This window comes from Microbispora sp. CA-135349 (assembly GCF_050947365.1).
GTDB lineage: Bacteria > Actinomycetota > Actinomycetes > Streptosporangiales > Streptosporangiaceae > Microbispora.
This window is the reverse complement of sequence record NZ_CP192001.1, coordinates 1-57671: the sequence shown is the minus strand read 5'-3', so window position 1 is coordinate 57671 and position 57671 is coordinate 1. Positions and strand designations below refer to the sequence as shown.

Sequence of the window (57671 nt, the reverse complement as noted above, 5' to 3'; positions counted from 1 at the left end):
AGCTGCTGGACAGGGGTGTGCTGGTCAATCACAGCCTCAACGCGCACAAGGTCATCCGTCTCACCCCGCCCGCCATCCTCACCGACACCGACGTCACCTGGCTGCTGACCGCCTTCGCCGACGCCTCCGCCGCCGTGAAAGGACTGTTCTGATGCGACAGGTCACCCTGGAAGCCCTCGTCCCTGCCGCCGACGCCGACGCAGTCTTCGCGACGCTGGCCGACTTCGCGCGCTACCCCGAGTTCACCGAAGCCGTACGCGAGGTCCACGTACGCCAGGCCGGCGGCGGCGTCCTCGACTCGGACTGGGCGGTGAACTTCCGCAACGGAATCCTGCGCTGGTCCGAGCGCGACGTCGTCGACCCGGTCGAGCGCACCATCACCTTCACCCAGACCGACGGCGACTTCGAGCGCTTTGACGGCCACTGGAAGGTCGAGCCGCGCGATCGCGACGTCGCGATCGCGTTCCACGCCGAGTTCGACCTGGGCATGCCGAGCCTGGCCCCGATCATCGACCCGATCGCCGAGCGCACGCTGGTGGAGAACCTCCAGCGCATCCTGACGGGCCTCACCGGCCAGGCGACCACCTTCCACGTCCCGGCCGGGGTGGGAGGGTGACGATGCGGGCCAGGCTCATACCCACCCCGCCGGCGCCATGAGACCGAACAGGTGGTGGATGCTCGGCGCGGTGTCGATGGCGACGTTCATGCTCCTGCTGGACGTCACCGTGGTCAACGTGGCGCTCCCCGACATCCAGCGGACGTTGCACGCCACCTTCTTCGACCTCGCCTGGGTGATCGACGCCTACGCGCTCACTCTGGCCGCGTTCCTGCTGACCGCCGGATCGCTGGCCGACCGGCTCGGCCGGCGCCGGATCTTCGTCGCCGGGCTGGCGCTGTTCACCGCCGCGTCCCTGCTGTGCGGCCTGGCCGGCGCCCCGCTCGTGCTGAACGTGGCCCGCGCGTTCCAGGGAGTCGGCGGCGCGGTGATGTACGCCGTCGCGCCCGCCCTGATCGCCAACGCCTTCCACGGCCGGGAGCGCGGCATCGCCTTCGGCGTCTCCGGCGGCGTCACCGGGCTCGCCGTCGCCGTCGGCCCGTTGATCGGCGGGGCTCTGACGGAGGTCAGCTGGCGTTGGGTGTTCCTGCTGAATGTGCCCATCGGCCTGGCCGTCGCCCTGGTCATGCTGACGCGCGCCGAGGAGTCGCGCGCCGCGGGCGGCCGGATCGACTGGCGCGGTATCGACTGGCCCGGGGCAGCGCTGCTGTCCTCGTCGCTGGCCATGCTGGTGTTCGCGCTCATGCGCGGCGCCGAGGCGGGCTGGGGAAGCGTCCTCATCGTGACGCTGCTGGCCGGCGCGGCGGTCCTGCTGGTCGCCTTCGTGCTGGTGGAGCGGGCACGCCCCGAGCCCATGCTCGATCTGGGGTTGTTCCGCAACCGGTCGTTCGCCGGTCTGTCCCTGGCGACGGTGGCCGTGAACGCCGCCGTCTACGCGGCCCTGCTGTTCATGGTGCTCTACCTGCAGAACACCCTGCACCACACCTCGTTCGAGACCGGCCTGCGCTTCCTGCCCTTCACCCTGGTGCTGTTCGTCGCCGCCGCGGTGACGGGGACGTTCGCCGCCCGGATCCCGGCCGCGCTGCTCATCGGCGGCGGCAGCCTTGCCGTCGGCGCGGGATTCCTGGTGACCGGCGTGGAGACGGGCTCCCCGTGGACCGCGCTGCTGCCCGGCATGCTGCTCGCCGGTCTCGGCATGGGCCTGTTCAACCCGGCACGCGCCGCCACCGCGGTCGACCTGGTCCCGCTGTCGAGGGCCGGGATGTCCTCGGGCGTGAGCGAGACCTTCCAGCAGGGCGGCGTGGCCCTGGGCATCGCCGCCCTGGCGAAGGCCGGAACGGCGGGACCCGTCGCGGGGGTCAACGCCGTGATGAACGTCGCCGGATGGATCGCGGTCGTGGGCGCCGTGTTCGGGCTCGCGCTCATCAGGCGCCGCGACTTCCACCAGGCCGCGACCGAGACGGACCAGCAGCCCGACGCCTACCTGGAGAGACGACCATGACCTCGGCCACCGAGCCTCCGACGATCCCCCGCTTCCTGACCGACTACACGCCCACCCGGTATCGCAGGCGCTTCACCCCCTTCTCCCGTGTCCCGGCCACCGGGCACATGGGCGAGGTCTGGCACGTGGCCGCCCGGCGCAACCCCGCCCAGCTGGTCATCGTGGACCGGCCCTGTGACATCGACCCCGACGGGCCGGTCGAGCGCACGTACGCCGAATGGGCCACGCTGGTGGACGAGGCGGCGGCCTGGCTGCACGCCGCGGGCGTGCGGGCGTGGGACCGGGTCGCCATCATGAAGGCCAACCACCTCGACGTCGCCCTGCTCGGCTGCGCCGCCGCGCGCATCGGCGCCGTGCCGGCGATGCTGTCGGGCACGTTCGGCCCCGAGGCCGCCCGCGCGCTGCTGACCCGCCTGGAGCGGCCCTTCCTCGTCACCGACCGCGCCCACGTCGACAGCTGCGGGATCGGCCCGGACGTCGTCGCCGGCCTGACCGCGATGACGATCTGCGTCGACTCCTACGACGAGCGGCCCGATCTCGTCCGGCTCGCCTCCCTGAAAGGCGCTCCGGCCGTGGCCCCGGCACTGCGTCCGCCGCACGAGCCCATGGTGATCACCCACACTTCCGGCACGACCGGCATCCCCAAGCTGGTCATGCACTCGGCGGACTCGGCGTACTCGCTGGCTCTGGTCGAGGCGGAACGCTGGCCCAAGTTCGGGCTGCGCGCCGACGACGTCATGGTCTTCTGCGACCCGTTCTGCCACCAGCGCATGACCACCGGCCTGCCCGCCATGGCCACCGTCACCCCGCGCATGCTCATGCTGTCGGATCCCAGGTCCCCGGCGGTCAAGGACCTGCTGCTGCGGCACCGGCCGACCGTCGTCGAAACCCTGCCCAACATCTATCTGTTCTGGGAGAAGCTGGCCCGCGACCCGGCCAGGCCGTTCGCCGGCGTGCGGCTGTTCATCAACTCCTTCGACGCGATCCACACCCGCACGATCCGCACCTTCCTCGCCGCCACCGACCGGCGGGCTCCGGTCTGGGTGCAGTCGTGGAGCCAGAGCGAGAACGGCGCCCTGGTCATCCGCCCCTACCTGCGCGGCTCGGTCAAGCGGCGCGGTCTGCGGCCGCCGCCGACCCAGGTGCTCGGCTGGCCGCTCCCGTCCGTCGCCAGGGTCCGCGCCGTCGACCCCGCGACCGGCCGTCCCGTACGGCACGGCGAGGTCGGCCTGATCGAGATCTCCCAGCCCGGCCGCTGCCTGGCCTATGTCGGAGAACAGGACCGGCACGACCTCAAGCGCAACGGCGTGTGGTGGAACACCGGCGACCTTGGCGTGATCAACCGGTGGGGCGCGGTCCGCCTGGTCGACAGAGAGATCGACCGCATTCCGGGCGGCAGTGCGATCGAGCTGGAAGACGTCCTGCTCGACCGGCTGCCGCAGACCACCGAGGTCGTGGTCCTGCCCGTCGCGGGCGGCCTTCCCGTCCCCGTCCTCAGCACCGACGAGGACGTCCCGCTCGAGCCCCGGGCCTGGGCCGCGGCCACGGTGGACCTGCCGCCGCTGGCCGAGCCGATCCAGATCCGCTGGGAGGACTTCCCACGGACCGGCACCTGGAAGATTCGCCGGGTCCAGCTTCGCGAGCAGCTGCTCGACGGCGCGCAGGCCGTCGGCATCGGGCGCTGGACGTGACGACATGAGCCGATATCTGGCCTACACCGCGCCGGGCAGCGGGCACCTGTACCCCCTGATCCCCACCCTGCAGGAGCTGCGCCGCCGCGGCCACGAGGTCGTCGTCCGGGCCGAGCGGGACCACCTTCCCCTCCTGCACGGGCTCGGCTTCGACGCCGAGGCGATCGCCCCCGAGATCGAGGCGCGGCCCGACGACACCTGGCAGGCCCGCACCCCGGTCGGCGCCATGCGCCGGTCTGTGGCCATGTTCGTCGACCGCGCCCGGCACGAGGTCGACGACATCAAGCGGGCCATGAAGGACGCGCCGCCCGACGCGATTCTGATCGACAACAACTGCTGGGGCGCCGCCGCCGCGGTGCAGGCGTCCGGCGTCCCCTGGGCACAGGCCGCCACCTTCCTGCTGCCGCTGACCACCCCGGACGCACCGCCGTTCGGCCTCGGCCTGAAGCCCTCCCGCAGCCTGCCGGCCCGGCTGCGGGACGCCGTCCTCGCCAAGTCGGCCCTGCCGATCTTCGATATGGCGCTGCCCCCGATCAACGCCCTGCGCCGCGAGCTCGGCCTGCGCCCGGTCAGGCACGTCCCCGACCTGTACATGCTGGCGCCCCTGGTGCTCAGCTACACCGCCGAGCCGCTGGAATACCCGCGTACGCACCTGCCCGCCTCGGTGCGCATGGTCGGCCCCGCCGACTGGGATCCGGCGGCGGGGGAGCCCGAGCCCGACTGGCTGGCGCGCATGGAGCGGCCCGTCGTGCTCGTCACGATCTCGACGGTGTTCCAGGACGACGGCAAGCTCATCCAGACCGCGCTCGACGCTTTGGAAGACGAGCCGTACGACGTGGTGGTCACCACCGCGTCCCTGGACCCCGGCCGGTTCCGCCGGCCGGCCAACGTCCATCTCGAACGGTTCGTCCCGCACAGCCTGGTGTTGAAGCGGGCGTCGGCCGTGGTGTGCCACGGCGGCATGGGGATCACGCAGAAATCCCTGCTCCACGGCGTACCGGTGTGCGTCGTTCCGTTCGGCAGAGACCAGCTCGAAGTCGCCCGCCGCGTCATCGAAGCCGGCGCCGGAACCAGGCTGCCGGTCTCCCGGCTCACCCCCGACGGCCTCCGCCGGGCCGTACGCGCGGCCATCGCGAGAAAGCGACAGGCCGAGCGGGTCGGCGCCCGGCTCCGCGCCGCCGGAGGCGAGACGGCCGCCGCCGGCGCCCTCGAGCGGCTCCTGGCCCCCGAGGTGAAAACGGCGTGATCACGGGCTCTCCGCCGGCCCGGGCACGCTGACGCGTCCGCATGCGGCCCCTCCCGCGCCGGAGGGGCCGCACGGGTGTTTCAGATACCCGTCAGACGACGTCGCAGGGGGTGCCGTTGAGGGTGAAGGAGGTCGGCTTGGAGGTGTTGCCGTTGTGGGAGGCCTGGAATCCGATGTCGACGGTGGCCCCTGGGGCGAGCGTGCCGTTGTAGCTGACGTTGCGCGCGCTCACCTGACCGCTGGACGGCGAGTAGGTGGCGTTCCAGCCCGAGGTGATGGACTGACCGGAGGGCAGAGTGAAGGCCAGCGTCCAGCCGTTGACCGTCGAGGTCCCGGTGTTGGTGATGCTGATGCTGGCGGTGAAGCCGTCCCCCCAGGAGTTCATCGTGTAGGCGACCCGGAACTGCCCCGTCCCGGTGCCGCCACTGGGCGACGTGGCGGGCGAGGGGCTGGGTGACACCGGGGGCGACACGACGGGCGACGGGCTGGGCGACTGACCGCCGCTGAGGCTGGTCACGAAGGTCGTCATGCTGCGGGCGGGAAGCGTGACGGTGAGGGACCCGTTCGACATGGTGGTCGCCGCCTGGGGCGCGACGTTCCTGCTCCCGTCGGTCACCCAGGACGAGACACCGGCCGAGCCGGCGTTCGCCACGGTGAACTGCTGGCTCACCGCGGAGGTGTTCTTGTTGATGGCGACGATGACGACGGTGTTGCCACTCCGGTACGCCGAGACGTAGACGTTCGTCGCCGGGTTCGCCGTCGCGTCGATCCGCACATAACCCGGGCGGACGAACCTGGCGAACTGCGCCATGATGGCGCCGCGCTTGCTGATCTGGCCGTCCTCCCGCATGGGGCCGTAGCTGCGCCGGATGTACCACCAGACGTACGCCTGGAACTCGGCCTCCACCATGGCGCGGTGCATGTGCTCGCCCACGTCGAGCGCCTGGGGCCAGGTGTCCGCCGAGTCGGTGCTGTTGGGGTAGTAGACCTCGGTCATCCAGAGTTCTTTGCCCGCGCCCTTCTGCTTGAAGAGGGGGTAGGGGAAGTTCGAGTACGGCGTGCCGTAGAGGTGGGCGCCGATGATGTCCACGTTGGCGAGCGCCGTGGAGTCGTTGAGGATCGGGTCCGACATGCTCTTGACGTACTGGAAGGACTCGGGCGCCATGACCCTGGTGTTGATCGAGCCGGCGTTCTCCCGCAGGAACTTGACCATCTCGGTGGAAGTCCACCACGTCCAGTCGTGCGCGTAGTCGGGCTCGTTCTGCACGGATATGGCGTACAGGTTCACCCCGTTGTTCTTCATGTATGTGCTGAAGGAGTTGAGATGCTGGGCGTACGCGGCGTACTGGTCGTACCTGAGCCGTTTCGCGTTGGTCTGACCTGAGCGGTTGAAGGTCTCGATCATGCTGGCGGGAGGGTTCCACGGCGACGCGAAAACGGTCACCCCGAGCTCGGCCGCCCGCTTCGCCGTCGCCAGGTCACGACCGAAGTCCGACTGGCTCTCGCCGACGGGGATCCGCAGGATGGAGAACCCCAGCTTGCCCTCGCCGGTGCCGAACGCCGTCTCCCGCTGGGCGGCTGTCAGGTCTCCGGCCCAGGCCGCGTGGGTCATGCCGCCGAAGCCCTTGATCGTCTGACGCTGCGCGGACGGATTGACGGTCGCGGTGGCCGCCGCGGCCTCCGTGGCCCCCAGGACCGACGCCGCGGCCGTGAGGACCGGCAGGGTCCCCATCGTCGTCAGGACGGATCTGCGGCTCAGCAACTTCCGCTCGCCGCCCACGGGCTCCTTCTGATCGTGCATCAGGTCTCCTCCTGCTCGGTGGTGCCATTCCCGCGCCTTCTCGGTCCCGTCGGCCCGGACGGCGCCGGTGGCGTCGCCATCGGGCAGACCTTGATCTTGTTATCGGCACTATTGTTGTTAGCGCTAACAATTGCTCGTATGGACCGGCACGTGAATGCGATGGGATGCGGACCGCTCAAGTGGTCACGCGGAGAGATAACACTCCAGCGGAGTTTTGTTCCGCCCCTGGCAGGGGTCAAGCAAGGGCGGACCGGTGAGCGGCTGAACTGCGCGAACGTCTTACTGAACCGTGAAATTTTCAGACCGGAATCTACCGGCCGATTTGCGCTACCGGATCCGGAATGGCAGGAGCGGTCATGCCGGCGAACCGACCGGCGAGCACGCACCGCCGCCGCGTCGGACGTCCGCGCCAGTGGTAGCCATCACCGCGATCGAAGTCCGCGTCGGACACTCCCCCGGGGCGCCAGGTCCGGGCCCGCACGGCGGAGCGCGGCGAACGCGGCCCTCCCCTGTGGGCCCGCGCTTGTCCCCCGCAGGAGCTACCGGTGAATGTCCACTGTGCGGTGACGATCTCGGACCGCCCGATCCGTAGCGTTACGACGCAGCCACGGCGCTCCGCGACTTCCCACCGCACCGCCGTGCGCATCACCCCGGCGTCGACTCCCTCACTGGAGGACCTCATGCTCCGCAGGATCAGGACAACCGTTGCGGCCGCGCTGTGCTGCACCGCGCTCGGAGCGGGGATCGCCGGCTGCGACGGCGACGCGTTGGACAACTGGGACCCCATGGCCCCCGCCACCACGAAAACAGCCGACGCCGCCCCGATCTCCGGCACCGAGAAGATCCATGTCGCGGGCCGGTCGGTGAACGTGTCCTGCTCGGGCGACCCGAAGAAGGGCAAGCCGGTCATCATGCTGATGCACGGGGCAGGCGACGGGCTGGACAAGCTGGCCGCCATCCAGAAGACACTGAGCGAGCAGAACCGGGTCTGTTCCTACGACCGGCTCGGCTCGGGCGCGAGCGACCAGCCGGACGGCCCGCAGAGCTTCTCCAGCACCGGGAAGATCCTGACGGGGGTGCTCGACCGCGTCGCCGGTGACAACCCGGTCGTCCTGGCCGGGCACTCACTGGGCGGGCTGATCGCCGCGAGGTACGCCCCCGACCACCAGGACAGGGTCAAGGGGCTGGTCCTGATGGACGCCACCCCGCCCACCATGCTGGACGACATCAAGAAGGCGATCCCCGAGTCCGCCACCGGCCCGGCGGCCGAGCTGCGCGCACAGAACCTCGCGGTGTTCCAGGGCGAGAACCCGGAGAAGCTCGTCATGACCGACGGCAAGGTCCGTTCCGCCGGAGACATCCCGGTGGAGGTGATCCAGCACGGGAAGCAGTACCTCGCGGCCCTTCCCGAATACGGGCCGCGCCTGGAGCAAGCGTGGGCCGCGGGCCAGCGCGAGTGGCTCGCGCTGTCGAGCGACAGCAAGCTGAGCACGGCCAAGAACAGCGAGCACTACATCTACGTCGACCAGCCCGATGTCGCCGTCAAGGCCATCGAACGCGTCACCGCGCAGGCCGCACGTCAAGCGCACGGTGAGTGACGGGCCAGGCCCAGGACCGGTCTCCTGGCCGGTGACATCGCCAAGCCGCAGATCGACGAGGAGTGGGTGACAGTCGAGGGAGGCCCCGCCCGACGCCGAGCGATCATCGTCGCCGCCTGCGGCTCTTCTCACCTGTGGGTGACTTACGCACTCTGAAGTGCGTTCTTCCCGCGAGAAAGCTACGCACCCATGATGGTGCAAGGCGCTGTCAGGCACCACCTCTGTTTCACCACGAAAGGCACGTCAATGAGCACGTTCTCCGCCTCGCTTCCCGGCGGCACCTGGTCCCTGGGCGACCTGACCGTCACCCGGTTCGGCTACGGCGCCATGCAGCTCGCCGGCCCCGGGGTCATGGGCCCGCCCGCCGATCGCGACGGCGCGCTCGCCGTCCTGCGCGAAGCCGTCGGCCTCGGCATCACCCACATCGACACCGCCGACGCCTACGGGCCGCACATCACCAACCAGCTGATCCGCGAAGCGCTGCACCCCTACTCCGACTCGCTGCACATCGTGACCAAGGTCGGCGCGACCCGGGACGAGCAGGGCGGCTGGCCCCCGGCACGTAAGCCCGACGACCTGCGCCGAGCCGTCAGCCTCAACCTGGAGAACCTCGGCCTCGAGACGCTGGACGTGGTCAACCTCCGGCTCGGCGACGCCCAGGGCCCCAAGCCCGGGTCGCTCGCCGAGGCGTTCGAGACGCTCGTCGACCTCCAGCGGCAGGGCCTGATCCGGCACCTCGGCGTGAGCAACGCGACGGCGGAGCAGGTCGCCGAGGCACGCACGATCGCGCCGATCGTGTGCGTGCAGAACATGTACAACCTCGCCCACCGCCAGGACGACGAGCTCATCGACGAGCTCGCCGAGCAGGGCATCGCCTACGTGCCCTTCTTCCCGCTCGGCGGCTTCAGCCCGCTGCAGTCCTCGGCGCTGTCGGCCGTGGCCGCCCGGCTGGACGCGACGCCGATGTCTGTCGCCCTGGCCTGGTTGCTGCAGCGGTCGCCGAACATCCTGCTGATCCCCGGCACCTCGTCGGTGGCGCACCTGCGCGAGAACGTCGCAGGCGCGGGACTCTCACTCTCCGACGAGGATCTCGCCGAACTGGACAAGATCGGCCGCTGACGGCGGCATTCGAGGACTCTCCCACTGGCGTGGTGCTCCGTCAGGCGACGCGGCTGTCGTAGGTCTCGCGGTTGACGAGCACCTCGTCCATGTGCACCTCGGCCCATGCCTTGAGGCCGCGCATCATCTCGTACAAGGACAGACCGAGATCGGTCAGCTCGTAGGAGACAGTGACGGGCACGGTCGGCACCACGGTGCGGGCCACCAGGCCGTCGCGCTCCAGGGAGCGCAGCGTCTGGGTGAGCATCTTCTGACTGATGCCGGCCAGCAGGCGGGCCAGCTCCGAGTAGCGCATCGCGCGAGGTTCGCCGACGCGGCGCTCGCCGGCGCAGTCGGCGCCCGGCTGATGCGCGCTGTCGCTGCCGAGCGCGGCCAGGATCAGCGTGACCCATTTGTCGGAGATCCGGTCGAGCAGCTTGCGACTGGGGCAGGCCGCCACGAAGGCGTCGTACTCCACCTTGGCCTGTGCCCTCTGCTGGGCCGCCGTCATCGTCGCCATCCGCCGCTCCTCTCGTCCGCGCCCGCCGTACGCACTCTGAAGTGCCTTCTTCCCGATAGAAAGCTACATGCAAACAGTGGTGCAAGGCGCTGCCAGGTAGCATCCCCTGCCCGCACACGCAAGGCAAGTGGCGGGCACCAGAGCCGCCGCCCGTCGGCTTCGGCCACAAGATCCACACCCTTGCGCTAGTTGTATGCCACCCTTCGCCCCGTACCGTCCCCATCAGCGATCGAATCTGCGTGAGAGGGGACCGGCATGTCCGACGATGCGGTGCGGCGCGTGTTCCGATCAGTCGATTCGTTCGATCCTGACGAGTTCGGGCGGCTGCTGGCCGAGGATGCCACGCTGGTGTTCGGCAATGCCGAGCCGCTGGTGGGGCGTGAGGCCATCGTCGCCGGGCTCCGGGAGTTCTACTCCACCATCGGCGGCCTGCGCCACCGGATCGTCCGGAACTGGCGGGTGGATGCCGACATCATCGCCGAGACCGAGGTGACCTACCGGAGGCTCGATGGCAAGGATGCGAGCGCCGTAGCCGTGTCGATCTGGCGCACCCGCGACGACGGCCTGATCTCGGACTATCGCATATTCGTCGATCTCGCCCCCGTCTACGCGGTCTAGCACTCCAGGCCTGGATCGAGCCGGGACGGACAACCCGCAGGACCGACCCGCAGCCGGCTGATCTACGCGTTCACTCAGGCCGTTCCTGGGCCGGTAGGGCGGTCACGGAGAGGGTGCGCAGGTCGTCGAAGGCGTGGAGGAGATGTGCGTCCAAGCTCTGCGAGGGCTCGTCGATCCAGGCTTGGATCGCTTGGTGGAAGGCGGCCCAGCCGATCTGAGCAGCCAGGCCGGACAGCCGGTCGGTGACACCGCGCTGCCGCAGCGCCTCCGCTACGGCTTCGGTGATCGCCGCTGCCTTGGCCAGGTCGCGTTCACGGAGCGCCGGTGTCGCCGCGATGACTTGTAGCCGTGGTTCGGCGAACGGGCGGTTGTCCTCAAGGATCCGTTCGACCTTGCGGAAGGCACGGAGCAGTATTTCGAGCGGCTGGAGACCCTCGGGCGCTTCGGCCACCGCCTGCATCAGCGCGGCGCGCAGGTCGGATTCGCCGTCGAAGAGCACCTCGCGCTTGTCAGGAAAGTGCCGGAAGAACGTGCGTTCGTTGACGCCGGCCCGGGCGGCGATCTCGAGCTGATCGCGGCCGGCCACACCGTCACCGGTCTTGCGCGCTCGGACACCGCCGCCGCCCGGCTGGAGTCACTGGGGGCCACACCCCACCGCGGCTCCCTGGACGACCTCGAGAGTCTGCGCAGCGGCGCCGAAGCCGCCGATGGCGTCCTGCACATGGCCTACGGCGGCGACTTCTCCGACCTCGACGACATGATGAGGCGCGACCGGACCGCGATCAAGGCGCTCGGCCGGCCGTTGGAATACTCGGGCAGGCCGCTCGTCGTGACCTCGGGCACCCTGGTCATGCCCGCCGGCCGGGTGGCCACCGAGAAGGACGAGCCCGACACGGCCGGGATCGCCGCCTTCCGCATCGCGGGTGAGCGAGCGTGTCTGAGCTTCGCCGCCCGGGGAGTACGCGCGAGCGTGGTCCGCCTCGCTCCTACCGTCCACGGCCCGGAAGACCACGGTTTCATCCCCATGCTCATCGCCACCGCGCGAAAGACCGGCGTCTCGGCCTACATCGCAGACGGCACCAACCGGTGGCCCGCGGTGCACCGGCTCGACGCGGCGGTTCTCTTCCGTCTTGCGGTGGAGAAGGCTCCCGCGGGCAGCGTGCTGCACGGAGTGGCCGAAAGCGGCGTCACCTTGAAGAGCATCGCGGAGACGATCGCCCAGGGCCTGGATCTGCCCACGGTCTCGCTGACCCCCGACGAGGCCGCCACGCACTTCGTAAGCCCGTTCATGGCCACCGCCTACGGCTTCGACGGGCCTGTCTCCAGCTCTCACACGCGGGAACTGCTCGGCTGGTCGCCCACCCACCCGACACTGCTCGACGACCTGGAGCACGGCGACTACTTGGCCTCCTGACTCCCCTCACACCTGACGACAGCTCGTGACGGTGGCCAGATCCGTCGGGAACATCGCGTGCTGCGGCACGAGCCAGAGTCGGGCGGCGTGGCCCAGCCCAGGAATACGCCCTCACGGAATGTTGCCAGTGAGGCGTAAAGTTCGTGAGCGACGGCCTGTGTCGGAACAGTGCTCGGAAGGGCTTCCGGGTACCCACAGGCCGTCGCGGTCATGAACGGCCCCGCTCGGGGCCGGGTTGTCAGGCCGCGGCGCGGGCGGCCTCGAACCGGGCGATGACGTCGTTCCAGTTGATCAGGCTCCACAACTTCTCGACGTAGTCCGGCCGGACGTTGCGGTACTGCAGGTAGTAGGCGTGCTCCCAGGCGTCGAACACCAGCAGGGGCGTGGTGTTCATCCCGACGTTCCCGTGGTGGTCGTACACCTGCTCGACCACCAGTCGCCGGCCGAGCGGTTCCCACGCCAGCACGCCCCAGCCCGAGCCCTGAACCGTGGTTGTCGCCGTGGTGAGCTGCTTCTGGAAGGCCTCGAAGGAGCCGAAGTGTTCGTCGATCGCGTCGCCCAGCGCGCCGTCAGGCCGGTCTCCGCCGTCCGGTGACAGGTTCTGCCAGAAGATCGAGTGCAGGACGTGGCCGGACAGGTTGAAGGCGTACGTCTTCTCCAGCCCTACGAGGCCGCCGAACTCTCCCTTGTCTCTGGCTTCGGCGAGCCGGTCGAGGGTGTCGTTGGCGCCCTTCACGTAGGCCGCGTGGTGCTTGGCGTGGTGCAGCTCCAGGATCTCGCCCGTAATCGCCGGCTCCAGCGCCGCGTAGTCGTAGGGCATGTCAGGCAGCGTGTACCGAGTCATCAGTCCCCTTATTGCAAGTTATTCGCAACTACAAGTCTGCTGCAAGAGAGTTGAGCTGCACAAGGGAAGGCACAAGCACGATCAGACGGCCGCCGATCCCCACTTCCCGATAGGAGCCCAGCCCTCCCAGGTGCGGGAGCCACCTCGGAGCCACCCATAGGCACGATCATGAACTGTTCCGTACTGGCGAGACGGCCACGCCATCCTGTACCTCGGCCGACGCGCGCGAAGTGCTCTCCGAGATGCCCGACCGGTCCGTGGACTGCCTGGTGACCAGCCCGCCCTGCTAGGACTTCGGGACTACGACCCCGGTCAGCGGGCCAGGAGCCCAGGCCGGATGACTATGTACCTCAGCGTGTCGGCCGCAGCGCACCCCTCACGTCGTTGCGTGAGGGGTGCGTGCAGGCGTGCAAGCCTGTACGGCCGAAAATCGCTTGCCTCGCCTGGCGGGCTCAGGAAACGTTGTGCCCATGATGCTCTAACGGACAGCACCCCGCTCCACTTCGAGATGCCACGGCGCCGACTCGCCCCGTGATGCCGCCCGTCCATGATCTCTTCAGCAAAGAGAGCGTCTTTGTCTCAGCAACACTCCCGGCAGGAGTTTCTGCCTCCGTCCATCCCCGCCACGGGGCCGGCCACCGTCGCCGTGTTCGCCTCCCCCACCAGTTGGATCGAGTCCGATGCCGTCGCGCAGTGCCACCAGGTGGCCGCCCTCGACGGCATGATGCACGTCGCCGCCATGCCGGACCTGCACCCCGGCAAGGGCGCCCCCATCGGCGCCGCCATGGCGTCGACCAGGCTGTACCCGTTCCTGGTGGGCTCCGACATCGGTTGCGGCATCGCCGTGTTCCCCATCAAGCTCAAGCGCGCCGTACCCGACAAGCTCGCCGCCCGGTTCCCCGATCTCGATCGCGCACTGCATCCTGAGCAGGATGCCGACGACCCGGCCTGGTCCGTTGCCAAGGGCGATATTCCCGCCGGTCACGTCGAGGGCCTCGGGACGGTCGGCCGAGGCAACCACTTCGTCGAGCTGGCGCGCATCGGGACCGTCTTCGAGCCGGGCCACGCGAGCCGTCTCGGACTCGCCGCCGACGACCTGGTCCTCATCGTCCACAGCGGTTCCCGAGGGCTGGGCGAACGGATCCTGCGAGCCCACACCGCGGTCCATGGCGCGGGCCCCGCCCCTGATCCCGGCGCCTACCTGGCGATGCATGACGACGCCGTACGCTGGGGATCACTCAACCGGCGGCTGCTGGCCGCCCGGGTCGCCCACGCGCTGGGGACCGAGCCCACCGAGCCGATCCTCGACCAGTGCCACAACCTGGTCGAGGTCCGCGACGAGATCTACCTGCACCGCAAGGGGGCGGCGCCGGGCGACGGCCGCGACGTGCTCGTCGCCGGTACGCGAGGCACCCCTTCCTACCTGGTGGCCGGCCACGCCGGACCGGACGCCAACCACTCCGTGGCGCACGGCGCGGGCCGCAAGATGTCCCGTGCGGACGCCCTGCGCCGGGGCCGGGCCAAGCACACGGTCGATGAGCTTCGCCGCACACCGATGGGGTCGCTGGTGGTGTGCGGCGACCGCCAACTCCTCTTCGAGGAGGCACCGACGGCCTACAAGCGCATCGAGCAGGTCATCGCCGACCTCGTCGACCACGACCTGGCCACGCCCGTGACCACCACCATCCCTCTGGTCACCTACAAAACTCCCGACATCGGGTCCGCACCTCGAACGGACCACCGGGACCACCGCCGCAAGCGAGGCCGGTCGTGAGCGTTCACCTGCTCCTGTCGGCCGGGCGTGGCCCGCAGGAGTGTGCCTGGGCGCTGGCCAAACTGCTGCACCGCCTGGAAGCCGACGCCACCCGGCAGGGGCTGGAGACCCACCGGACCCGCACTGTCCCCGGGGACCGGGCCGGCACGGCAGTACGGGCGACCCACCGGCCCACGGGGATCGTCGTCACGGTCGACACCGAGCGGCAGTTCAGCCTCAACCGCCGTCGCCACCGTCAACGAGTGGCTGTGACCGTGGAACGCGGATCAGGCGACTGAGCGGATCTTTCCCACGTCACCCGACGCAGCGTCGCCGCCAACCGGTCGCGTGCCTCGATCTGGACGGCAATGCGCTCATTGAGGACGGCAAGGCGATCCAGCGCGATCTGAATGCCCCTGTCCGAGGGGGGCGTGGCCACCACGTCACCATCCAGGCACGGCAGGAACGCACGGACATCTGCCAGGGTGAGACCGGCGGCCAGCAGATGGCGGATGTTACGAACCCGCACCACCACGTCCTCGGCGTAGACCCGGTAGCCGTTGGGTGCCCGCCTGGAGGTGATCAACCCCTCATCTTCGTAGTGCCGCAGCGCACGCGCGGTCGTGCCCGTGGCCCGCGCCAGCTCGCCGATTCGCACCGACCCCACCTCCGCGGCCAGTCCTATCACGCGACCACCGCACCACCGTCCACGGGGAGCACCACTCCCGTGACGAATGAGGCCTGTGGCGAGGCCAGTTGCGTGATCGCCCACGCCACCTCCTCGGGGCGGCCGATCCGTCCCAGCGGCGTGTGGGCTATCTGCCACTCCTTGACCGCGGTCATCTGCTCGGGCGACAGCCCTTGATGTCTACCGATCGGGGTCGCGATCCCGCCGGGTGCCACCGCGACCACTCGGACCCCGCGCGGCGCCAACTCCACCGCCCAGCTACGGGTGAGCAGTTCCAGGGCGACCTTCGTCGCCGCGTACACCGAGTTGCCCGGCCAAGCACGCTGCCCAATCGAGGTGCTCACGTTCACGATCACTCCGCCACGAATCTCCAGCGCGGGCAACGCGGCCTGCGCCAGCAGTATCGGCGCTACCAGGTTCGTCGTCATCTGCGTTTCGATCAGATCTTTGGTCAGCGTCCCGAGCGCCGCGCTGCGAACGATTCCCGCGTTGTTGACCAGCACGTCCAACCGACCGTGTGACTCCATGACGCCGCGCACGATCTCCTCCGCGGCATCCTCGGCGGTGACGTCAGCGGTCACCGGATGGATGCCGTCGAAGCCGGTGGCGGTCTCGGCCAGCGGTTCCGCCCTGCGGCCCACCGCCACTACCCGCGCGCCTTTGCCCGCGAACATCCGCGCCGTCGCACGGCCGATGCCTGTGCCGGCTCCGGTAACGATAACCACCTTGTCCTGCAGTGAGCTGTCCATGCGGGGAATCCTCAAACCCTGACGCCAACGGCAAGGTCAACGGCGGTCGGCACCTGGGCGGACGCTGCGGCCCGCAAACGACCAAAGGCCAGATCCCGGATGTTGGGAACTGGCCTCTGAGCTGGTACTTCGTGGCGGGGCTACCAGGACGTGAAGCTGGGACCTCTTCCTCATCAGGCGGTACCACGCCTCACGTGTGCTAGGTTAGAAGCAGTTGCAGTTGTGGTACCCATGATGAACTTGTGTGCACCTGACGGTATGTAGCCCCAGGTGCATTTTTTGTTTTCCGGTCTTCTCCGGGTGTGGGCCTATCGCGGCAACGCGGAATTCGCGACAGTGCGGATTTCGGCTACGCCTATCAAGAGGAGATCAACATGGCTTCTGGCACCGTGAAGTGGTTCAACGCGGAAAAGGGCTTCGGCTTCATCGAGCAGGACGGCGGCGGCGCCGACGTCTTCGCACACTACTCGAACATCATCTCTCAGGGCGGCTACCGCGAGCTGCGCGATGGTCAGAGGGTGGCCTTCGATGTCACCCAGGGTCAGAAGGGCCCTCAGGCCGAGAACATCGTTCCCGCCTGACAAATAGCGCCACGTATCAGGGCTCACACCTCCAAGGGTGCGGGCCCTGATTCGTTTCCGGCTACCGCATCGCTGCTGCACGAGAATCGGCGGCAGGAGATGCAACCACAGCCGGTTCCAAGACCCGGTCGGCTTCACGCTGCCGGGTCTTTTCACCGCCGCTGCTAGTGTCCGGCCGGGCGGTCGCGCGCGTTGTTGATGCGCAGCGCCTCGGCGAGCTGGTCTTCCAAGACAATGATCCGGCAGGCGGCTTCCACAGGAGTGCCCTGATCGACGAGTTCCCGGGCGCGCGCGGCCAGTCGCAGTTGGTAGCGGGAGAAGCGGCGATGGCCGCCGCTGGAGCGCATCGGCTCGATCAGTTTCGCGGCGCCCAGAGCCCGTAGGAACGCGGGGCTGACACCGAGCATCTCCGCGGCCGCGCCCATGCTGTAGGCGGGGTAGTCCTCATCGTCGAACCGATCCTCGAACCGTTCATCGGCCCTGAAGCCGGCCGTGTCCGCAGTCTTGCCGTGAGCGAGTGTGTCGTCCCCGGCAGTCGAGCGAGGTTGATCCATACGGTCCTTTCCATCACACATACAGGGGGCCCCGGCACCTGTCGCGCCGGGGCCCCGAAGAGTTCAACACCATCTACCGGCCATCTGGCCGGCTTACTGTTTTCCGCGTCCGCCGTACTGAGCGGCGGTGGTGCGGGGATCGCGGATGCGTGACCGTAGACCACCTTCCTATCTGTGGAACTGCGGTACCCGAGCGGCGAGACTCAGCCGGCAACGGGCGATCCTGATGGCGTCAACACTCCCTTCATCTCTACCTTCCGGACCACTGTCCGGCTTCCTGCGGCGTCCGTGATCAGGGCCCCTGAACACTGCGCTGGGCCCGTCACTTCCGGCCTTCTGCCTCAACTCAACTTCGTCTTGCTCCGGGCGGTTCATCGTGGTGCTGGTACTTCCGCCGCCCGGCCGAACCGTTCCTTACGATATGAGAAACACTAGCCTCATCGGCAACAGAAGTCTACTTCCGCGAACATAGATTTTCGGTGTCCGGCGCTGCAGAGCCTTCTGGCGGCGCCACCAGCGGGAACGTCGTCAACGCCGGGCCTCGTTCCGATCTCTCCGACCCCGCTCCCTGAGCTACGCGAGCCGAAGTGCTTGATCGGACCATGAGTGTGGACGGCGCCGGACACATCGGTCGTCGGCCGGGCATGCCGGGTAGCGTCTCGGCGGCCAGGATCATGATCGGGCCACCGTCGCGGCCGCCGCCGAGTCTGACGATGCCGTGGTCCTGTGGTTACGGATCGCTCGTGACGAGTGGGCCTTACTCGCCCCCAGCCGGGCGCCGACTGTGCCGGCGGACCGGGCGATGCGCTGCTCTAGCCCGCCTGCTGGCGGCGTCAGCCAGAAGATGCTCACCCTCCAGGAGCGCGGTTCTCCCCACACTCGGATCACCCGTGAGCAGGATGGCCGCTCGGTCCGTCCCGGCCGCGTCCAGGAACGTCGCGAGCTCGGCGAGCGCGCGGTCCCGGCCTCCATCGAGATGAAACGCGAGCACAACACGGCGAAACGCTGCGTCAACGGAATGAAGGAGTGGCGTGGTGTTGCATGGCTTTCGGCTTCGACAAGACCGTGCAGACCTATCTCGCCGACCTCAATTCTCGCAGGTATCTCGCGTATCAAGGGCCCCTCCCTACCCAATGATTCGAACTACACACAGGCCCTAGCATTGTTATTTTTCCCGGTCAAGATCTTGATAAGTGTTCCAGCTCATGGATCATAGGCAAGAAGGGGCTCCAACTAGTCGTCATATCAACTGTCAAGGGGAATTACCGGATTGAAGCGTCTCCTCAAAGTCGTTCTCAGCGCAGCCGTCGCATCCATCCTCTCCGCACCTCCGACTACAGCAGTATTGGCTTCCCCTGCACCCCCGGCAGCCGGAAGCCCCGAGCCGACAGAGGCGGCGGCCAAGGGGACCCTGGCAATAACGCTATCCGCCCAGGAGCAGCCGAAGCTTGAGCGGCCGACACTCGAAGGGATCAAGCGCGCCTCGCAAGGAAAAGGCATCTCCTTAGAGCAAGCCATCAGGAACTACGCGGTCAATTTGGTGAAGAAGAATCCCGACGTCGAGGGGAAGCTCCCCGACGGCCCTGTTCCGGATCCCGATATCGACATCGACGGCATTCCGTATGCAGAACTGATAGATCTTCAGGGCGTCGCCAAGGCGAAGGGAATCTCCTTCGAAGAGGCTATCGACCGGTACGCCTGGAGTCCGGCGATCAATACGGTGGCCGCTCAGCTTCGTGCGGAGTTCCCTGACCAGCTGGCCGATGTGGCCATCGTGGACGGCGGTCGCGCCGTGCGAATGGGCTTCAAGGGGGATGTGCCGGACAAAGCCATCAGCCTTGCAAAGACCTTGCCCGTTGAGGTGAATCTGTATAGCGGACGAGGGTTCTCTGAAAGGGAACTGCAGGCGGCACGCGAATCGGCGCGCGAGAGCATCGCCAAACGTGATGACGTCGCCCTTATCATCAGCAGATACAATGCCGAAACGGGGCGCGTGACTTTCACGGTGAAGCCGAAGGCGGCGCTCCTCGATGGCGCGAACCTTGACAATCTCGCCTCGGCGATGCGGCCCGCCCAGCCAAGCAACCCAGCGATCGAAATCGACATCAAAATCGATGACGGCTTACACATTACCAAATTGGACGGGTATCTGCGCGGCGGCGGCCTACTCAATAACTCATCCGTTCCATATTACTGCACAAACGGCTTCAACATCATAAACTCATCTACGAACGAAAAGGGAAGTGCTACCGCACGTCACTGCGGCGACCATGCACAATATTACCAATACCAAAATCATTCCAGTTACGACACGGCTACTACGACGGTGGGTCGCGCCTACCGAGCCGTCGACTTCGACCTCGCCCGATACACCGGCGGCAGTCTGACGTATACTCGCACGTTCTATTACGACCAGAATTCGCCTAGATACGCCCATGATGTGGGAACGTCCCCAGTAATCGGGCAACCAGTTTGCAAGTTCGGCAGAACGACCGGCGCGACCTGCGACGATATAGTCGACACGAATGTGGACATCACCAATGACATTGATGATGGGAAGCATTGGTACGGAAACATCGAGACGGACGACATAGCCGACCTCGGAGACAGCGGCGGTCCGCTGTACTACGGCAACAGGGCTTGGGGCATAACCTCCGCGACCACCGACTGCACGATCTGCGATACCCGTTCCCTGTTCGTTGCGGCGGATCGGATCAATGACGCCGGTGGAATGGGCAGCAAGTGGAACGTCTGGGTGTGCTCGACGTGCTGATCGCAAGGAGCGGTGAGCGGAGGCGCCGCTAGCCGGTGTACACGCGCCAAGAGGGGCGCGGATGGCCAATCGAGCTCGCCGCGCCCCTCTTTGCTTGTGTGTGAGTATCTCCGATTCCGCGACGCCCGTCTTCGCCGGCATGTGAACCGGGACCGCGCGGAGAACGTGTAAAGAGAGTGACGCGTAAGCACTGGGCCGTAATCATCGTCTCCGCTGCCGGGCTCGGCCTGGTGGCGCTGCTGTGGTGGACCGCGACCGACAGCGAACGTCAGCTCGAACGGCATGTACGGCTAGCTCTTGAGCGCTACGAGCATGCCTTCGCCAAAGCCGGTGCCCAGGCGACACTGACACCTCTTCCGCGAGACCCATACAGCCCCGTTCTTGGCGTGCCCGCTGTGCGGAAAGCCACCATCCACAGAGATGGATGGACAGTCACCGCCGAGTTCATCGGCGGAAGCACCACCGGTCCTTGTGGCGTCGACTACACCGGGCGAGCGGTCGAATCCGAACACGCGGTCCTGATCGTGGTGGAGGGGCATCCGCATGAGTACGGAAGGTTGTGCACGGCCGGGGGATACTCCAGGCAGGTGACTTTACGGCTCGATCGCCCTCTGGGCGGGCGGACGGTGTTGGAGGCTGTGAGGGGAATGCCAGTTCCCGTCGACCTCGAGAGATAACCGGTACCTCAGTCGGCCAGGGAGCAGCGGGTAACGGGCAACCACAAAATCACCGCGTGCCCTCCCGCGAGATCCGTGCCGCCGGCGAGCTGGACGGTGTAGAGGGCGCTCGCGCAGACGACGGCGTCGTGCTCGCGTCCGCGCCGGAGCAGGCCCAGCTCATACAGTGCGCCCGCGGCCGACGCCGTGCAGTGAGGTCGGCCGGCAAACCATCGCTACCCGCCTGAAACCGATACCTGTCCCTCCAGTGGCACGCCTGCGACTGCCGGGCCCACCGTCCGGCTCACAAAGCCCCACGCGGTAGCAGGGCGCTGGTACGGCCTCGCTATCACTGCCGGGAGTCAATGCCCTGTGGGGAGACGAGCACGCATCCTCAGCGACTTCTCCTGAGCGCCTCTTTCTGGCCGTAAGCCAGCCGTGAAGGCGCAGACTCGCTCGCGGAGCGCGGCCAGGGCCGGACAGGCCACACTGACGGTCCGCAGGTGCGACCCCTGGCCCGGACGCCCAGGGCCAGGGCGATCGTCCGCGGCAGCGTGCGGAGCGGGACACCATAGCGGATGGTCAGCCCGGGCACCTGCTCCAGCGAAAGTCCTCAACCGCGCAGTCGTCATTGCCACTAACAGTCCCGGTGTGAGCGACCACGACGTGGCGTGGTTCAAGCCCAGCCTGTACCCGTAGGAGACCGGGTGCCAGGACCTGCAGATGTGAATTGATCTCTGTCACCTGGTCGGGGCCGGTCCCACTGACGAACGACTGAAAACGATCAAAAGGCCAGGTCCCGAATCTACGGACCTGGCCTCTGAACTGGTGCTTCGTGGTGGGGCTACCAGGACTTGAACCTGGGACCTCTTCCTTATCAGGACTGTCCACGCCGCGATCAGAGGTCCGCGCCAACCTCCTGACCGGTGCTGAGCGGTCGTGCGCGTGAGGGGTTGTGTGCCTCTGTTGCAGTACGCGTTGCAGTACTGCGGCCTTGGGTCGGTGATGTGGGCGAGCGCAGGCTGGGCCGGGAGCGCTACGAGAGCGCGTTCCTGCCGAAGATCGGCCCCTGGGCGCTGTACGGACTGCTGTTCACGATCGTGATCCTGTTCGCCCTGCAGGGCAAGACGATCACCTCCGAGCCCGGCGACGTCGCCCGCATCGCGCTGCCGCTGCTGGCCTATTTCGCCCTGATGTGGTTCGGCACCTTCATTCTCGGCAAGACCCTCGGCCTGCCCTATGACCGCACCGCCACGCTGGCCTTCACGGCTGCCGGCAACAACTTCGAACTGGCGATCGCCGTGGCCATCGCGACCTTCGGCGTCACCTCGGGTCAAGCGCTGTCCGGCGTCGTCGGGCCACTCATCGAGGTCCCGGTGCTCGTGGCGCTGGTCTACGTTTCACTCGCCTGGCGAAGAGGATTCGCAGCCGCCTAGCAGGGCGATACGCGTAGAGGGCCGCCTTGGTTGATGCTGGGCGGCCCTCGTTCACCGGTCAGACGGCAGAGGCGCCAGCAAGAGTTGGCCCATCGCGGCCAGCACGCTCGGCTCGACCCGGTAGTACACCCAGGTTCCCCGCCGCTCGGAGACCAGCAGACCGGCCTCCTTGAGCTTCTTCAAATGGTGGGAGACGGTTGGCTGAGACACCCCCACGTCGGAGATGTCGCACACGCATGCCTCACCGCCGGGGGCGGACGCGACCGCGGAGAACAGGCGCACACGTACCGGGTCGCTGAGTGCCTTGAACATGGCCGCCGTCCGCTCAGCCTCCTCGGCCGTGAGCGTCCGTTCGGTCAGCGGAGGGCAGCAGGGCGCCACAACCTCCGGCTCCAGCACCGGCAGTGTCCGCGGGTTCGACATACATCTATGTTGACACACATCGAACCAAGGCGTGAGAACTGCCCACCGCCTCCCGATGCTGACGGGCAGAGGTTGGTCAGCGCCTCAATCGTGCAGCCAGGCGGCGAGCCATGAGCATGGCGTCCCGGCCCACCCCGCGCAGCGAGTTGGATGACAAGCTGCGCTGCCATTCCAACCCCACGTAAGCAAGAGTGGGGTGGGTCAGAGAAGCGCCTCCACGGTGCAGCGGGCGCCCCTGAGAGTCGAGAGCGCCAGTTCCGGCCAGATACGGCAGGTCCGGGCGGTAGCCCGTCGCGAGCAGGATGGTGTCCACCTGCTCGGTCGTGCCGTCGGGCCACGTGACCTTACTGTCGCCGATCTCGGCGAAAACGGCACGCCGGTCCGGCCTGCCACCGTTCAGGGCCGCCCGGTAGCGGCCGTCATCGAGGACCGGCTGAGTCGGAGGTGTGCGCAGCAGACGGCCCAGCGGCGCAGTGTCCAGCCCGGTGACGGTGAGCCAGAAGTGCAGATCCCGACCAAGGATGTGCTGACGGGCGAACCGTACCGGCGCCCGGGTGGCCAGCGTCACCCGCGCCACGGTCGCGAGTTCGGCGGCGATCTGCACCGCAGAGTTCCCCGCCCCGATCACGATGACTCGCTGACCGGCGAACGGCTCCGGGGCGCGGTACTCGGCCGCGTGCAGCACCGTCCCGGTGAAGTCCTCGAAGCCGGGCAGCTCCGGCCGATAGGGGTTACCGAAGGTTCCGCTCGCCGCGACCACGGCCCGCACGGCGAGGCGGCTGCCGTCGTCCAGGGTGATGTCGAACCCCTCGCCCTCCGCGCTGACCTCCACGACGCGGGTACCAGTGCGAATCTCCACGTCCAGGCGGGCGGCGTAGGCGGTGAGATAGTCGATCACTTCGTCACGGTGCGGGTAACGATCCGGATCCCACCACTGAACGGCATCCCCGGCAAGGAGCTGTAGCGGGCCGGTGAGAACAACGTGAGGCTGTCGTAGTACCGGGGCCATGACCCGGCAGGCTGCTTCGATGCCTCCAGGACCACCGGCTTCAACCCTTGCCGCCGTAGGGCGTTCGCCGTAGCCAGCCCGGACTGACCGCCGCCGATCACCGCGACCTCGATCTGATCCATGACCAAACCCTTCCTTGTTTCGATGAACGTCTATGTTGACGGGTATCGAAACAGATGCCATGCTGGCCGCGCAACTCATAGACGAATGTCGAATCAGAGGAGACGCCGTGACCACGCCCGCCGCCGAACCGCCCGTCGTCGTGATCGGAGCCGGTCCCATCGGCCTTGCCGCCGCTGCCCACTTGATCGAACGCGGACTCGACCCGCTGGTGCTGGAGGCCGGCCCCGCCGCCGGGTCCGCCGTCCGGGAGTGGTCACACGTGCGGCTGTTCTCCACCTGGGGCGAGGTCGTCGACCCCGCCGCCGAAAAGCTGCTCGCCCCGACCGGCTGGGTCCGCCCGGACGCGGCGACGTACCCGAGCGGCGGAGACTGGGCCGAGCAGTACCTTCAGCCGCTCGCCGACACTCTCGGCGACAAGGTCCGCTACAACACCACCGTCACCGGCGTCGCCAAGGCCGGACGAGACCGCGTGGTCGACTCCGGCCGCGACGAGCAGCCCTTCACCCTGCATGTACACACCGCCGACGGCCGCGAAGAGCGAATCAGCGCCCGTGCGGTCATCGACGCCTCCGGCACCTGGACCACCCCCAACCCGCTCGGAGGCGACGGTCTGCCCGCGATCGGCGAGAAGAGCGCGACTGATCGCATCTCCTACCGCGTCCCCAACCTGAGGGACCCGGCGGTACGCGCCCGGTACGCCGGTCGGCGCACCGCGGTGGTCGGCACCGGGGCCTCGGCCTTCACCGCGCTGGCGGCCCTTGCCGACCTGGCCGAGCAGGAGCCGGGCACGCACGCGATCTGGATCCTGCGGCGGGGCATCGGCGCAAGCACCTTCGGCGGCGGCGAGGCCGACCAGCTCCCCGCACGCGGCGCCCTCGGGCTCGCCGCCAAGGCCGCTGTCGAGGCGGGACACGCCAGCGCGGTCACCGGCTTCCGCACCACGGCGATCGAGCGTGACGGCGACCGCCTGGTGCTCATCGCCGATGACGGCCGCCGCACCGAACCGATCGATGAGGTGATCGTGCTGACCGGCTTCCGCCCGGACCTGTCGTTCCTGTCCGAGGTGCGCCTCGGCCTGGACGAGCGTCTGCAGGCCCCGCTTGCGCTGGCGCCGCTGATCGACCCCAACGTGCACTCCTGCGGCACCGTCTACCCGCACGGCGTCAACGAGCTGTCCCACCCCGAGCAGGGCGTCTACCTGGTCGGCATGAAGTCCTACGGGCGTGCCCCGACGTTCCTGGCCATGACCGGATATGAGCAGACCCGCTCCATCGCCGCCGCCCTGGCCGGTGACCGCGAGGCTGCCGAACGCGTCGAACTGGTCCTGCCTGAGACCGGGGTGTGCGGCGGCTCCGGCCTGTTCGACCAGGCGGACACGGCGCAGGCGTCCGGTGGCTGCTGTGGGGCGCCCGCCACGCTGCAGATCGGTATCGGCGCTCCCGTCTCCTCCGGCGGCTGCTGACCGCAGTGTCCGATCTTCACGCTCGCGCTGCCGCGACCGGCTCACAGGACCGGTCGCGGCCGCGTGCCGTCCTGCCCGCCCTGTGCCTCACCCAGATCACTAGCTGGGGAGTCGTCTATTACGCCTTCCCTGTGCTCAACCCGGCCATCACCGCGAACACCGGATGGCCCGTTGCCGCCTCCACAGCGGCCTTCTCCGCGGCTCTGCTCGTCTCCGCTCTCGCCGGCATCCCGATCGGCCGCATCCTCGACGCCAGAGGCCCCCGCACCGTCATGACCACCGGATCCGTTCTAAGCGTGATCAGTGTGCTGGGCGCCGCTCTCGCGCCCAACCTCCCCGCCTTCACCGCTGCCTGGCTCCTTGCCGGTGTCGGGATGGCGGCGACCTTCTACCAGCCTGCTTTCGCCGCTGTGACCCGCTGGTGGGGGCACGACCGGGTTCGAGCGCTCACGATCATCACCTTGGCCGGCGGGCTGGCGTCCACCGTTTTCGCCCCTCTCACCGCCGCCCTCGCCGAGCGCCTGTCGTGGCGGGCCACTTACGTTGTGCTCGCCGCCATCCTGGCCGTGATCACCATCCCGGCCCACGCCCTTGCGCTGCAAGCGCCCTGGCCTCCCGCCCCGCCTCCACCCGCACACCAGGCGGGTGCCGCATCGGGGAGGGTCGCGGGCAGCAGGACATTCCTTCTGCTCGCCTCGGCGTTCACCTTGTCCGCGTTCGCGATGTATGCCGTCGTGATCGCCCTGGTGCCCCTCCTGACAGAGCGCGGCGCCTCCACCACCGCCGCCGCCTGGGCGCTCGGTCTCGGCGGCGCCGGCCAGACCCTCGGCCGCACCTTGTATGCCGCCCTTGCCAGACGCACCAACGTGACGGTCCGCACCGCAGCACTCATCGCGGCCGGAGGCGCCACCACCGCCGCCTTGGCCGTCGTCCCCGGACCCATCATGCTGCTGACCGCGCTGGCCATCACGGCTGGAATGGTGCGCGGCAATCTCACCCTGCTCCAGGCCACCGCCGTCCCCGACCGCTGGGGTGCAACCCACTACGGCCGCCTGTCAGGCCTGCTGACCGCCCCTTCCACCATCGCCGCAGCCCTGGCCCCGTTTGCCGGGGCCGCTCTCGCCGCTCCCTTGGGGGGCTACTCCCAACTGTTCATCCTGCTCGCAGGGATATCCGCGCTGGGCGCGATTCTTACTCTCGGCACCCGTGCCCATTACTTCACCGATTGAGATCGTCTTTGTCCTGGCGCCTGATTAGTCCAAGAGGTCGGGGCGACCGGTGGTAAGGGCACGGCGGGCTGTCGTATAGGTGCGCATCGGCGCATTGGACGTGCCGTCCGGGAGAGTGTGCATCTGGATCGTCTCCAGCGCGTGTTCCTCGGCCCGGTCATTGTCCTCCAGCCACGTATACACGGTGGCGGCATAGGACACCCACTTGGCGTGGTCGAACACGAAGTGGTGATCCGGGTTCTCGGGGAGCGGCAGCTTGGCGAGGATGTCGGCCCGACCCCCTCAGCGCGTGGGACGGTGACCGGTGACCAACCCGCACGACCGCTCCACACCCCGCGCCATACGGATGGCACAACCCCTCGCTCGCGAGGTCGTGGAAGAGATCGCCAAGCAGTACGGCGTGTGCATCCGCCCGGTTCCGCTCCGGCGGCAGGACATCCTCACCGGACAGGTCGAGGTCATCGACGTGCCGTGCGGGCCACGCTGGAGAGCAAGTTCCCGCCGTGCGCCAAGCGCAACCGGCAGCTCCGGCGGGCGCAGTGCCGGGAGGGCTGGCACCTCGACCACGAACCCGTGAACCTGCCCGACAACGCCGATGAGTATCAGCGTCACCTTGTCGAGCTGCGGGCCGATGCCCAGGCGTGGCGGGATGAGGTCGAGAAGGCCGGCGGCGACACCACCGACCTGGACGCCGCGATCGTAGAGCTGGACGAGGAGATCAACGCCGCCGGGATGCGCGGCAACGTCCTCGGCCGCACCTCCGGCAAGCGAACGCGCTCGACCAAACGGCGGCAGGACGCCCCGGACCTGCCCAAGCGGCAGATGACCAAGACCACACTCGGGCGGACATTCACCGGCTCGGACGGCAAGACCTACCGGCCGTCGATGTTCGTCACCCTCACGCTGCCCTCCTACGGACGAGTTTTGGAGGGCGCACCGCTCGACCCGGACCGGTACGACTACGCGCGGGCGGCCCGGAACGCGCTGCACTTCTCCAAGCTGGTGGATCGCTTCGTGCATAACCTCCGCCGAGTGGCGGGCTATGACGTGCAGTACTTCGCCACGGTCGAGCCTTAGAAGCGGCTCGCTCCTCATCTATATATGGCGATCCGCGGCACCCTTCCGAGGGCAGAGCTGCGGCAGATCATCGCCGCGACGTACAACCAGGTGTGGTGGCCGTCGACCGATGAAGTTCGTTTCGAGGGTGACCACCTGCCGCTGAGCCCGGCGGACCAGGATCGAGCCGTGCTTGCCGCGCCGGACCAGGCGATGCAGGGTCTGGCCCTCGTGGTCGGTCAATCGCCGTGCTCGTACGGGCTCGGCCATGCGCTCCTCCACTGTCGGTACCGATCGCTGGTACCGACAGTGGAGGCAAACCCGATCAAAGACCCGGAAGCGACCCGGCGAACCTAAGTGGACACCCCACTAGCCGCCGCCCGTCTCTCTCCTGAGCGGCGCCATCGACGGAGCAGCCGTTGCACTGTCTCCTGTCTTCGCCCTACAACCGGACAGGCGCGTGGAGGGCCTGATCAAGCGCATGGGGCAGGTCCGCGCCTCTCTCGCGTCTGTCACATCCTGCGAGGCAGGTTCCTTAGCGGAGGAGATTGAGGTCTTCTCCGACGGAGACCGCTACCCGGATGCTTCCCGCTTCCTTCTAACGGCGATTCCATGCCTCTCGGATAGCAGGTGGCGAGGTCAGCGACGATCTCGGTCCTTGATTGAGCCCCACCTGCCGTTGGGCGAGCGGGGACCGATCCCGGACCTGCGGCGGCAGTCTGTCAACGACGCTCGAATTCTGGATCAGGCGCACTTTCCGTGATCGGACCCCGGCTGAGCTGATCACGGTTCAGGCGTTCTAGCCAGTAGGTCGCCCGTCGATGGCGACGATCTGCGGCGTGTTGATCAGTGAGATGGTCGGGGCGTTGTTCCCTCACCTGGCCCGCGTGTGCATTGACCAGGTGTTGCGTGCGGGAAGGACGGTGCGGATCCGGGCCAGGACCGGCACCGTGGAGGCGGCGTGCCCGGACTGCGGGGTTCGGTCGCGGCGCAGGCACAGTCACTACGAACGGCGGTTGTCCGACACCGCAGTCGGCGGCCAGGAACTGCTCATCCACCTGCGGGTACACCGATTCTTCTGCCGTAATACCGCCTGCGCGAGAGCGACGTTCGCCGAGCAGATTCCCGGCCTGACGGTGCGATACGGCCGCCGCAGCATCCCAGCGGGCAAGGTGTTGGCGGCGATTGCGCTGGCGCTGGGCGGTCGCGCCGGGGCCCGCCTCACCCAGCGCCTGGCCACCTCAGTCAGCCGGACGACCCTAATCCGATTGATCCGCGGCCTGCCCGAGCCGCCCCTGTCAGCCGGGCCCGCGAGTGCTCGGCGTGGACGACTTCGCCTACCGGCGGGGCCACTCCTACGGCACCATCCTGATCGACATCTCCACCAGCAGGGTGGTCGACGTGCTACCTGACCGGACGGCCGAGACCCTCGCGGCCTGGCTGCAGTATCACCCCGGCGTCGAGATCGTGTGCCGGGACCGGGCCAGCGCCTATGCCGAGGGCGTGGCCCGCGGCGCACCGCAGGCGATCCAGGTTGCAGACCGCTGGCACCTGTGGAGGAACCTCGGCGAGGCCGCCGAACGCACCCTCACCCGGCACCGCCATCACCTGCCGTCCCTGGTCCCCGCGCTCAACGCTCAGCCCACACCTGCTCCGCCTGCGCAGGCGTCCACCCCGCCTCGGATACCCGCCGACCGCGACGACCGGATCGCTGTTCGCACCCGGGAACGGCATGCCGTCGTTCACGCTCTGCTGAAGCAAGGCCACGGCGTCCGGGAGATCGCCCGGCGGTTGAACCTCGGTCGCAACACCGTCCGGCGCTTCGCCCGCGCCGGCAACCCTAAAGACCTGCTGGTGCATACCGGTACCGGCCAACGCCCCAAGGCGTTGGACGCCTATGACGGCTACCTGCGCACGCGGTGGGCACAAGGATGCACCAACGCCGAACTGCTGTGCCGTGAACTGCGCAATCTCGGTTACCGCGGCAGCAGCACCGCCGTCCGCAAATACGTCCGCCCCTGGCGAGCCGGCCTACCACCCACCCCGGCTTCGCTCCGCCCGCCCACGGTCCGGCAGGCCACCGGCTGGTTCCTGCGCAACCCCGCCCGCCTCGAACCCGGCGAGCAACACCACCTCGACACACTCACCGCCTTATCTCCCCAGCTGGCAGCCCTCCGGATTCACGTGCGTGAGTTCGCCGACATGATGATGAACCGCCGCGGCCGGGACCTGGAGGCATGGATCAACGCGGTACTCCGCGACGACCTGCCTGATCTGCGCTCCTTCGTCACCGGGGTACGCCGCGACCAAGACGCCGTCACCGCCGGCCTCACCCTGCCCTACAGCTCCGGACCCGTCGAAGGGCACGTCAACCGGACCAAGATGCTCAAGCGGCAGATGTACGGCCGCGCCAACCCCGACCTCCTGCGTAAACGCCTCCTGCTGGCCGACTGACCAGGGTCCACTTCACGGAAAGTGTGCCTGATCCAGTTTTCACGCGTCGTCGACACAGTCAACGGAGTGAGTGGCGCTCCCGTGCGGGCAGTCCATGGCGGGACCTGCCCGCGGAGTACGGGCCGTGGTCCGCCCGGTCGGCCACAATCGGGACCTGTACAAGGAACGCGACACGGCTGAGCGCTGCATCAATCGGATGAAGAAGTGGCGTTGCCTGGCCTTTCGCTTCGACAGAATTTCCAAGAGCTATCTCGCCGGCCTTCACTTACGTCGTGCCATTGTGTGGATCCATAGCCTCCGGCCCGCTTGAAGATGCGCAAATCTGTCAGGCCCTAATCTCGGTACTATCGCCTGGCCAAAGCTGTCACAGATGCTGCGCCGGTGGCCGGATTAGGCCACGGAACGGAGATGTTTACGTCAGTCCTCTTTCGAGACAGAGGGACGGGAAGTGGCAGAGCGATGCGATCCCCGGAAGGCCGAGGCGTGGGCGCTTTCGACCCGGACCTCGCGGTTCGCGCTGAGGAGGCAAGTCCGTGCGGGGCGCGGCTGGTCGCGGCCGGAGCGGAAAGCAGAGACGTAATGAGCGGGCCCCAATTAAGATGTGAGCCCCACTCTGTTTGTTTCGGTGCAACCTGACAGGTTGTGCTTATTGTAAGCGCAGTTGTGGCTCTCTTAACATCACTGGCGTGGGCCCTCCCGGGCCCCGGCCAGGAGGCGCATCGATGGGGTTTCCACGGGAATACGGCGACGACGTAACCGGCATAGCGAAGGGATGACGCCGCGTGTCACAACCAGACGAAAGCGTGATGATTAAGAGTCTCGGCTCAACATACTGGAGCTGGCGTCAATACCAGGAAAAGACATACTGGTGTTGGAACGCGACAACTGTCAGCATCGCGAACTTCTACGCCAACGCGCGAGCATGGACCCAGTGCGGGTTCGCCACCGCGGTCCTCAACAGGAAAGACTCCCGGCTCGCCGCCCAGCAACCGTTCCAGTGCTGCCCGGATGGCGCGTTACGCGGGGACTGCGACCAGGGCTGGTGGCCGGATGCCGGGCCGCTGCAGCAAGCCGGGGTCTACGTCCCGGCCCCCGAAGATGCCAGGAATCACGTCGACTGGGTGGAGGCACCCGGGTGGGTGCAGGTCAGAAGGTTCCCGGCGTTGACGAAGAACGAGGTCAAGGCGGAGATAGACGCCGGACGCCCGATCATGATGAACATCGGCTGGGGTGGCAACCTCTCCGGCCACATCGTCAACATCTGGGGGTACAGCTACCGCCCGGAGACCGGTGAACTGGTGCACGTCTGGGTGCATGACCCGTGGCAGGGCACTCACGGGACATACGCGGGCCAGGAGAACGATCCCATCATGTGGGTCGCGTGGGAGACGCTCTTCGGCGGCTACCCGGGCGGCCCGAACGGCACCTGGAACAGGACCTTCAAGACTCGGCGAAACTAGCCTCAGGGAGCATGCGATGCCGTTGAACATGCCTGAACCGCCGGGACGGATTCGGGAGGAAACACGCTCCCAGCTCGGCCTAATCGCCAGAGCCGGCGGAGAGGGCCCGAAACTGCTGGGCGAGGTCTCCCCGGATGACGTGGAGGTGTCCACCCCCCACCGGGTGTTCGCCTTGCTCGTCAAAGACATCGAGGCCGGCGGCGGCCTGGAAGTGGCGCAGCCGGTGGGCTGGCGATTCCTGCTGGAGTCCGGCGGCAATGTGCTCGCCGGCGCCGAAGTCGCCGAAACGCCGGACCGAACCTTCCCGCCAACGTTCTACAGAAGCTCATCCGTCGGAGCCACTGCGACCGCGGTCAGAGCCGCACGAGCCCTGCCGCAGCTCGCAATGGCCGGGTTCGATCTCCGGCTCCTGCAAATCCCCGAGCTCTACCAGACCGCCCTGTGGTTGCACTCACCCAACACCGACCTGCTCATACCGCTGGCACCCTCCCCGATCGGGCACGAAGGCCAGGTCACACCACCACCGGTGTTCTTCCGGGAACTCGCCGTCCATGCCCAGGAGTTCAGAGCCCACCAGCCCCGCGACCGGGAGCCGACCTAGGGCCTGTACGGGGTTCAGATCTTCAGGAGGCAGGCTGATCCCCAAGATGACACCTCGTAAGTAGAGGCCGGTGAGATAGCTCTCGGGCGTCTTGTCGAAGCGGAAGACCAGACCACACCACTCCTTGATCCAGATGATGCAGTGCTCGGCTTGTTGCGTTCCTTGTACAGGTCCCGGTCATGGCTGACCGGGCGGCCACCGCGTGACCCGGCTTTCTTGCGGTTGGCCGCTTGGTCGGCCTTCTCGGAAATCACCGCCCGGATGCGGCGCCGGCGCGGTTCGCGCGGGAGGGGTGGATCAGCACATCCCGCAGCTCGATCAGTGACATTGGCCGGCGGGGGAGGCCGTATCCGACCTCCCTGCCGTCGACGGCGAGCCTGCTGGGCGCGCAGGCGAGCATCTGGAAGGCGCGCTCGGCGATGTCCAGAGGTGACCGGTCCGGGCCGGCCGTGTCGGATGGGTTCGTGCTCATCGGGTTCTCCACGGCGAGAGGGATTTCGCTTCGTCGAACCCGGTTGTAGGAGTCGCCTCTGGCACGGCTCCGGCGCCAATCCCTGACTGCTTCTGGCACGCCTCTGGCGTTTGGTGGCGCGGCATTTCGAGAGGCGTGCGCCAGAGCGACGCCAGAGGTACGCAGGTGCCCTCACCAGGGATGACAGCTCACGCCAGAGCGGTGCCGGAGGCCGCTGCTGCACTCGAAGCGCGTATCTGAGTTCCGCCCCGGAACAGAAATGGAAGTAACGAGCACGACCTGGCTTCAGGTCCACCGCCAGCCGGCCTCGGCCGGGCGGGCCCCCTCTCATGAGGGCTCTCTCCGTACAGGAGGAGGCGCGATGAGGGTCCCGTACTGGCGAGACGACCACGCCACCCTGCACCTCGGCGACGCACGCGAAGTGCTCTCCATGATGCCCGACCGTTCCGTGGACTGCCTGGTGACCAGCCCGCCCTGCTACGGGCTGCGCGACCACTGCCCGGAGGAGTATGGCCAGGAGCCCACGCCGAACGACTATGTGAAGAACCTCCGCGCCACGTTCGCGGAGGCCCGGCGGGTGCTGGCCAAGGACGGCACCTGCTGACTCAACCTCGACGACGTCTACGCCGCCAACTCCGACGGCTACGTCCGTGGCGTCGACTACAACCAGCGGCCGCCGGTGGTGCGCCCTCGTTCCCGTCGCATCGTGCCGCCCAAGAATCTGCTCGGCATGCCGTGGCGGGTCGCCTTCGCCCTCCAGCAAGACGGCTGGATCCTGCGCAACGCAATCGTCCGGTCCAAGCCCAACGCCATGCCGCAGTCGGTCCTGGACCGGCTCTCCACCCGCTACGAGCTGATCTTCCTGCTCGTCAAGCAGCGCTTCTACTGGTTCGACCTCGACACCATCCGCGAGCAATACACCGGCGAGCGCTCGCTGTCTCGCCGCTCTCAACGCGGCGGGATGAAGCGCAACGCCATCCACACGCCCTGGCCCTCGACCGGCCTGCCGGAGTCAGCCGGCACGCAGCACGGCACCGTTGCTGGCCCCACCGACCGCGCCCACGATGCGGCCAACCCGAACGGCCGCAACCCCGGGGACATCTAGAGCATCTCGACCAGGCCCTACCGGGGCGCCCACTTCGCCCCGTTCCCGATCGACATCCCGCTCCGCGCCATTGCCGCCGGCTGCCTCCTCGGCGGCACCGTCCTGGACCCGTTTTCCGGAGCGGCAACAACGGCTCTTGCCGCCCGGCAACTCGGCCGGCAGTTCATCGGCATCGAACTCAACGCGGACTACTGCAAGCTCGCAGTAGCGCGGATCCGTGAGGCATCGGCAAAGGCTGGAGGCATCGAATGAAGGACATCACCCTGCGCGACCTGCAGGACCTCCCGCCGACGCTGGACCTCATGACCGCCGCGAGGATCCTCGGTATCGGCCGCACCAAGGCCTACGAACTGGCCAAGAAGGACGAGTTCCCAGTCACCACCATCCGCGTTGGTGATCTCTATCGCGTTTCCACCTCTGATCTCCTCCACCTCATCGGAGTGGATTGGGCGAACACCCGCAACTCCGGCAGAGACGTCATAAACTGATGAATTTTCTAATACAGGAGCAGGCAGCTGGCAATCGGGATGCGTCGTTTGGAACGCGCTACTAGCATCTATGGTGCAACTTATGCGGAAGGGCGGGCTAGCGATGGCGTTCAAGCGCGTGAGCTCGAGGGCAGCGTCGTATGCCTCGCCGGAAGCTCTTTACCACGATCTTCCCCGGACACCGACAGCGAAGCCAGGCCTGCTCCTACACCAAGGCGACCTGTTGCGGACGTATGCAGCAGAGCACCTGGGCACCAAAGACTTAGCCCTGGAGCTGCCAACCGGCACGGGCAAGACTATTCCTGCCCTGGTGATCTCCGAGTGGTGGCGGCGATGTCGTAACGCCCGAGTGGTGTATGCCTGCCCGACTGAGCAACTGACCCGGCAGGTGGCCGTTACCGCGGCGGAGGAGGGGATCGCTGCGGTCGTACTCACTGGCTCGCACCGCGACTGGTCGCTGACTAACCTCGCCCGATATGAGTCGGGGGAAGCAGTCGTTCTGACTACCTACAGCACCGTGTTCAACAGCAGCCCAAAACTAGACGCTCACCCCGACCTTCTGGTGTTTGACGACGCCCATAACGGCGAGCAGTACGTCGCAGACCAGTATTGCGTGCGGATAAACCGGTCCGGTGACGACTATGCCGACCCAGAGGTCTACGACAAGCTGCTGGACATCTTGTCACCAGGCCTAGACGGGCTGTTGTTGCAACGGCTTCGTAGTCCGAGCGCAGAGATCGGCAGCTTCAACAATGTTCATCTGGTGGTGCCTGCGCAGCATGATGGGATGCCCGAGCGACTGGCCGATACCCTAAGTGCCCTACCTAGGCCATGGTGCTTCCGGTATGCGATGATCAGCGACGTCCTGGCGTCGTGCTTGGTCTACATCACCTACTGGGGGATACAGATACGTCCGGTTATCCCCTGCACCGAGAACAACCGATTGTTCGCTGACGCCAAGCAGCGCTTATATCTATCAGCAACGCTGGGCGAGGCCGGGGACTTGGAGCGCTCTTTCGGTCGAGCGCGGATCAAGCGCCTGACACTCCCCGCGACCTCTCCCGAACCACGGTCGGGCCGCCGGTTCGTGATCTTCCCCGACTTAATGACAGGTATCGATGCCGACACGATCACCCGAAAGATCGCGACAAGGGCCGGGAAGGCTTTAGTGCTGGCACCGGATTCCGCTACTGCTGCGTTGACCGCGAAGCTGATCTCGCAGCCGGGCTGGCCTGTCCTCACAAAGGACGATGTCAAGCATGGCATGGGGCCGTTCTCTGAACTAGACCATGCGGTGTGCGCCTTGGCGAGCCGCTACGACGGACTCGACCTGCCGCATGAGGCGTGTCGGTTGGTGGTGATGGAGAGCGTGCCCGACCGGGACCATCTGCAGGAGCGTTTCCTGTCCAGCCAGGTCCGGGCGGGCGCCGCACTCTCTGAGCGAGTTCGGACACGGGTTGTACAAGGAATGGGCCGCTGCACCCGGGGATCCACGGACTGGGCACTGGTCGTGGTCCGCGGTGAGGACCTCACCCGGTACCTACTGCGGCAGGAAGTGCAGAGAGCTCTGTCCGCTGAGTTACAGGCCGAGATCCGGTTTGGCATCGAGAACAGCAGGGACAGCACCGAGACCAACGTGCAGGAGAACGTGCAGGTCTTCCTCGATCAAGAACGGACGTCGGAGTGGCGTGAGCAAGCGGAGCCGTACCTCGCCCAGTTGCGGTCGGAGCTCAGTCGTATTCCGCCCGACGGCAGCCACGCGCTAGCGTCCGCCGTGGCGGCCGAGATAGAGGCATGCGCACTGGCCGGACACAGCCGCTGGGCCGATGCAAGCGCACAGGCTCAACAAGTAACGCACAAGCTGTCCTATGGTGGCGAGGCCACCCGTGGCTACCGCAGCTTCTGGCTCCTGCTAGCAGGAGTGTGGGCCTACCGTGCCGCTGTCATCGGAGAGGACACCGGCTTGATGGCGACCGCACATCAGTTAATCCGTCAAGCCGACCGAACATCACCTGGAGCGTGGGTGCGGAGTCTGCCTCCCTTGCCGGAGATGCCGGCTAACGCGCTGCTCCCGCAGGACGATTTTGCAGTCGGCTCAGTGGCAAACCTGCTTTCGCGGATCGCGCCGGCCAAGGTGGAAGTGCGCCTGGCCGACATGGTGACCAGCCTTGCCGAGGTATCCCATACTGCCTACGAGCCCGCCCTCACCGAGCTTGGAGTATTCCTAGGGGCGGAGGCCGCCAAGCCTCAAGGCAGCGGACGTTGCGACTCCAACTGGTGCTGGGGCAATCACATGTGGTTTTCTCTGGAAGCCAAGAGCGAGCACACCAGGCCTGAGGGCCTCGTCCCGCACAGTGACATTCGGCAGGTTAACGATCAGCTTCGTATCCTGCGCAGTGACCGTCAGCATGCAGTAATCCCCCCCGGTAGCATCACCGCAATCATCTCGCCACGCGTGGCCGTCGACCCCACCGGTGCCAGTGGCGCCGAAGAACATTCCTACCTTGTCCACCCCGAGACGATCTTGCAGATGGCTCGCGACGTGGCTAACGCCTGGCAGGCCATGTTGGCCAACCGAACTGGTAGGGACAAGTCTGACCTTCTTCGAATGGTGGCGAAAATCCTCAGCCAGTATGGGGTCCTTCCCTCTCAGGTCCTAGATCGGCTAACCGAACATCCGATCTCCACCGTCGGCTCCTCCACGTGATGTCCCAGTCCACAGGCCTCAGCTGAGAACAAGCCTGGCGTGATCCTCGTCCAAAAAGCTGGTGATGGACCACCGCTTCCGAATCTCGCCAGGCAGCAGGCAGTGCGTCACTACTACCGTCTGGAATCCCTGAGTGCGCTCCGTCAGCAGCTGGAACATCTCGTGGACTAGCTTCTGATGAAGAAAGTCACCGAAATCGTCGATCAGTAGCAGTGTCGGCCCGGCTTCACTGCTCACCTGTGCAAGCGCGATCGCGGACTCAAACAGGACAGTCCAAAGTGCCATAGGGGAGGCGTCGTCTGCCAACGATATGGCCTCAGGCCAGTAGGCCAGTTGGACCACGGGAGCGTCGTTGATGACTTCAACGCGCAACACTGTGCCGAAGACTCGGTCCGGCACCTCTAAGAGCAGGTTCAGAAAGGTCGTAACGTCGAGGCCAAGTAGTTCTGCGAGGTCACGGAAGTCCCTGACGCGTCGCCGTGGGTTTCTCACGACGATGGACCGATAGGGGGCAGGCAGGAACGGCATCGGCTTGTGATCCAGGCGGAACTTGATACGGCCGTCCTGTGCTTGCAGCCGGAGTGTGTGTGGCATCGGATCGAACCAATGTATGTCGGCCGCCAACCTTCCGAACCACTGGCGTTCAGCAAGGAGACCCGGTTGAGCGGCCCCAGCCAGAAGATCAAGTAAGGTGCTCTTGCCTGTGCCGTTGTAGCCGAGCACCAAATTGAGAACCGACAAGTTGACCGAACGGGCTGCTAGCGCCCCGGGCCCCTCGCGCACGGTGATCTCGGTGATAAGACCATGTGGCGCCGAGAGGCCGCGCATCTCCTGAACCAGATATGTCTCGTGGAGGTGGCGCCAGGCATGCAGCAACTGCGGCGGGTAGTCCCGCCCTTGATTGGTATCGATGAGACGACCATGGTCTGCGCATAGCCAGATGCCGTTTGACGTAGATTGAAGCTGCTCGGGTGTTAAACCGCCACTGCCTCTAGGACCGCCAGGCGCCGCGGCATAAATATGGCAGGCAGTGCCGATACATGCGACATCATCCGGCCCAAGACCAGGCCCGAGGGTCGGTCGACGGCAGTCAGGCTTCGAGCAGCGGTAACCTGCTCGCTCAGCTATCAGCTTCCGCACCTTCCAGGGAAAGTCGGCGCGCCCTCTCGTCACGACCGCATGGTGACACACGCCGAACAGTCGTAGGCCCGCTCGGTGTGAAATCGGGGCCAGCGAGCGAGGGAACGTGGACGATGGTGCGAAGGACGAGCCCGCGCTCCCCAGCTTGATCTGTCTCTCAAGGTAGCAGCGGTTCCAGCACCGCCCACTGCGCATCGGTCAGGTCGAACCGCCTCGTCACCGCTAAGGTGGCCAACGAGGGGGGTTCGTGGTCAGCCACGACGATGCCCGCATCAGCCGGGCCAGCCCCGCCCTGGGCTGTTGCCTCTGGCTTGTCGGCGTCATTTGGCGAGGGTTCCGTCAGTTTCCCCGTCGGCACTGTCGTCCGCATAGGAGCTGCTGCGGTCGCGAGCGCGGTAGAGGAAATCGAGGACAGTCTGTCGATAGACGTCGGCAAGCGCGGCGAGTGGGTGGGGCCGTGCGAGGGCGGCCTCGGCGTCGTCCGTACCGTCAGCCGGGCTTTCTGCGTCTCTTGCATCGTTGTCAGGCTCGAGAATGCGCTCCATCCAGTGGTTGAGGCGCTTGAGGCGCTGCTCGGCAGCGGCGGCGCGGGTAAGCAGCAAGACCTCGTCTGGGGTAAGCCGGTCCCCAAACGCGTCGAGCCAGCCCTGCTCGAGATTCTCGCCACCCAAGGTGGCGAGGTCGACGAGTGCGGCGAGGATGTGATGGTGAAGATCGTGGAGGCGGGTGAGGGCTGGGGTGCGGTGCCAGCGCGGGTCGTTGAGATCTGGAAGGTCATCGAAGAGCTGGACGATCTTGACCGCGCGGGGCGGGGGCCAGCCGACAGGCCAGGCGGAGCGGTGGTCCCAGAGTTGGAGAATGGCGGCGCGGGCATCGGCGGCACGGGCGGCCGCGTCGGGCTCGCCAGCCGCGGTGGCCTGGTCAGCGGCGGCGATGAGCGCCGCGGTGTGGTGAGCGAGCCATCGAGTGAGGGTGTTGTTCGTGTGAACGTCGCCAAAGTCATTGAGAATCTGCTCGCCGAGGCGGGCGACGTTGTCGTCAGCGGACGGTGACTCGGCCGACAGGGTCGATGAGATAGATGCGGCTTCGGGGTGGCCGGTACTCCCCCCGTTCAGAGGAGCGTCGTTGTCGTCCAATCTGGACCTCCATGATGAGGGTCATGCCAGTGTCGGCGAGATACCGCAGCAGCGGTCCGCGCGCAACGTACACGCGGTAGCCGGAGGAGGTGATGGCGCCGGTGTCTTCGGTATTGCTATCGGCCCACTGCTCGGCACGGGCGAGCACAGTGCCGTCGCCAGCGAGGAGGGCGAGCCTGGTCGGGTCGATGACGGCACCGGTCACCTTGCAGAACCGGAGGCTGGGGAGGGGGAGCGCGGGGCGGAGGCCGTGCGCGTACGGGTCGTGCTCGTCGAGCCCGTCGCGGTAGTCGCTGGCATCAACTAGCCAGCCGCGCAGAACAAACGAACCGTGATTGACCTCGAACGCGTCCTCGTCCTCCTCGGGAAGCTTCCAGTCGGTCGGATTGGCGGCGGCGGCGAACGCACGCTGCAGGTCGACAGCGTGATCAGGGGCTACGAGCGCAGACCAAACGTGGGTCGTGCTGTAGGCGCCGGGCCGGTCCAGGCTTGTGCAGCCGGCAACAAGGACCGACTCAGGGAGGCGGCCATCGACGAACCCGAGCGCGCGATCGTAGTCGTCTTCAGTCGGGGTATCCCACTCGTCAAGCTGAGGCAGGTGCCCGAACAGGTCAGGCTCGACCGGCACCGGGTGGCGGAGGTCGGCGAGCCATGTGTGCGCGGAGCAGGGCAGGTGGGAGCTCAACCAGTCACGCCACGGGTCGTCCGCGTCGTCGTACGGAGGGACGTTGACAGGAAGTCGCGCGTCGACGAGTTCCCCCGCGACGACCATCATTGCGTGGTACTCCAGGTACAGGCGTAGCTTCTCCTCGGGCGGAATCGCCCCGTGGCGGTGCGACATCCGTTGGAATGACCGCTGGTCGCGCAGTTCGCGGGCATCGTGCCACCAGTCATCTTCGCCGAGCCCCCACTCATCGAGGATCCAGCGTTCCGCGCGTTCGGCGATTGCGTCGACGGACAGGTTGAATGCGCGAGCGAGCGGCGCGTACCAGTAGGGGAGAGTGTCCATCCAGTCGAAGTCGTAGCGCAGTGTCTCGGACACCCGACGGTCGTCGCCGATGTAGCGCCTGTTGTGCTCGATCAAGCAAGCGACAGGCTGGTTCGCTTGGCGAAGCTCGTCGGCGACGCGGTCGGCGGGGTTGGCGAGCGCGAGGGCGGTCTGGCGGGCAAGCTCGCGGATCTGGGCGTGTGGGAAGGTGCGGCTGGTCGCGTGCCGGGTCAAATCGGGTAGATGATCAACGAGCAAGGCAGGGTTCTGCGCGGCGACACGCTGAAGCGCGACGAGCAGCGCGGCAGCGGCGGACATCCGATAAAAGTGCAGAGTCGGATTCCGGAACGGCCCGGCATCGGTGCGATCGAGGCAGGCGACGAGCGAGCCAGCGAGCTTGCGGGCATCGGCGAAGTCGGATTGCAGCAGCAAGTCACGGGCGGCATGAGCGGCACGCCAACGGATGTCGCGGCGAGGGTGACCGAATGCACTCCAAAGCAGAAGCGGCACCGGCCCCACTGGGTCGGCCGTCGCGGTAACTCCACCTCCGCCGGTGTCAGGGAGCCGCTCGGCGAGTAGCGCGACGAGCGCGTCAGCGGCGTCACCCGGGCCGCACAGTCGGCCGAGGAGCGCAGCGATGTTCTGCCAGCCGTACGGCGTTAGCCGGGGCCGAGCGTCAGGAAACGCGGCGAGAACGGCGCAACGGATGTCGTCATCACTAGCGAACGCGCGGAGCTGGTCGAGCAGCAGGTCGGTGTCCTGCCACCAGGCGAGGTCGGGCAGATGTCCGGCGAGCAGCGTCGGGAGCGCGGCCGCAGCCCAATTCCTGACGCCGGGCCAGTCGCGCCACTGGGCGAGGCAGTCGGCCAGCACTGGGAGAACCGTGTTGACCCCGGCGCGGCCGCACAGGTCAGCGACCGCGGCTAGCGCGTTGACCCGGTGGTCGGGGCGGGCGGAACGGGCGACAGCGGCAACGAACTCACGCATCTGATCGCCGTACACCAGCGCCTGTGCGAGTACGTCGACATCATCGGCAAGTGTGGCCAAGCTGCGGCCCGCCGGATCGGCCAACAGCGCTTGCGCGTCCGCACGCAGGGCCGCGCCGCGCCACCGCTCGCTCGGATCCGCATTGTCGCGGCCTAGCCGGGCGACGGACTCCAGCGCTGCTTGGACTTGCCCGTCGAGGTCACGCTCGGCAGCCCAGTCAAGGAGCTGGGTGGCGAGCGCTGGCTGGGCGCGGGCGGGCACGTCGCGGCGTACCCAGCCTGCGACCCGTTGCAACGCGACTCGGGCGGCAGCAGTACCCGCGGCGCCTACCCGCAGTCGGTCGATGACAGCGAGCATGTACTGCAGCCGCGCATCGTCGTCCTCGACGAGATGCGCGAGCGCGAGCGCCTGCACGCTCGCGACGCCGCCGCCGTCAACGGCGCCGACCAGTGCCGCCGGCAGCGTCTGCACTAGGCGGATCCGATCCTCATCATCCCACCGGCTGACGGCCTCAAGCGCGATGCCCACGTCAAGCCGCCCTGCGGCCCCTACGACATCCGCGTACGGGACGACCCCGCCCTCGGTGACGTACGGCGCGACCGCCTCAGCCGCACGGACGAGTCGGGCGGCGACCACGGGCCGGTCCACGTCACCGATATCGGCACGGCCAGCGAGGTCGGCGTATACGGCCAGCAGCCGGGCAGCGTCATCGTTGATCCCGGTCGCCACGTCGACCGCCTGGTCGAACAGTTGCCTGCCTAGCTCCGGGGCCACGCTGTCGGCGATCTCGGCGGCACGGGCGAGCAAGTCGAGCCGATCCGACGCCGGGTAAACGCCCGAGCGGGCGTGGCTCGCAGCTCGCGCGCATAGGTCCGCGGCGGGGCCAGAGTGGACGCCGCGCACACCGAGGCCAGCCGCCAGGTCCAGCCACAGCGCGGGCGCGTCGTCCCGGAGCAGTCTGGGCGCCGCGTTGGCCAGGCGGTCGATCAGGTCGGGCGCAGCGGCGGCGTCGACGACCGCGTCGGCCGTGATCTTCGCCCATGCCCGGTACGAGTTGTCGAAGGTGAACCAGCGGTGCTCGGCCTTCTCAGTTCGGTCGGCGAGTCCGGCGATAACGAACGCGGTGACCTCATCTTTGTCCGCGTCACCGATTGCGCTGCGGGCGGCGAGCAGCGCTGCCGCTAGCAGTGGCTGGACCATCTCGATCCACTCGCGCCGCTCGTGAGCGCGGGAGTCGTCCGCCGCCCCGCGCCTCTCCCCTGTCTTCTCCCCCGGGCGTAACGACAGCGGGACCATGTCGTCGACGTCGATGCCGGTTCCGTCGAGCACGGCGGCGACGGCACAGGAACGGAGTGCGGCGACACCGTCCGCATTGCCGCTGCTAAACCCCCAGCGGTGCAACGGCAGCGTGCCGGCCCAGTGTCGTGCGAGCGCCGCAGCCGCCTGCCGGTCACCATGGCGCACGGCGACGTCGATTAGTCGACCGTGCCAGGGCTTCGCATTACCCGGATCGTCGGCGAGCACTGCGGCCACAACCTCATCGACCCAGCCGCGGTCGGGAACAGTCTGGGGTGTCGTGGCGTATGCGAGGAACGGCGCCTGCGCCACCGCCGGAACACCGTGTGCGCGCAGCACCTCCCTGACCGGCCCCGGCCCGACGTCCGCGGCAACCCGGGCGGCGAGCGCCGCCGCCGCGTCGAGCGCGAACTTCGCGGGTCGCCACCTCCGCAACTCGGCGATGGCCGCGTCTGCCCCGTCGAGCCGGTACCGCGCCTCCGCAGCGTACGCCACGTCGTTCGCGTCGATCCTCCAGCTGTGGGTCTCCTCCTTCGGGCTAGTCGTCCACCGGCGCAGCCATGCGTCCGCGCGGTCCAGCTCGGTACGGGCCTCAGCGTGCCGGGCCGGGTCTCGGGCCAGCGCCGCAGCGACTCGCATGTGTACAGGCGCAAGCCACTCTCCGCGGGAGGACTGACGCAATGCGTGCGCGCGGAGCTGGTCAACGTCCGTGTACCTTGCGACTAGCTCGAGGCGAGACTCAACCAGAGACGACAGTGTGCCGAGCCGCGACGCTGTATCGCACGCGCGGACCGCGATGCGAACGGCGGCCGCGGCGCTACCGATCGCGGCGGCGGCACGCGCGGCGAGGTCTAGCCGCCGGCCCTGCGCCTGCGCGCGCCGGAACCCGTCCGGAATCCCCTCAGGCCAGTCCTCGTTCAGGACAAGCAGTAGCACATCGTCCAGTCGGCCTGCAGCGAACAGGTGATCTGCGACGTGCGCCGCCGCCTCCGCGTCCCCGGCCCGGGTTGCGAAGAACATATCCGCGAGCCGGCCGTGCGCTGCGGCCACATCCGCCGGGTCGACGCGGCCGCGCACATACGTCTCGAAGTCCTCGTCGCGGAACTGGATGGCCCCATTCGCCAGGGTGACACCGGGCGCGAGCCCATGCGCGAACGCCACTACAGCAGCTGAGCCGACGTCGAGCGCGGCAGCCAGAGTACTGATGTTGACTGGGCGGGCGAGCGCGAGCATTAGCCCGAGCCACCGCCGCCCGCCGGCGTCGGCGCCGCTGACCTGCAGCGCCGAGTCGACTAGCCCCTCAAACAGCGGCTCGGGCGTGCGAGCGCATGCGTTCAGCAGCGACGACATCTCCCAACCGTCTGCGGCAGCTTGGGTTAGAGCGTAGTACTGGGCCCGTGGATTTCCGCCCGTCCGTGCGTGGAACTCGGCGGCATCCACGTCCGACGCGCCTGGCTGGAAGCGACGCAGGTGTGCGGCCGACGTCGCTAGGTCGAACGGCGCCAGCTCCACCTGCGCCATGCCTGGCGCGCCGAGAGACTCGACCCGGTGGCTCCGCGCGGTAAGTACAACCATGGCGCGCGGCGGCAGCGACAGCCCGACCAGACCAGGCAGGAACCCGCGGTCGCCGCGCTCATGGGCCGCGAAACCGGCGTTATCGGCCGCGTCGACCGCTAGAACGAGCACGGCGCCCGGGTCGAGCCCGTCGACGGCGTCTTGCAGCGTGCGGCGCAGCCGCCGCCATAGGTCCTCGTCGACCGCCGGCGGGTGAACGAGCAGCGGGGTCCCGCACTGCTGCGCCAAGTCGTTAACCATCTGCGTCACGAACCGCTGCGGTGTGTGACGCTCCTCGCCGTAGCTGAGGTACTCGCCGCCGCCGTAGCAGTCGAACAGCGCGACCACCGACCCGGGCGGCAGATGGTCGCCGAGCTGCCGCAACGCCGTCGTCTTTCCGGCGCCCGCCGGACCGTGCGCCACGACGATAGCGCCAGGGTGCACGAGCAGCGCGTCCGCGATCGCGCGCGCGCCGGGTGCGGGCAGCGGATCGTCCAGCGGCGGCAGCCGAGCGGGCGCCGGGTATAGGTCGAGCGGATCGGCCACACCGAGCTCGGCGAGGACATCTGTGGCACGGATCCCGGCTCGGCCAGACTCGGGGAGAGCCTCCCTGCGGACCAGGTCGAACAGCCGTAGCGCCGAGTCGGGGCCACGTCCAGGCGCGAGCTTCGCCGTTCTGGCCCGGACGTTACGTGCTAGCGCTGCCCGGCCAAGCGAGCCCGCCTGCGACATGTCGAGTACGGTCAGGAAATCACAAAATTCACCACTGCCGAGCAGGGGGCCGACAGCGTCAGCGAGCCTGCGGACCACATCGGCTTGCTGCGGCTCTACGAGTGCTTTAAGCAGTGCAGCCTTGCCTTGTCCGGCACGCCGTGACTGCGCCCATTCTGCGGCCGCCGAGATAGCCTCGTGCACCAGCGGATCACCGGGCTGGTTGCTGACGAGACTGATTCGCACCTTACAGAGCAGCTCGTCGCGAGAACGGCCCGTGAGCAGTTTCGCATAGATGCCCGCGAGGTCGGCGATCACGGACCTAGTCGACACCACGCTGCCGTCAGCCGCGCGCCTCATCCGCTTCTCGCACAGGCGGCTGGCGGTCCACGCCTTGTCCGGGTGCCTGGTGCTGTGCTTAAGCTGGGACAGGACGACGGCAGAGGCGGTGCCCAGGTCGTTCCCGCCGATGTACTCGGCAACGTCCACCGCCTCGTACTCGTCGTCCGGGTCGTCCACGCGACTCAGGCCTTCCACCACGACGACCCTGCTGTCGGTGCCAGGCTCGATCAGCGCGAGCGCGCGGGTCGCGGCCCACCAGAAATGAAAGTCGTCCCCGGCATTGGACTCCGGCGCTCCCAACGCTTGTCCTCCTCCCACCGTCAAGCGGACCGACGGCCGCCTCGCCCCGACCGGGCCTACATTAGTTCCGCCACCGAAGTTACGGGGTCGCCGCGCGCGCCAAGTGGGCTCCGGCGTCTACAAGTCCACGGCGTTGATCCCGTAGAGATCCTGGGAACATGCTGTACAGGAAAACCGCCCAGTGACTAAGCGGACTGATCTCTGTCACCTGGCCGGGACTCGTCCCACTAACGAGTGGCTAACAAACGATCAAAAGGCCAGGTCCCGGATCTTGGGAACTGGCCTCTGAGCTGGTACTTCATGGTGGGGCTACCAGGACTTGAACCTGGGACCTCTTCCTTATCAGGGAAGCGCTCTAACCGACTGAGCTATAGCCCCGCACTGCGCAACGAACGTTACCGCATCCCGTTTCCGGTGGCGAATCCGTCGTTCCGAACGAGGAAAAGCTTACCGTGTCCGGGACCGTGGTCGTGCCAGGGAAACGCATCCGTACGGCGGGCCGCTCCGTGGGCGGCCTGCCGTACCGAACCCGCTGCGCCTGCTGTTCCGTGCTGCCGTGCTGTCTCGGGCCTCACTCGGCTTCGCTGAAGGTGACCTCGACACCGCCCACGAGGTCCGCGGAGATGTTGTAGATCACGGCACCGAGGGTGGACAGCGCGGTGATGAGCACGACGTTCAGCGCGCCGAGCAGGGCCGCGTACCCGAGGATGCGGACCGGCTCGAACCAGCTGCCGATGTCGATGGTGCCGACTCCCTTGCCGCCGACGCCACCACTCGTGGTGAGCTGTGTGACGGTGTCGGTGATCGAGGAGAAGACGCCCAGCGCCGACAGCACGCCGTACAGCACCGCGACGGCCACGAAGAGCACGACGAAGCACACCAGCGACACGACGAAGCTGAACTTCATCGCCGACCACGGCTCGATCCTGCGCAGGACCAGGTGGGCCTTGCGCGGCGGACGCAGGCCGGACTTCTTGTCCTTGGAACCCTTCGAGTCCTTGGAATCCTTGGACGACTCAGGGCGGTCTCCGGCCGGGCCGAAGCTGAGTCCGCGCACAGAACCGCCGTCCACTGCGGGACGGCCGTTGTCCACAGACGGGCGCCCGTTGTCCACAGGGGGTGTGGACGTACCGAGGCCGGTGGGCCGGGGATACTGTGCGGTCGCACCGCCGCCGTCGGATCTGCCGTTGTCGGACGCGCCATCCGCGGCCGTCTGCCGCTTCCAAGGCTGGTCGGCGGCCGAGGTCCGGATGCGCATGGTGTCGTCGGCCTTCGCCTTGTCGGCGGCGGTCACGTCATCTCCTTCGGAAGCCACCTTGGCGACGCTACCGCCATCGTGCGCCCGCGCGGTAACGCCGTTCGAAGACGACGCGGGGCGGGCGCCCGTGGGTCTCTGCTTGCTGCCGGGTGTCCGCGGCCCACCGGTGTCACTCATGCCGCGCCCTCACCTGGTGCGCATTCGCGGCTGACGATTCGCTCGCTCATGCCTCGCCTCCTGCCCCGTTCTCCTCGGTCTCCAACGACTCGGCGTTGCGAGCGAGGGCCACAACGCTGTCACCCTCGGCCAGGTTCATCAGGCGGACGCCCATGGTCTGGCGGCCCGACTGCTTGATCTCGCCGGCGCTGGTACGGATCACCCCGCCGGCAGAGGTGATCGCGAAGACCTCGTCCTCGGGACGCACCATGACGGCTCCGACCAGCTTGCCACGAGCACTGACGATCTTCGCCGTCAGCACGCCCTTGCCGCCCCGGCCCTGGACCGGGTACTGGTCGGCGGGTGTCCGCTTCGCATACCCACCCTCGGTCGCGATCAACACGTCATCGCCGTCGCTCATGACGTTCATCGCGAGCAGTTCGTCACCGTCCACGAACCTCATGCCGATCACACCGCTGGTGGCGCGGCCCATGGGGCGCAGCGCGTCGTCCGAGGCGGTGAACCTGATCGACTGCGCGTTCTTGGACACGAGCAGCAGGTCATCACCCTCGGAGACGAGACGGGCGGCGATCACCTCGTCATCTTCGCGCAGATTGATCGCGATCAGGCCACCGGAACGCGGCGAATCGTATTCGGAAAGCCGCGTTTTCTTCACCAGGCCGCTGCGGGTCGCCAGCACCAGATACGGCGCCACGTTGTAGTCCCGCAGGTCGAGGATCTCCATCACGTGCTCGTCCGGCTGCATGGCCAGCAGGTTGGCCAGGTGCTGACCGCGGGCGTCCCGACCCGAATCCGGCAGCTCGTACGCCTTGAAGCGGTAGACCCGGCCCTTGTTGGTGAAGGCCAGCAGCCAGTGATGCGTCGTGGTCACGAAGAAGTGCTCCACGATGTCGTCCTGGCGGAGCTGCGCGCCCCTTACCCCCTTGCCGCCGCGCCGCTGCGCCCGGTAGAGGTCGGTGCTCGTCCGCTTCGCGTAGCCACCACGCGTGATCGTGACGACCACGTCCTCCTCGGCGATCAGGTCCTCGATGGACATGTCGCCCTCGTACGCGATGATCTCGGTCTTGCGTTCGTCGCCATATCTGGCGACGATCTCCCCGAGCTCCTCCGACACGAGCCGGCGCTGCCGGGGCTCGGAGGCCAGGATGTCCTGGTAGTCGGCGATCTGCGCCATCAGGCCGTCGTACTCGTCCTGGATCTGCTGCCGTTCCAGCGCGGCCAGCTTGCGCAGCTGCATGTCCAGAATGGCCTGCGCCTGGACCTGGTCGATGTCCAGCAGCGTCATCAGGCCGCCCTGCGCCTCCGCCGCCGACGGCGACCTCCTGATCAGGGCGATGACGTCGTCGAGCCGGTCGAGCGCCTTGAGCAGCCCGCGCAGGATGTGCGCCCGCTCCTCCGCCTTGCGCAGCAGGAACCGGGTCCGCCGGACGACGACCTCGATCTGGTGCGTGACGTAGTGCCGGACGAACTGGTCGAGCCGCAGCGTCCGCGGCACGCCGTCCACCAGCGCGATCATGTTCGCGCCGAACGTGGTCTGGAGCTGGGTGTGCTTGTAGAGGTTGTTCAGCACGACCTTGGCGACCGCGTCGCGCTTGAGCACGATCACGAGCCGCTGGCCGGTGCGCGACGACGTCTCGTCCCGGACGTCCGCGATGCCGGTGATCTTGCCGTCCCTGACCAGCTCGGCGATCGTGAGTGCGAGGTTGTCCGGGTTCACCTGGTACGGCAGGGCCGTGACGACCAGGCACTGCCGTCCCTTGGGGTCCTCCTCGACCTCGACGACGGCGCGCATGATGATCGAGCCGCGGCCGGTGCGGTAGGCGTCCTCGATGCCGCGACGGCCGACGATCAGCGCGCCGGTCGGGAAGTCGGGGCCCTTCACGCGCGCGAGCAGCCCGTCGAGCAGCTCCTCGTCGCTCGCCTCGGGGTTGTCGAGCGCCCACTTGACGCCTTCGCCGATCTCCCGCAGGTTGTGCGGCGGGATGTTCGTCGCCATGCCGACCGCGATGCCGGCGGACCCGTTGACCAGCAGGTTCGGGAACCGCGACGGGAGGACGACCGGCTCCTGCGACCGCCCGTCGTAGTTGGGCTGGAAGTCGACGGTCTCCTTGTCGATGTCCCGGAGCATCTCCATGGCGATCGGCGCGAGGCGGCACTCGGTGTACCGCATCGCGGCCGCCGGGTCGTTGCCCGGAGAGCCGAAGTTGCCCTGGCCGTCGACGAGCGGATAGCGCAGCGACCACGGCTGCGCGAGCCGTACGACCGTGTCGTAGATCGAGGTGTCGCCATGGGGGTGGTAGGAGCCCATGACGTCACCGACGACGCGGGAGCACTTGAAGTAGCCGCGGTCGGGCCGGTAGCCGCCGTCGAACATCGCGTACAGCACGCGACGATGCACGGGCTTGAGGCCGTCGCGGACGTCGGGCAGCGCGCGGGACACGATGACGGACATCGCGTAGTCCATGTAGCTGCGCTGCATCTCGGCCTGGATGTCGACCGGCTCGATGCGATCGGCGGGGGGCCCAGGCGGCGTGTTCACTTCCGTCACGAAAAGTCCTTCTGGTTGACCGCGCTGCTCAGACGTCGAGGAACCGGACGTCGCGGGCGTTGGTGATGATGAAGTTCCTGCGGGCCTCGACGTCCTCGCCCATCAGCACGCTGAACAGGTCGTCGGCCTGGGCGGCGTCGTCGAGGGTCACCTGGCGCAGCACCCGGGTGTCGGGGTTCATCGTGGTGTCCCACAGCTGGGAGGCGTTCATCTCGCCCAGACCCTTGAACCGCTGCACGCCGTCGTGGAGCCGGGGGTCGCGCCGGCCGCGGCCGACGCCCTCCTCGATGATCGCGTCGCGCTCCCGGTCGGAGTACGCGTACGAGGCGTCCTCGCCCTTGCGGTCCCACTTGATCTTGTACAGCGGCGGCTGGGACAGGTAGACGTGCCCGGCCTCGATCAGCGGCCGCATGAAGCGGAACAGCAGCGTCAGCAGCAGCGTGGTGATGTGCTGGCCGTCGACGTCGGCGTCCGCCATCAGGATCAGCTTGTGATAGCGCAGCTTGGAGATGTCGAACTCGTCGTGCACACCGGTGCCGAGGGCCGTGATGAGCGCCTGGACCTCGTTGTTCTTGAGGACCTTGTCGATCCGGGCCTTCTCGACGTTCAGGATCTTGCCGCGGAGCGGGAGGATCGCCTGGAACTTCGGGTCGCGCCCGCCCTTGGCCGAGCCGCCGGCCGAGTCGCCCTCGACGATGAACAGCTCGCACTTCTCCGGCTCCGACCACTGGCAGTCGGCCAGCTTGCCCGGCAGGCCGCTGCCGCTTTCCAGCAGCGACTTGCGGCGGGTGAGGTCGCGCGCCTGGCGAGCCGCGATGCGGGCCCGGGAGGCCTGCAGCGACTTGTTGATGATCTCCTTGGCCTCGCCCGGGTTGCGCTCGAACCAGTCGCGCAGGTGGTCGTTGCAGGCCTTCTGGACGAACGACTTCGCCTCGGTGTTGCCCAGCTTGGTCTTGGTCTGGCCCTCGAACTGCGGGTCGGCCAGCTTCACCGAGATGATCGCGGCGAGGCCCTCGCGGACGTCGTCGCCGCTGAGGTTGTCGTCCTTGCCCTCTTTGAGGAACTTCTGCTCGCGCGCGTACCGGTTGACGATGGTCGTCAGCGCCGCGCGGAAGCCCTCCTCGTGGGTGCCGCCCTCGGCCGTGTTGATCGTGTTGGCGAACGTGTAGACCGACTCGGAGTAGGAGGCGTTCCACTGCATGGCGATCTCGACCGAGATGCCGTCGCCGTGCTCCTCGAAGTCGATGACCGAGTTGTGGATCGGGTCCTTCTTCGAGTTCAGGTGGGTGACGAAGTCGGACAGGCCGCCCTCGTAGTGGTAGGTGACCACCTTGGGCTCGCCGTCGATGATGTGATCGGGCCGCTCGTCGGTCAGCGTGATCTTGAGGCCCTTGTTGAGGAAGGCCATCTCCTGGAACCGGCGCGCGAGCGTCTCGAAGTTCCAGGCGGTCGTCTCGAAGATCTCCGGGTCCGGCCAGAAGCTGATGGTCGTGCCGTGCTCGTCGGTCGGCTCGCCCTTCTCGAGCGGCGCCGTGGGCTTGGCCGTCACGTACTTCTGCCGCCACACGTGGCCGTCGGTGCGGACCTCGACCTCCAGGCGGGTCGACAGCGCGTTGACGACCGAGGCGCCCACGCCGTGCAGACCGCCCGAGACGGCGTACGACTTGCTGTCGAACTTGCCGCCGGCGTGCAGCACGGTGAAGACGACCTCGACGGCGGGCCTGCCCTCCGCGGCGACGATGCCCACGGGGATGCCGCGGCCATGGTCCATCACGCGCACGCCGCCGTCGGCGAGCAGGGTGACCTCGATCAGGTCGTTGTAACCGGCCAGCGCCTCGTCGACCGCGTTGTCGACGATCTCGTAGACCAGGTGGTGCAGCCCGCGCTCACCGGTGGAACCGATGTACATGCCAGGCCGCTTACGGACCGCTTCCAGCCCTTCGAGAACGGTGATAGAGCTAGCGTCGTAGGACAAGTGCGAAATCCTCCTGCCGCGGACACGCGGCGGGCGACACCGTGGATTGGCTGCCCCTGCCGTGCCCGTCACCGTCGTGAGTGCCCCGATGCGGCACCCAGGGGAATCGGCCCGTGAGGCCGGGGTGACGCAAACCGGACGTGTCCTTGAGTCCGCCTTCATTCTACCGGTCCGGCGGACATCAGGTGGCACTCACGGGGCTGTGATGCCCTGTCGCTTGACGATCATGTTTCTGAGCACCCCCCACCATGGAGCGGGGGTCGAGGCCTCAGGCGCGATTTTGGGCCGGTTCGGGCTCTGCGCGGGTCGGCTCGGCGCGTCCGCGGCCGATTCGACGTGCCGAAGGGCTCCGACCCGGGTCTCCTGAGCCCGATACCAGGTCAGAAGGGGTGCGCCGGCCTCCCCGTGTGCGCCCGGCCGGCGCGCTCAGCCGTACGTGTCGCCGGGGCCGCGACTGCCGCGTACGCGCAGACCGCCCTCCGGGCGCTGACCCGTGCCGGGGCCGTGCACCTTGACCCGGGTCACGGTGCCGTCGCCGAGCTCCTCGTTAAGCCGCCTGACCAGCGTGGACGCGAGCAGCCGCACCTGGGTCGCCCAGGCGGTGGAGTCGGCGGCGACCAGCACCTCGCCGTCCTCGAAGCTCTCCGGCCTGGTGTGGGCGGCCAGCTCGGGGCCGACGATCTCCGCCCAGCGGCCGAACACCCCGCCCACGGCGATGGGCTGTTCCCACCCCCGGGCGGCGAGCAGGTCGCGGATCGCCCGGCCGAACGGCAGCGGGTCGCCGGCGTCCCGCCGTGAGGCGCCCGCACCGGAGCGCCGGCGCGGCTCGGTCCGCGGAAGCTGTCCCCGCTTCAGCGCGTCCGCCTTCGCCTGGGCCAGCTTCTCCCGCGCGAGCGCGGCACCCCGCGCGACCGAGCCCTGCGGCGACTGTCCACCGGCTGTGGACATCTCATCGGACACGGGTCACGCTCCCCTCCATGACGTCGAAGCGGGCGCCGGCAAGCTCGGGCGGCACGTCGTCCGGCACCGCCGCCGTGATCAGCACCTGCTCGGCCGGAGCGACGATCTCGGTGAGCCGCCTGCGCCGCTGGCCGTCCAGCTCGGCGAAGACGTCGTCCAGGATCAGCACCGGGTCGCCGCCGTCGGCTCGCAACAGGTCGTAGGCGGCCAGCCGCAGCGCGAGCGCGAACGACCACGACTCACCGTGGCTCGCGTAGCCCCGGGCCGGCAGCTCGCCCAGCCGCAGCAGCAGGTCGTCGCGGTGCGGGCCGACGAGGGTCACGCCGCGTTCGAGCTCCGCCTGGCGCGCCTCCGCCAGGCCGGCCCGCAGGTGCTCGGCCAGTAGTTCCCGGTTTGTCCCCAGGGTGGGGATATCTGTGGATAACCCCGACGGCCGGTACTCGAGATCGGCGAGTCCCGATGACGGAGCGAGAGTGGCGTACGCCTTCGCCGCGAGCGGCCGCAGCGCGTCCACCAGGCGCAGCCGCGCCGCCAGCAGTTCCGCACCGTGGTGCACCAGGTGGGAGTCCCAGACCTCGAGTGTGCTGAGGACGTCTCCCGCGCCGGCGGCGGCGAAGGCCGCGTCGTCCTCCTGCTTGCGTCCGCCGCGCCGCCGTCCCGCCCGCGTCGCCGCGGCCGTACGCAAAAGCGCGTTGCGCTGCTTGAGCACGCGGTCGTAGTCGGCGCGCACCCCCGCGAACCTGGGGACGCGGGCGACGAGCAGGTCGTCGAGGAAACGGCGGCGCTCGGAGGGGTCGCCCTTCACCAACGCGAGGTCTTCTGGGGCGAACAGCACGGTCCGCAGCAGGCCGAGAGCGTCGCGAGCCCGGGGGACGGGGGATCGGTTCACCCTGGCGCGGTTGGCCCGGCCGGGGTTGATCTCCACCTCGATCAGTGCGCGGCGGTCGTCCCTGACCACCGACGCACGCACGATCGCCCGCTGCGCGCCGTGCCGTACGAGCGGCGCGTCGGTGGCCACGCGGTGGCTCGAATGGGTCGCGAGGTAACCCAGCGCCTCGACCAGGTTGGTCTTGCCCTGCCCGTTGGGCCCCACGAAGGCCGTCGCCCCCGGTTCGAGCACGAGGTCGACCTCCGGGTACGACCGGAAGTCGGTGAGGGACAGGCTCGCCACGTGCACGCCCGCAAGGCTAACGCCTCCCCCCCGCCGACCCCACCGCGATCACGGTGAGGGGGTGGGGTCAGCGGTCGGCCTCCACCGGCGGAGTGACGTCGGCGCCGGGGGCGTCGGCGCCCTTGCCCGTCTGGCCCTCGACGGAGGCGACCGCGTGCCCGCCGAACTGGTTGCGCAGCGCCGCGACCATCTTCATCGCCGGGGAGTCGGGCTGGCGTGAGGCGAAGCGGGCGTACAGCGCGGCCGTGATGGCCGGCAGGGGCACGGCGTGGTCGACGGCGGCCTGGACCGTCCAGCGGCCCTCGCCGGAGTCCTCCGCGTAGCCCTTGAGCTCGGTGAGGTCGGGGTCCTTCTGCAGCGCCCGCACCAGCAGGTCGAGCAGCCACGACTGGATGACCGTGCCGTGCCGCCAGCTCTTGAACGTCTCGGGGACGTTGGTGACGACGTCGCTGGCCTCCAGCAGCTCCCAGCCCTCGGCGAAGGCCTGCATCATGCCGTACTCGATGCCGTTGTGGACCATCTTCGCGAAGTGGCCTGCGCCCACACCGCCCGCGTGGACGAAGCCGTCCTCGCCCTCGGGCTTGAGCGTCTCGAAGATCGGCCCGAGCCGGCGGACGTGCTCCTCGTCGCCGCCGGTCATCAGCGCGTAGCCGTGCTCCAGGCCCCAGACACCGCCGCTGACGCCCACGTCGACGAAGCCGATGCCGCGGGCGCCGAGATCGGCCGCGTGCCGCTGGTCGTCCAGATAGTGCGAGTTGCCGCCGTCGATGACGGTGTCACCTTCCGACAGGAGGTCGCGCAGCTGCTCGATCGTGTTCTGCGTCGGCGCCCCGGCGGGGACCATGACCCAGATCGCGCGCGGCGCCTGAAGCCTCTCGACGAGGTCCTTCAGGCTGCCGACGTCGCTGATGGACGGATCGCGGTCGTAGCCCACGACCTCGTGGCCGCCGCGCCGCAGCCGCTCGGCCATGTTCCCGCCCATTTTGCCGAGCCCGATCATGCCGATCTGCATCTGAGCCACCCCTAAACCTCTGCGTCGTCCACAGCGTCGTCCACCGAGGCACGCGTACCCACGCATCGGGGGTCCATGCCCGCAGGAGATCGTACGCCCGGGGCGTCAGATCCGGGTCAGCTGGACAACCGGATGGGCATGATGAGGTAGCGATAGTCCTCGCTCCCGCCGTTGTCCACAGGCTTGCCCCCGGTGAGGATGGCGGGCTTGGTCGGCGTGGTGAACTGGAGCCGCGCGACGTCCGAGTCGATCGCCCCCAGGCCCTCGAGCAGGAACTGGTGGTTGAAGGCGATGTTGATCTCGTCGCCGTCGAACTCGACCGGCAGCGCCTCCACGGCCTGCGCCTCGTCGCCGCTGCCCGCCTCCAGGACGACCTCTCCGCCACGGAAGGCCAGCCGTACGGGGGTGTTGCGCTCGGCTACCAGAGCGACGCGCTTGACGGCCTCGACGAACGAGGTTGTGGACAGGTCCGCCCGCGCCGAGAACTCGGTGGGCAGCAGCGAGCGGTACTTGGGGAACTCGGGGTCGAGCAGCCGGGTCGTCGTCCGCCGTCCGGCGCTGGAGAAGCCGATCATTCCCTCACCGGTGCCGCCGGCCGAGCTCAGCGCGATCTCGACCTCCGCGCCGGTGCCGCCGAGCGCCTTGGCCGTGTCCGCCAGCGTACGGCCCGGGATCATCGCCACGGCCTGGAAGCCGGACTGCTCGGGCTGCCACTTCAGCTCGCGTACGGCGAGGCGGTAGCGGTCCGTGGCGGCGAGGGTCACGGTGTCGCCCTCGATCTCCATCCGTACACCGGTCAGCATCGGGAGGGTGTCGTCCTTGCCCGCGGCGACGGCCACCTGGCCGACGGCGGAGGCGAACACGTCGCTGCCGACGCGTCCGGCGGCGGGGGGCATGGCGGGCAGGGAGGGGTAGTCCTCCACAGGCATGGTGAGCAGTGTGAACCGGGCGCTGCCGCAGGTGACGACGGCCTTGGCTCCGTCCACAACCAGTTCGACCGGCTGTGCGGGAAGCGCGCGGGTGATCTCGGCGAGGAGCTTGCCGGAGACGAGCACCACGCCCGGCTCCCCGGTCTGCACTTCGAGGGTCACCTCGGCGGAGACCTCGTAGTCGAAGCCGGAGAGCTTCAACCGCTGGTCGTCGGTCACCTCCAGCCGCATGCCGGCGAGCACCGGCACCGAGGGACGGGCCGGAAGGCTCCGTGCCGTCCACGCCACGGCCTCGGCGAGCACGTCGCGATCGATCCGGAACATCACGTGGATCAGCCTCCTGGGTGTCGCTGCTTCGTCAAGTGTTCACTCTCCCGCACCTGTGTGCCTCCAGAACCCCTTCTATGGTTCTTGAGTTCTTGAGAGAGAGATACAAGTCGTCTTATTAAGCGGTGTGGATATGTGGATGTCGAGCATTTTCGCAGCTCAGGGGAGCTGATTCATCCACTGCGGGTGTGGGGGAGACGTGGACGGACCCCCTGTGGACTGTGGGCGGCCGCGCTGTCCCCACACCTGTTCCCCAGACGGAGTGCCCTCTGTCCACGAGTAATCCACGATGTTTCCACCGGTTGTCCACGGGGTAAAAGGGACAGCCGAGGTGCGTGGAAAGAGTACGCACAGGGCGTCCCCAGCTCGTCCACGGGTGTTCCCCAAGTAGTCCCCAGCTTTTCCCCAAAGTTGTCCCCAAGCGGGAACGGCGTGTCGACGCGCCGGAGAGGGTGGGGGTAACGCGAAACGCCGCCGCCGAACGGCGACGTGTTTGATCCACAGAGTTATCCACAGCTGTGCACTAAGCGTTGCGCGCGCGCTGCTTGATCCGTGTCGTCAGCTCGTTGACCTGGTTGTACATCGAGCGCCGCTCCGCCATGAGCGACCGGATCTTACGCTCCGCGTGCATCACGGTGGTGTGGTCGCGCCCGCCGAACTGCTGGCCGATCTTCGGCAGGGACAGGTCGGTCAGCTCACGGGCCAGGTACATGGCGATCTGACGGGCGGTCACCAGGGCGCGCGAGCGTGAGCTTCCACACAGGTCGTCGAGTGAGACGCCGAAGTACTCGGCGGTTGTGGACATGATGAGGGAGATGGTGATCTCCGGGCTCGCGTCCTCGCTGATGAGGTCCTTGAGGACGATCTCGGCGAGCTGGATGTCCACAGACTGCCGGTTGAGGCTGGCGAACGCGGTGACCCGGATCAGCGCGCCCTCCAGCTCGCGGATGTTGGTCGCGATGCGGCTGGCGATGTACTCCAGCACGTCGGGCGGCGCGGCCAGGCCCTCCTGGATCGCCTTCTTGCGCAGGATCGCGATGCGGGTCTCCAGCTCGGGCGGCTGGACGTCGGTGATCAGACCCCACTCGAACCGGTTGCGGAGCCGGTCCTCCAGCGTCACGAGCTGCTTGGGCGCCCGGTCGCTGGAGATGACGATCTGCTTCTGGGCGTTGTGGAGGGTGTTGAAGGTGTGGAAGAACTCCTCCTGCGTCTGCTCCTTGCCCTCGAGGAACTGGATGTCGTCCACAAGCAGGATGTCCACGGCGCGGAAACGGGAGCGGAACCCGTCGGCCTTGTGGTCGCGGATGGAGTTGATGAAGTCGTTGGTGAACTCCTCGGAGCTCACGTACCGCACCCGGGCGCCGTCGTACAGGCTCTGCGCGTAGTGGCCGATCGCGTGCAGCAGGTGGGTCTTCCCCAGCCCCGAGTCGCCGTAGATGAACAGCGGGTTGTACGCCTTGGCGGGGGCCTCGGCGACCGCGACGGCGGCGGCGTGCGCGAAGCGGTTGCTGGCGCCGATGACGAACGTCTCGAAGGTGTACTTGGCGTTCAGCCGGGCGGGCTCACCGGAGGTGCGCCCGCCGCGGGCGTCCCAGCGGTTCTGCCCCGCGCCGGGCACCGGTCCGGGCCCGGGGCCCGGTACCGGCCCGGACGCCGGCTCGGGCTTGGGCGCCGCGGGCGGCTCGGGAGAGTAGCCGCCGGGCCGCTGCGTCCGGTCCGGCGGCGCCATGTGCTGCGGCGCCATGTGCTGCGGGGGCTGTGAATACTGCTGGCCCTGTGGATAGTGCGGTCCGTGCGGCTCGGCGTCGCGCCGGATCGGGCCGTCCTCGCCTAAGGGAAAGCGCGGAGCCTGGGGATGGGCCTGTGGATAATCTGTGGACGGGGCCTGTGGACGATGGTCTGCCTGTGGAGCGGCCGCGGGGTCGGCGGGCAGGCCCGCACCGGGATCGACCATCACGGCGATCCGCACGGGCCGGCCGAGTTCCTGTGACAACGCGTGCACGATCAACGGACGCAGCCGTACCTCGATGACCTCCTTGGCGAAGTCGTTTGGCGCCGCCAGGAGGATCGTGTCGTTGATGAGGCCGGAGGGCTGCGTCATCTGGAGAAACGCGCGCTGCTGCCCGGAGACTCCCTCGTCGAGCAGGGTCCTGAGCGCCCGAGCCCATACAGCGTTGAGATCGACGCCTTCCAT

47 protein-coding genes, 1 tRNA gene and 3 pseudogenes (1 of these 51 running past the window's edge) are annotated in these 57671 nt (G+C 67.8%); 27 read left to right on the top strand and 24 right to left on the bottom strand.

All coding sequences use genetic code 11. The annotated features are described in order from the left end of the window. The 5 genes in view from ACQPZZ_RS00255 to ACQPZZ_RS00235 are tightly spaced (at most 37 nt apart) and all read left to right on the top strand, a layout consistent with a single transcriptional unit that may run on beyond the window. Positions 1–152, top strand: partial view of an aspartate aminotransferase family protein gene (locus ACQPZZ_RS00255; RefSeq protein WP_432927795.1) — the final stretch only. It extends 1078 nt beyond the left edge of the window; only the last 152 of its 1230 coding nucleotides appear in the window; the start codon falls outside the window, past its left edge; the stop codon is at positions 150–152. Further along, the gene (locus tag ACQPZZ_RS00250; RefSeq protein WP_432927793.1) at positions 152–616 is read left to right on the top strand and encodes a type II toxin-antitoxin system RatA family toxin; all 465 of its coding nucleotides are present in this window, start codon (positions 152–154) and stop codon (positions 614–616) included. The genes ACQPZZ_RS00255 and ACQPZZ_RS00250 overlap by 1 nt, the downstream gene beginning before the upstream one ends. Positions 617–653: 37 nt before the next feature. Beyond that, positions 654–2057 (top strand): MFS transporter, encoded by a 1404-nt coding sequence (locus tag ACQPZZ_RS00245; RefSeq protein ID WP_432927791.1) that lies wholly within the window; start codon positions 654–656, stop codon positions 2055–2057. After that, positions 2054–3748 carry a class I adenylate-forming enzyme family protein gene (locus tag ACQPZZ_RS00240; protein ID WP_432927789.1) on the top strand — a complete coding sequence of 565 codons (1695 nt, stop codon included), beginning with the start codon at positions 2054–2056 and terminating at the stop codon, positions 3746–3748. Before ACQPZZ_RS00245 ends, ACQPZZ_RS00240 begins: the two co-directional genes overlap by 4 nt. A 4-nt stretch (positions 3749–3752) precedes the next feature. Then, positions 3753–4994 (top strand): glycosyltransferase, encoded by a 1242-nt coding sequence (locus tag ACQPZZ_RS00235; protein ID WP_432927787.1) that lies wholly within the window; start codon positions 3753–3755, stop codon positions 4992–4994. 91 nt (positions 4995–5085) lie between these two features. Here ACQPZZ_RS00235 and ACQPZZ_RS00230 read toward each other — a convergent pair whose 3' ends face one another. Then, positions 5086–6795, bottom strand: coding sequence for a cellulose binding domain-containing protein (locus tag ACQPZZ_RS00230; RefSeq protein ID WP_432927785.1), 1710 nt, complete (start codon positions 6793–6795; stop codon positions 5086–5088). 638 nt (positions 6796–7433) lie between these two features. Between ACQPZZ_RS00230 and ACQPZZ_RS00225 the strand changes: the two genes are divergently transcribed. Next, on the top strand, positions 7434–8393 hold the full coding sequence (locus tag ACQPZZ_RS00225) for an alpha/beta fold hydrolase (RefSeq protein WP_432927783.1): 960 nt from the start codon (positions 7434–7436) through the stop codon (positions 8391–8393). Positions 8394–8639: 246 nt separating this feature from the next. Beyond that, positions 8640–9512, top strand: a complete 873-nt coding sequence (locus tag ACQPZZ_RS00220; protein ID WP_432927781.1) for an aldo/keto reductase family oxidoreductase — start codon at positions 8640–8642, stop codon at positions 9510–9512. A 40-nt stretch (positions 9513–9552) separates the two neighbouring features. Here the strand turns inward: ACQPZZ_RS00220 and ACQPZZ_RS00215 are convergent, their stop codons facing one another. Next, entirely contained in the window at positions 9553–10011 is a 459-nt protein-coding gene (locus tag ACQPZZ_RS00215) for a winged helix-turn-helix transcriptional regulator (protein WP_363635913.1), read from the bottom strand. Positions 10012–10266: 255 nt separating this feature from the next. Here ACQPZZ_RS00215 and ACQPZZ_RS00210 point away from each other — a divergent pair, with 255 nt between their 5' ends. Continuing rightward, the gene (locus ACQPZZ_RS00210; RefSeq protein WP_363635915.1) at positions 10267–10629 is read left to right on the top strand and encodes a nuclear transport factor 2 family protein; all 363 of its coding nucleotides are present in this window, start codon (positions 10267–10269) and stop codon (positions 10627–10629) included. Positions 10630–10699: 70 nt separating this feature from the next. On the opposite strand, the gene ACQPZZ_RS00205 is transcribed toward ACQPZZ_RS00210, so the two are convergent. Next, the gene (locus ACQPZZ_RS00205; RefSeq protein ID WP_432927778.1) at positions 10700–11215 is read right to left on the bottom strand and encodes a TetR/AcrR family transcriptional regulator; all 516 of its coding nucleotides are present in this window, start codon (positions 11213–11215) and stop codon (positions 10700–10702) included. Between ACQPZZ_RS00205 and ACQPZZ_RS00200 the strand changes: the two genes are divergently transcribed. Next, positions 11147–12043, top strand: a complete 897-nt coding sequence (locus ACQPZZ_RS00200; protein WP_432927776.1) for an SDR family oxidoreductase — start codon at positions 11147–11149, stop codon at positions 12041–12043. The genes ACQPZZ_RS00205 and ACQPZZ_RS00200 overlap by 69 nt on opposite strands. A gap of 238 nt (positions 12044–12281) precedes the next feature. Here ACQPZZ_RS00200 and ACQPZZ_RS00195 read toward each other — a convergent pair whose 3' ends face one another. Next, positions 12282–12887, bottom strand: coding sequence for a superoxide dismutase (locus ACQPZZ_RS00195; RefSeq protein ID WP_432927774.1), 606 nt, complete (start codon positions 12885–12887; stop codon positions 12282–12284). A gap of 574 nt (positions 12888–13461) precedes the next feature. Between ACQPZZ_RS00195 and ACQPZZ_RS00190 the strand changes: the two genes are divergently transcribed. Together ACQPZZ_RS00190 and ACQPZZ_RS00185 are read left to right on the top strand one after the other, a co-directional pair. Beyond that, a complete protein-coding gene (locus tag ACQPZZ_RS00190) occupies positions 13462–14661 on the top strand; it encodes an RNA ligase RtcB family protein (RefSeq protein ID WP_432927772.1) in 1200 nt (399 codons plus the stop codon). Beyond that, positions 14658–14939 carry a peptide chain release factor family protein gene (locus ACQPZZ_RS00185; protein WP_432927770.1) on the top strand — a complete coding sequence of 94 codons (282 nt, stop codon included), beginning with the start codon at positions 14658–14660 and terminating at the stop codon, positions 14937–14939. Before ACQPZZ_RS00190 ends, ACQPZZ_RS00185 begins: the two co-directional genes overlap by 4 nt. On the opposite strand, the gene ACQPZZ_RS00180 is transcribed toward ACQPZZ_RS00185, so the two are convergent. Together ACQPZZ_RS00180 and ACQPZZ_RS00175 are read right to left on the bottom strand one after the other, a co-directional pair. Then, entirely contained in the window at positions 14897–15298 is a 402-nt protein-coding gene (locus ACQPZZ_RS00180) for a MerR family transcriptional regulator (protein WP_432927768.1), read from the bottom strand. The genes ACQPZZ_RS00185 and ACQPZZ_RS00180 overlap by 43 nt on opposite strands. Before the next feature lie 26 nt (positions 15299–15324). Then, entirely contained in the window at positions 15325–16077 is a 753-nt protein-coding gene (locus tag ACQPZZ_RS00175) for an SDR family NAD(P)-dependent oxidoreductase (protein WP_432927766.1), read from the bottom strand. A gap of 374 nt (positions 16078–16451) precedes the next feature. Between ACQPZZ_RS00175 and ACQPZZ_RS00170 the strand changes: the two genes are divergently transcribed. Beyond that, complete coding sequence (locus ACQPZZ_RS00170) at positions 16452–16658, top strand: cold-shock protein (RefSeq protein ID WP_036324202.1); 207 nt, start codon at positions 16452–16454, stop codon at positions 16656–16658. 164 nt (positions 16659–16822) lie between these two features. Here the strand turns inward: ACQPZZ_RS00170 and ACQPZZ_RS00165 are convergent, their stop codons facing one another. Further along, on the bottom strand, positions 16823–17083 hold the full coding sequence (locus ACQPZZ_RS00165) for a MerR family transcriptional regulator (protein ID WP_432934693.1): 261 nt from the start codon (positions 17081–17083) through the stop codon (positions 16823–16825). A gap of 1399 nt (positions 17084–18482) precedes the next feature. Between ACQPZZ_RS00165 and ACQPZZ_RS00160 the strand changes: the two genes are divergently transcribed. Beyond that, the gene (locus ACQPZZ_RS00160) at positions 18483–19985 is read left to right on the top strand and encodes a S1 family peptidase (protein WP_432927764.1); all 1503 of its coding nucleotides are present in this window, start codon (positions 18483–18485) and stop codon (positions 19983–19985) included. A 1663-nt stretch (positions 19986–21648) separates the two neighbouring features. Beyond that, positions 21649–22077, top strand: a pseudogene (locus ACQPZZ_RS00155) (arsenic resistance protein); the annotation flags it as partial. A 51-nt stretch (positions 22078–22128) separates the two neighbouring features. On the opposite strand, the gene ACQPZZ_RS00150 reads toward ACQPZZ_RS00155, so the two are convergent. The 3 genes from ACQPZZ_RS00150 to ACQPZZ_RS00140 form a co-directional block, all read right to left on the bottom strand. Continuing rightward, positions 22129–22500 carry an ArsR/SmtB family transcription factor gene (locus ACQPZZ_RS00150; protein ID WP_432927762.1) on the bottom strand — a complete coding sequence of 124 codons (372 nt, stop codon included), beginning with the start codon at positions 22498–22500 and terminating at the stop codon, positions 22129–22131. A 76-nt stretch (positions 22501–22576) separates the two neighbouring features. Next, positions 22577–23509, bottom strand: a complete 933-nt coding sequence (locus tag ACQPZZ_RS00145; protein WP_432927760.1) for a flavin-containing monooxygenase — start codon at positions 23507–23509, stop codon at positions 22577–22579. Further along, entirely contained in the window at positions 23395–23631 is a 237-nt protein-coding gene (locus ACQPZZ_RS00140; protein WP_432927758.1) for an FAD-dependent oxidoreductase, read from the bottom strand. The genes ACQPZZ_RS00145 and ACQPZZ_RS00140 overlap by 115 nt, the downstream gene beginning before the upstream one ends. 107 nt (positions 23632–23738) lie before the next feature. Here ACQPZZ_RS00140 and ACQPZZ_RS00135 point away from each other — a divergent pair, with 107 nt between their 5' ends. Continuing rightward, positions 23739–25094: an FAD-dependent oxidoreductase gene (locus ACQPZZ_RS00135; protein ID WP_432927757.1), complete on the top strand. Its 1356-nt coding sequence runs from the start codon at positions 23739–23741 to the stop codon at positions 25092–25094. A 5-nt stretch (positions 25095–25099) separates the two neighbouring features. Beyond that, positions 25100–26323, top strand: coding sequence for an MFS transporter (locus ACQPZZ_RS00130; protein WP_432927755.1), 1224 nt, complete (start codon positions 25100–25102; stop codon positions 26321–26323). Positions 26324–26347: 24 nt separating this feature from the next. Here the strand turns inward: ACQPZZ_RS00130 and ACQPZZ_RS00125 are convergent, their stop codons facing one another. Further along, positions 26348–26545, bottom strand: a complete 198-nt coding sequence (locus ACQPZZ_RS00125) for a hypothetical protein (protein ID WP_432927753.1) — start codon at positions 26543–26545, stop codon at positions 26348–26350. 249 nt (positions 26546–26794) lie between these two features. Here ACQPZZ_RS00125 and ACQPZZ_RS00120 point away from each other — a divergent pair, with 249 nt between their 5' ends. From ACQPZZ_RS00120 to ACQPZZ_RS00090, 7 genes and pseudogenes are all read left to right on the top strand, one after another. Then, positions 26795–27400, top strand: a complete 606-nt coding sequence (locus ACQPZZ_RS00120; RefSeq protein ID WP_432927751.1) for a replication initiator — start codon at positions 26795–26797, stop codon at positions 27398–27400. A gap of 24 nt (positions 27401–27424) precedes the next feature. Further along, entirely contained in the window at positions 27425–27736 is a 312-nt protein-coding gene (locus ACQPZZ_RS00115) for a hypothetical protein (RefSeq protein ID WP_432927749.1), read from the top strand. 464 nt (positions 27737–28200) lie between these two features. Then, a complete protein-coding gene (locus tag ACQPZZ_RS00110) occupies positions 28201–28791 on the top strand; it encodes a transposase family protein (protein WP_432927747.1) in 591 nt (196 codons plus the stop codon). Then, a pseudogene (locus ACQPZZ_RS00105) lies at positions 28694–28981 on the top strand (ISL3 family transposase); the annotation flags it as partial. The gene ACQPZZ_RS00110 and the pseudogene ACQPZZ_RS00105, both read left to right, overlap by 98 nt. Before the next feature lie 252 nt (positions 28982–29233). Next, entirely contained in the window at positions 29234–29833 is a 600-nt protein-coding gene (locus tag ACQPZZ_RS00100; protein ID WP_432934691.1) for a transposase, read from the top strand. 782 nt (positions 29834–30615) lie between these two features. After that, on the top strand, positions 30616–31293 hold the full coding sequence (locus tag ACQPZZ_RS00095) for a C39 family peptidase (protein WP_432927745.1): 678 nt from the start codon (positions 30616–30618) through the stop codon (positions 31291–31293). Between the two features lie 16 nt (positions 31294–31309). Next, entirely contained in the window at positions 31310–31894 is a 585-nt protein-coding gene (locus ACQPZZ_RS00090; protein ID WP_432927743.1) for a hypothetical protein, read from the top strand. Between the two features lie 250 nt (positions 31895–32144). Here the strand turns inward: ACQPZZ_RS00090 and ACQPZZ_RS00085 are convergent, their stop codons facing one another. Continuing rightward, positions 32145–32366, bottom strand: coding sequence for a hypothetical protein (locus tag ACQPZZ_RS00085; protein ID WP_432927741.1), 222 nt, complete (start codon positions 32364–32366; stop codon positions 32145–32147). Positions 32367–32727: 361 nt separating this feature from the next. On the opposite strand from ACQPZZ_RS00085, the gene ACQPZZ_RS00080 reads away from it, so the two are divergent. The 4 genes and pseudogenes from ACQPZZ_RS00080 (at position 32728) to ACQPZZ_RS00065 (ending at position 36666) form a co-directional block, all read left to right on the top strand. Continuing rightward, positions 32728–32970, top strand: a complete 243-nt coding sequence (locus ACQPZZ_RS00080) for a hypothetical protein (RefSeq protein WP_432927739.1) — start codon at positions 32728–32730, stop codon at positions 32968–32970. 126 nt (positions 32971–33096) lie between these two features. Continuing rightward, positions 33097–33723, top strand: a pseudogene (locus tag ACQPZZ_RS00075) (DNA-methyltransferase). Further along, positions 33720–33959: a helix-turn-helix domain-containing protein gene (locus ACQPZZ_RS00070; protein ID WP_432927737.1), complete on the top strand. Its 240-nt coding sequence runs from the start codon at positions 33720–33722 to the stop codon at positions 33957–33959. The pseudogene ACQPZZ_RS00075 and the gene ACQPZZ_RS00070 overlap by 4 nt, the downstream one beginning before the upstream one ends. 103 nt (positions 33960–34062) lie before the next feature. Further along, the gene (locus ACQPZZ_RS00065; protein WP_432927735.1) at positions 34063–36666 is read left to right on the top strand and encodes a DEAD/DEAH box helicase; all 2604 of its coding nucleotides are present in this window, start codon (positions 34063–34065) and stop codon (positions 36664–36666) included. Between the two features lie 18 nt (positions 36667–36684). Here the strand turns inward: ACQPZZ_RS00065 and ACQPZZ_RS00060 are convergent, their stop codons facing one another. The 12 genes from ACQPZZ_RS00060 to dnaA all read right to left on the bottom strand — a co-directional run bounded on the left by ACQPZZ_RS00060 (position 36685) and on the right by dnaA (position 57671). Further along, positions 36685–37542, bottom strand: a complete 858-nt coding sequence (locus ACQPZZ_RS00060; protein ID WP_432927733.1) for a hypothetical protein — start codon at positions 37540–37542, stop codon at positions 36685–36687. Positions 37543–38126: 584 nt separating this feature from the next. Next, entirely contained in the window at positions 38127–38942 is an 816-nt protein-coding gene (locus tag ACQPZZ_RS00055; protein ID WP_432927731.1) for a hypothetical protein, read from the bottom strand. Beyond that, positions 38845–45120, bottom strand: a complete 6276-nt coding sequence (locus ACQPZZ_RS00050; protein WP_432927729.1) for an AAA family ATPase — start codon at positions 45118–45120, stop codon at positions 38845–38847. The genes ACQPZZ_RS00055 and ACQPZZ_RS00050 overlap by 98 nt, the downstream gene beginning before the upstream one ends. 301 nt (positions 45121–45421) lie before the next feature. Beyond that, a tRNA-Ile gene (locus tag ACQPZZ_RS00045) sits at positions 45422–45498 on the bottom strand. A 193-nt stretch (positions 45499–45691) separates the two neighbouring features. Further along, the gene (locus ACQPZZ_RS00040) at positions 45692–46414 is read right to left on the bottom strand and encodes a DUF3566 domain-containing protein (RefSeq protein WP_432927727.1); all 723 of its coding nucleotides are present in this window, start codon (positions 46412–46414) and stop codon (positions 45692–45694) included. A 187-nt stretch (positions 46415–46601) separates the two neighbouring features. Further along, a complete protein-coding gene (gyrA, locus tag ACQPZZ_RS00035) occupies positions 46602–49103 on the bottom strand; it encodes a DNA gyrase subunit A (protein WP_432927725.1) in 2502 nt (833 codons plus the stop codon). A 28-nt stretch (positions 49104–49131) separates the two neighbouring features. Then, complete coding sequence (gene gyrB, locus ACQPZZ_RS00030) at positions 49132–51078, bottom strand: DNA topoisomerase (ATP-hydrolyzing) subunit B (RefSeq protein WP_432927723.1); 1947 nt, start codon at positions 51076–51078, stop codon at positions 49132–49134. A gap of 426 nt (positions 51079–51504) precedes the next feature. Beyond that, positions 51505–52038: a DUF721 domain-containing protein gene (locus ACQPZZ_RS00025; RefSeq protein ID WP_432927721.1), complete on the bottom strand. Its 534-nt coding sequence runs from the start codon at positions 52036–52038 to the stop codon at positions 51505–51507. Next, positions 52028–53215, bottom strand: a complete 1188-nt coding sequence (recF, locus tag ACQPZZ_RS00020; RefSeq protein WP_432927719.1) for a DNA replication/repair protein RecF — start codon at positions 53213–53215, stop codon at positions 52028–52030. Before recF ends, ACQPZZ_RS00025 begins: the two co-directional genes overlap by 11 nt. Positions 53216–53276: 61 nt before the next feature. After that, positions 53277–54287 carry a phosphogluconate dehydrogenase (NAD(+)-dependent, decarboxylating) gene (gnd, locus tag ACQPZZ_RS00015; protein ID WP_432927717.1) on the bottom strand — a complete coding sequence of 337 codons (1011 nt, stop codon included), beginning with the start codon at positions 54285–54287 and terminating at the stop codon, positions 53277–53279. A gap of 50 nt (positions 54288–54337) precedes the next feature. Continuing rightward, on the bottom strand, positions 54338–55477 hold the full coding sequence (gene dnaN / locus ACQPZZ_RS00010; protein WP_432927715.1) for a DNA polymerase III subunit beta: 1140 nt from the start codon (positions 55475–55477) through the stop codon (positions 54338–54340). A gap of 523 nt (positions 55478–56000) precedes the next feature. Next, on the bottom strand, positions 56001–57671 hold the full coding sequence (gene dnaA, locus ACQPZZ_RS00005) for a chromosomal replication initiator protein DnaA (RefSeq protein WP_432927713.1): 1671 nt from the start codon (positions 57669–57671) through the stop codon (positions 56001–56003).

Bases quoted from the DNA above. Each gene is read 5' to 3' on its own strand.
- ACQPZZ_RS00250 (WP_432927793.1), top strand. From the start codon at position 152: ATGCGACAGGTCACCCTGGAAGCCCTCGTCCCTGCCGCCGACGCCGAC.
- ACQPZZ_RS00245 (WP_432927791.1), top strand. From the start codon at position 654: ATGAGACCGAACAGGTGGTGGATGCTCGGCGCGGTGTCGATGGCGACG.
- ACQPZZ_RS00240 (WP_432927789.1), top strand. From the start codon at position 2,054: ATGACCTCGGCCACCGAGCCTCCGACGATCCCCCGCTTCCTGACCGAC.
- ACQPZZ_RS00235 (WP_432927787.1), top strand. From the start codon at position 3,753: ATGAGCCGATATCTGGCCTACACCGCGCCGGGCAGCGGGCACCTGTAC.
- ACQPZZ_RS00230 (WP_432927785.1), bottom strand. From the start codon at position 6,795: ATGCACGATCAGAAGGAGCCCGTGGGCGGCGAGCGGAAGTTGCTGAGC.
- ACQPZZ_RS00220 (WP_432927781.1), top strand. From the start codon at position 8,640: ATGAGCACGTTCTCCGCCTCGCTTCCCGGCGGCACCTGGTCCCTGGGC.
- ACQPZZ_RS00215 (WP_363635913.1), bottom strand. From the start codon at position 10,011: ATGGCGACGATGACGGCGGCCCAGCAGAGGGCACAGGCCAAGGTGGAG.
- ACQPZZ_RS00210 (WP_363635915.1), top strand. From the start codon at position 10,267: ATGTCCGACGATGCGGTGCGGCGCGTGTTCCGATCAGTCGATTCGTTC.
- ACQPZZ_RS00195 (WP_432927774.1), bottom strand. From the start codon at position 12,887: ATGACTCGGTACACGCTGCCTGACATGCCCTACGACTACGCGGCGCTG.
- ACQPZZ_RS00175 (WP_432927766.1), bottom strand. From the start codon at position 16,077: ATGGACAGCTCACTGCAGGACAAGGTGGTTATCGTTACCGGAGCCGGC.
- ACQPZZ_RS00170 (WP_036324202.1), top strand. From the start codon at position 16,452: ATGGCTTCTGGCACCGTGAAGTGGTTCAACGCGGAAAAGGGCTTCGGC.
- ACQPZZ_RS00165 (WP_432934693.1), bottom strand. From the start codon at position 17,083: ATGGGCGCGGCCGCGGAGATGCTCGGTGTCAGCCCCGCGTTCCTACGG.
- ACQPZZ_RS00150 (WP_432927762.1), bottom strand. From the start codon at position 22,500: ATGTCGAACCCGCGGACACTGCCGGTGCTGGAGCCGGAGGTTGTGGCG.
- ACQPZZ_RS00145 (WP_432927760.1), bottom strand. From the start codon at position 23,509: ATGGCCCCGGTACTACGACAGCCTCACGTTGTTCTCACCGGCCCGCTA.
- ACQPZZ_RS00140 (WP_432927758.1), bottom strand. From the start codon at position 23,631: ATGGATCAGATCGAGGTCGCGGTGATCGGCGGCGGTCAGTCCGGGCTG.
- ACQPZZ_RS00115 (WP_432927749.1), top strand. From the start codon at position 27,425: ATGGCGATCCGCGGCACCCTTCCGAGGGCAGAGCTGCGGCAGATCATC.
- ACQPZZ_RS00110 (WP_432927747.1), top strand. From the start codon at position 28,201: ATGGCGACGATCTGCGGCGTGTTGATCAGTGAGATGGTCGGGGCGTTG.
- ACQPZZ_RS00090 (WP_432927743.1), top strand. From the start codon at position 31,310: ATGCCGTTGAACATGCCTGAACCGCCGGGACGGATTCGGGAGGAAACA.
- ACQPZZ_RS00085 (WP_432927741.1), bottom strand. From the start codon at position 32,366: ATGAGCACGAACCCATCCGACACGGCCGGCCCGGACCGGTCACCTCTG.
- ACQPZZ_RS00080 (WP_432927739.1), top strand. From the start codon at position 32,728: ATGAGGGTCCCGTACTGGCGAGACGACCACGCCACCCTGCACCTCGGC.
- ACQPZZ_RS00070 (WP_432927737.1), top strand. From the start codon at position 33,720: ATGAAGGACATCACCCTGCGCGACCTGCAGGACCTCCCGCCGACGCTG.
- ACQPZZ_RS00065 (WP_432927735.1), top strand. From the start codon at position 34,063: ATGGCGTTCAAGCGCGTGAGCTCGAGGGCAGCGTCGTATGCCTCGCCG.
- gnd (WP_432927717.1), bottom strand. From the start codon at position 54,287: ATGCGTGGGTACGCGTGCCTCGGTGGACGACGCTGTGGACGACGCAGA.
- dnaA (WP_432927713.1), bottom strand. From the start codon at position 57,671: ATGGAAGGCGTCGATCTCAACGCTGTATGGGCTCGGGCGCTCAGGACC.